The sequence below is a fragment of the Kineococcus sp. AC630 genome, assembly GCF_979255925.1.
Map to the genome: position 1 here is coordinate 1 of NZ_CEEDMJ010000010.1, position 57671 is coordinate 57671.

The 57671-nt window shown below is 71.5% G+C and carries 52 protein-coding genes and 1 tRNA gene (1 of these 53 running past the window's edge); 34 read left to right on the plus strand and 19 right to left on the minus strand.

Going from position 1 to position 57671, the window contains the following annotated elements:
• From AC0I8G_RS11840 to AC0I8G_RS11850, 3 genes are all read right to left on the minus strand, one after another.
• Window positions 1-265, minus strand: a 265-nt coding sequence (locus AC0I8G_RS11840) for a hypothetical protein (protein WP_471730089.1), incomplete at its 3' end; no start/stop codon positions are given.
• A complete protein-coding gene (locus tag AC0I8G_RS11845) occupies window positions 262-1311 on the minus strand; it encodes a DUF58 domain-containing protein (protein WP_471730090.1) in 1050 nt (349 codons plus the stop codon). The genes AC0I8G_RS11845 and AC0I8G_RS11840, both read right to left, overlap by 4 nt.
• Window positions 1308-2306, minus strand: a complete 999-nt coding sequence (locus AC0I8G_RS11850; RefSeq protein WP_471730091.1) for an AAA family ATPase — start codon at window positions 2304-2306, stop codon at window positions 1308-1310. Before AC0I8G_RS11850 ends, AC0I8G_RS11845 begins: the two co-directional genes overlap by 4 nt.
• A 164-nt stretch (window positions 2307-2470) precedes the next feature.
• Between AC0I8G_RS11850 and AC0I8G_RS11855 the strand changes: the two genes are divergently transcribed.
• Window positions 2471-2555 (plus strand) — tRNA-Leu (locus AC0I8G_RS11855).
• A 246-nt stretch (window positions 2556-2801) separates the two neighbouring features.
• Here AC0I8G_RS11855 and AC0I8G_RS11860 read toward each other — a convergent pair.
• Entirely contained in the window at window positions 2802-3290 is a 489-nt protein-coding gene (locus tag AC0I8G_RS11860; RefSeq protein ID WP_471730092.1) for a hypothetical protein, read from the minus strand.
• A gap of 480 nt (window positions 3291-3770) precedes the next feature.
• On the opposite strand from AC0I8G_RS11860, the gene AC0I8G_RS11865 reads away from it, so the two are divergent.
• Complete coding sequence (locus AC0I8G_RS11865) at window positions 3771-4256, plus strand: hypothetical protein (RefSeq protein ID WP_471730093.1); 486 nt, start codon at window positions 3771-3773, stop codon at window positions 4254-4256.
• 160 nt (window positions 4257-4416) lie between these two features.
• Window positions 4417-4950 (plus strand): hypothetical protein, encoded by a 534-nt coding sequence (locus tag AC0I8G_RS11870; RefSeq protein WP_471730094.1) that lies wholly within the window; start codon window positions 4417-4419, stop codon window positions 4948-4950.
• A 232-nt stretch (window positions 4951-5182) separates the two neighbouring features.
• Here AC0I8G_RS11870 and AC0I8G_RS11875 read toward each other — a convergent pair whose 3' ends face one another.
• From AC0I8G_RS11875 to AC0I8G_RS11890, 4 genes are all read right to left on the minus strand, one after another.
• A complete protein-coding gene (locus AC0I8G_RS11875; protein WP_471730267.1) occupies window positions 5183-5683 on the minus strand; it encodes a flavin reductase family protein in 501 nt (166 codons plus the stop codon).
• Window positions 5684-6119: 436 nt separating this feature from the next.
• Window positions 6120-6650: a riboflavin kinase gene (locus tag AC0I8G_RS11880; RefSeq protein WP_471730095.1), complete on the minus strand. Its 531-nt coding sequence runs from the start codon at window positions 6648-6650 to the stop codon at window positions 6120-6122.
• A gap of 71 nt (window positions 6651-6721) precedes the next feature.
• The gene (locus AC0I8G_RS11885) at window positions 6722-8032 is read right to left on the minus strand and encodes an NtaA/DmoA family FMN-dependent monooxygenase (protein ID WP_471730096.1); all 1311 of its coding nucleotides are present in this window, start codon (window positions 8030-8032) and stop codon (window positions 6722-6724) included.
• Window positions 8033-8034: 2 nt separating this feature from the next.
• Window positions 8035-9342 (minus strand): NtaA/DmoA family FMN-dependent monooxygenase, encoded by a 1308-nt coding sequence (locus tag AC0I8G_RS11890; protein WP_471730097.1) that lies wholly within the window; start codon window positions 9340-9342, stop codon window positions 8035-8037.
• Window positions 9343-9750: 408 nt separating this feature from the next.
• On the opposite strand from AC0I8G_RS11890, the gene AC0I8G_RS11895 reads away from it, so the two are divergent.
• Genes AC0I8G_RS11895 through AC0I8G_RS11950 form a run of 12 tightly spaced genes read left to right on the plus strand, consistent with a single transcriptional unit; the run spans window position 9751 to window position 24412 of the window.
• The gene (locus tag AC0I8G_RS11895; protein WP_471730098.1) at window positions 9751-10554 is read left to right on the plus strand and encodes an ABC transporter ATP-binding protein; all 804 of its coding nucleotides are present in this window, start codon (window positions 9751-9753) and stop codon (window positions 10552-10554) included.
• Window positions 10551-11663 carry an ABC transporter permease gene (locus AC0I8G_RS11900; protein ID WP_471730099.1) on the plus strand — a complete coding sequence of 371 codons (1113 nt, stop codon included), beginning with the start codon at window positions 10551-10553 and terminating at the stop codon, window positions 11661-11663. Before AC0I8G_RS11895 ends, AC0I8G_RS11900 begins: the two co-directional genes overlap by 4 nt.
• Window positions 11660-12547 (plus strand): ABC transporter permease, encoded by an 888-nt coding sequence (locus tag AC0I8G_RS11905; RefSeq protein WP_471730100.1) that lies wholly within the window; start codon window positions 11660-11662, stop codon window positions 12545-12547. The genes AC0I8G_RS11900 and AC0I8G_RS11905 overlap by 4 nt, the downstream gene beginning before the upstream one ends.
• Window positions 12548-12580: 33 nt before the next feature.
• A complete protein-coding gene (locus AC0I8G_RS11910) occupies window positions 12581-14233 on the plus strand; it encodes an ABC transporter substrate-binding protein (RefSeq protein WP_471730101.1) in 1653 nt (550 codons plus the stop codon).
• Window positions 14230-15561 (plus strand): NtaA/DmoA family FMN-dependent monooxygenase, encoded by a 1332-nt coding sequence (locus tag AC0I8G_RS11915; protein ID WP_471730102.1) that lies wholly within the window; start codon window positions 14230-14232, stop codon window positions 15559-15561. Before AC0I8G_RS11910 ends, AC0I8G_RS11915 begins: the two co-directional genes overlap by 4 nt.
• A gap of 11 nt (window positions 15562-15572) precedes the next feature.
• Window positions 15573-16883 carry an NtaA/DmoA family FMN-dependent monooxygenase gene (locus AC0I8G_RS11920; RefSeq protein WP_471730103.1) on the plus strand — a complete coding sequence of 437 codons (1311 nt, stop codon included), beginning with the start codon at window positions 15573-15575 and terminating at the stop codon, window positions 16881-16883.
• 30 nt (window positions 16884-16913) lie between these two features.
• Entirely contained in the window at window positions 16914-18206 is a 1293-nt protein-coding gene (locus AC0I8G_RS11925; RefSeq protein WP_471730104.1) for an NtaA/DmoA family FMN-dependent monooxygenase, read from the plus strand.
• Window positions 18207-18211: 5 nt separating this feature from the next.
• A complete protein-coding gene (locus tag AC0I8G_RS11930; RefSeq protein WP_471730105.1) occupies window positions 18212-19612 on the plus strand; it encodes an MFS transporter in 1401 nt (466 codons plus the stop codon).
• A 36-nt stretch (window positions 19613-19648) separates the two neighbouring features.
• On the plus strand, window positions 19649-20944 hold the full coding sequence (locus AC0I8G_RS11935; protein WP_471730106.1) for an NtaA/DmoA family FMN-dependent monooxygenase: 1296 nt from the start codon (window positions 19649-19651) through the stop codon (window positions 20942-20944).
• A gap of 11 nt (window positions 20945-20955) precedes the next feature.
• Window positions 20956-22194 (plus strand): LLM class flavin-dependent oxidoreductase, encoded by a 1239-nt coding sequence (locus AC0I8G_RS11940; RefSeq protein WP_471730107.1) that lies wholly within the window; start codon window positions 20956-20958, stop codon window positions 22192-22194.
• Window positions 22191-23123 (plus strand): LLM class flavin-dependent oxidoreductase, encoded by a 933-nt coding sequence (locus tag AC0I8G_RS11945; protein WP_471730108.1) that lies wholly within the window; start codon window positions 22191-22193, stop codon window positions 23121-23123. Before AC0I8G_RS11940 ends, AC0I8G_RS11945 begins: the two co-directional genes overlap by 4 nt.
• A complete protein-coding gene (locus AC0I8G_RS11950; protein WP_471730109.1) occupies window positions 23123-24412 on the plus strand; it encodes an NtaA/DmoA family FMN-dependent monooxygenase in 1290 nt (429 codons plus the stop codon). The genes AC0I8G_RS11945 and AC0I8G_RS11950 overlap by 1 nt, the downstream gene beginning before the upstream one ends.
• A 2-nt stretch (window positions 24413-24414) precedes the next feature.
• Here the strand turns inward: AC0I8G_RS11950 and AC0I8G_RS11955 are convergent, their stop codons facing one another.
• Window positions 24415-25278 carry a GntR family transcriptional regulator gene (locus AC0I8G_RS11955; RefSeq protein ID WP_471730110.1) on the minus strand — a complete coding sequence of 288 codons (864 nt, stop codon included), beginning with the start codon at window positions 25276-25278 and terminating at the stop codon, window positions 24415-24417.
• Between the two features lie 125 nt (window positions 25279-25403).
• Here AC0I8G_RS11955 and AC0I8G_RS11960 point away from each other — a divergent pair, with 125 nt between their 5' ends.
• Window positions 25404-26282 (plus strand): ABC transporter ATP-binding protein, encoded by an 879-nt coding sequence (locus AC0I8G_RS11960; protein ID WP_471730111.1) that lies wholly within the window; start codon window positions 25404-25406, stop codon window positions 26280-26282.
• Window positions 26283-26331: 49 nt separating this feature from the next.
• Here AC0I8G_RS11960 and AC0I8G_RS11965 read toward each other — a convergent pair whose 3' ends face one another.
• Complete coding sequence (locus AC0I8G_RS11965) at window positions 26332-27162, minus strand: helix-turn-helix domain-containing protein (RefSeq protein WP_471730268.1); 831 nt, start codon at window positions 27160-27162, stop codon at window positions 26332-26334.
• Between the two features lie 217 nt (window positions 27163-27379).
• Between AC0I8G_RS11965 and AC0I8G_RS11970 the strand changes: the two genes are divergently transcribed.
• Both AC0I8G_RS11970 and AC0I8G_RS11975 read left to right on the plus strand, forming a co-directional pair.
• Window positions 27380-28513 carry an SDR family oxidoreductase gene (locus tag AC0I8G_RS11970; RefSeq protein WP_471730112.1) on the plus strand — a complete coding sequence of 378 codons (1134 nt, stop codon included), beginning with the start codon at window positions 27380-27382 and terminating at the stop codon, window positions 28511-28513.
• A gap of 162 nt (window positions 28514-28675) precedes the next feature.
• Window positions 28676-29620: a phosphotriesterase family protein gene (locus tag AC0I8G_RS11975; RefSeq protein WP_471730113.1), complete on the plus strand. Its 945-nt coding sequence runs from the start codon at window positions 28676-28678 to the stop codon at window positions 29618-29620.
• A 900-nt stretch (window positions 29621-30520) separates the two neighbouring features.
• On the opposite strand, the gene AC0I8G_RS11980 is transcribed toward AC0I8G_RS11975, so the two are convergent.
• Window positions 30521-32815 carry an EAL domain-containing protein gene (locus AC0I8G_RS11980; RefSeq protein WP_471730114.1) on the minus strand — a complete coding sequence of 765 codons (2295 nt, stop codon included), beginning with the start codon at window positions 32813-32815 and terminating at the stop codon, window positions 30521-30523.
• A 491-nt stretch (window positions 32816-33306) separates the two neighbouring features.
• Window positions 33307-34137 (minus strand): SDR family NAD(P)-dependent oxidoreductase, encoded by an 831-nt coding sequence (locus tag AC0I8G_RS11985; protein WP_471730115.1) that lies wholly within the window; start codon window positions 34135-34137, stop codon window positions 33307-33309.
• 290 nt (window positions 34138-34427) lie between these two features.
• Between AC0I8G_RS11985 and AC0I8G_RS11990 the strand changes: the two genes are divergently transcribed.
• The 6 genes from AC0I8G_RS11990 (at window position 34428) to AC0I8G_RS12015 (ending at window position 40625) form a co-directional block, all read left to right on the plus strand.
• Window positions 34428-35810 (plus strand): sensor domain-containing phosphodiesterase, encoded by a 1383-nt coding sequence (locus AC0I8G_RS11990; RefSeq protein WP_471730116.1) that lies wholly within the window; start codon window positions 34428-34430, stop codon window positions 35808-35810.
• A 281-nt stretch (window positions 35811-36091) separates the two neighbouring features.
• Window positions 36092-36394, plus strand: coding sequence for a DUF4193 domain-containing protein (locus tag AC0I8G_RS11995; RefSeq protein ID WP_471730117.1), 303 nt, complete (start codon window positions 36092-36094; stop codon window positions 36392-36394).
• A 429-nt stretch (window positions 36395-36823) separates the two neighbouring features.
• Window positions 36824-38041 carry an inorganic phosphate transporter gene (locus AC0I8G_RS12000; RefSeq protein WP_471730118.1) on the plus strand — a complete coding sequence of 406 codons (1218 nt, stop codon included), beginning with the start codon at window positions 36824-36826 and terminating at the stop codon, window positions 38039-38041.
• 339 nt (window positions 38042-38380) lie between these two features.
• Window positions 38381-39256, plus strand: a complete 876-nt coding sequence (locus AC0I8G_RS12005) for an alpha/beta fold hydrolase (protein ID WP_471730119.1) — start codon at window positions 38381-38383, stop codon at window positions 39254-39256.
• Window positions 39253-39957 carry an esterase/lipase family protein gene (locus AC0I8G_RS12010; protein ID WP_471730120.1) on the plus strand — a complete coding sequence of 235 codons (705 nt, stop codon included), beginning with the start codon at window positions 39253-39255 and terminating at the stop codon, window positions 39955-39957. Before AC0I8G_RS12005 ends, AC0I8G_RS12010 begins: the two co-directional genes overlap by 4 nt.
• Window positions 39954-40625, plus strand: coding sequence for a hypothetical protein (locus AC0I8G_RS12015; protein WP_471730121.1), 672 nt, complete (start codon window positions 39954-39956; stop codon window positions 40623-40625). Before AC0I8G_RS12010 ends, AC0I8G_RS12015 begins: the two co-directional genes overlap by 4 nt.
• A gap of 370 nt (window positions 40626-40995) precedes the next feature.
• Here the strand turns inward: AC0I8G_RS12015 and AC0I8G_RS12020 are convergent, their stop codons facing one another.
• The gene (locus tag AC0I8G_RS12020; RefSeq protein WP_471730122.1) at window positions 40996-41601 is read right to left on the minus strand and encodes a TetR/AcrR family transcriptional regulator; all 606 of its coding nucleotides are present in this window, start codon (window positions 41599-41601) and stop codon (window positions 40996-40998) included.
• 91 nt (window positions 41602-41692) lie between these two features.
• Between AC0I8G_RS12020 and AC0I8G_RS12025 the strand changes: the two genes are divergently transcribed.
• Window positions 41693-42880 (plus strand): FAD-dependent monooxygenase, encoded by a 1188-nt coding sequence (locus AC0I8G_RS12025; protein WP_471730123.1) that lies wholly within the window; start codon window positions 41693-41695, stop codon window positions 42878-42880.
• A gap of 225 nt (window positions 42881-43105) precedes the next feature.
• Here the strand turns inward: AC0I8G_RS12025 and AC0I8G_RS12030 are convergent, their stop codons facing one another.
• Window positions 43106-44632 (minus strand): GDSL-type esterase/lipase family protein, encoded by a 1527-nt coding sequence (locus AC0I8G_RS12030; protein ID WP_471730124.1) that lies wholly within the window; start codon window positions 44630-44632, stop codon window positions 43106-43108.
• Window positions 44633-44800: 168 nt separating this feature from the next.
• On the opposite strand from AC0I8G_RS12030, the gene AC0I8G_RS12035 reads away from it, so the two are divergent.
• Window positions 44801-45541 carry a VIT1/CCC1 transporter family protein gene (locus AC0I8G_RS12035; RefSeq protein ID WP_471730125.1) on the plus strand — a complete coding sequence of 247 codons (741 nt, stop codon included), beginning with the start codon at window positions 44801-44803 and terminating at the stop codon, window positions 45539-45541.
• Here AC0I8G_RS12035 and AC0I8G_RS12040 read toward each other — a convergent pair.
• Both AC0I8G_RS12040 and AC0I8G_RS12045 read right to left on the minus strand, forming a co-directional pair.
• Window positions 45518-46576, minus strand: a complete 1059-nt coding sequence (locus AC0I8G_RS12040; protein WP_471730126.1) for a M56 family metallopeptidase — start codon at window positions 46574-46576, stop codon at window positions 45518-45520. The two genes, AC0I8G_RS12035 and AC0I8G_RS12040, sit on opposite strands and share 24 nt — an antisense overlap.
• Entirely contained in the window at window positions 46573-46962 is a 390-nt protein-coding gene (locus tag AC0I8G_RS12045) for a BlaI/MecI/CopY family transcriptional regulator (RefSeq protein WP_471730127.1), read from the minus strand. The genes AC0I8G_RS12040 and AC0I8G_RS12045 overlap by 4 nt, the downstream gene beginning before the upstream one ends.
• A gap of 135 nt (window positions 46963-47097) precedes the next feature.
• On the opposite strand from AC0I8G_RS12045, the gene AC0I8G_RS12050 reads away from it, so the two are divergent.
• Window positions 47098-47631 carry a DUF2231 domain-containing protein gene (locus AC0I8G_RS12050; protein ID WP_471730128.1) on the plus strand — a complete coding sequence of 178 codons (534 nt, stop codon included), beginning with the start codon at window positions 47098-47100 and terminating at the stop codon, window positions 47629-47631.
• A 51-nt stretch (window positions 47632-47682) separates the two neighbouring features.
• On the plus strand, window positions 47683-48510 hold the full coding sequence (locus tag AC0I8G_RS12055; RefSeq protein ID WP_471730129.1) for an undecaprenyl-diphosphate phosphatase: 828 nt from the start codon (window positions 47683-47685) through the stop codon (window positions 48508-48510).
• Between the two features lie 47 nt (window positions 48511-48557).
• Here the strand turns inward: AC0I8G_RS12055 and AC0I8G_RS12060 are convergent, their stop codons facing one another.
• Window positions 48558-49814 carry a multidrug effflux MFS transporter gene (locus AC0I8G_RS12060; protein ID WP_471730130.1) on the minus strand — a complete coding sequence of 419 codons (1257 nt, stop codon included), beginning with the start codon at window positions 49812-49814 and terminating at the stop codon, window positions 48558-48560.
• 123 nt (window positions 49815-49937) lie between these two features.
• A complete protein-coding gene (locus tag AC0I8G_RS12065; RefSeq protein WP_471730131.1) occupies window positions 49938-50765 on the minus strand; it encodes a helix-turn-helix domain-containing protein in 828 nt (275 codons plus the stop codon).
• A gap of 92 nt (window positions 50766-50857) precedes the next feature.
• On the opposite strand from AC0I8G_RS12065, the gene AC0I8G_RS12070 reads away from it, so the two are divergent.
• The 6 genes from AC0I8G_RS12070 (at window position 50858) to AC0I8G_RS12095 (ending at window position 56689) form a co-directional block, all read left to right on the plus strand.
• Window positions 50858-51556, plus strand: coding sequence for an SDR family oxidoreductase (locus AC0I8G_RS12070; RefSeq protein WP_471730132.1), 699 nt, complete (start codon window positions 50858-50860; stop codon window positions 51554-51556).
• A gap of 45 nt (window positions 51557-51601) precedes the next feature.
• Entirely contained in the window at window positions 51602-52321 is a 720-nt protein-coding gene (locus tag AC0I8G_RS12075; protein WP_471730133.1) for a ZIP family metal transporter, read from the plus strand.
• 79 nt (window positions 52322-52400) lie between these two features.
• Window positions 52401-53594, plus strand: a complete 1194-nt coding sequence (locus AC0I8G_RS12080; RefSeq protein WP_471730134.1) for an acetylesterase — start codon at window positions 52401-52403, stop codon at window positions 53592-53594.
• Window positions 53591-54727 (plus strand): Gfo/Idh/MocA family protein, encoded by a 1137-nt coding sequence (locus AC0I8G_RS12085; protein WP_471730135.1) that lies wholly within the window; start codon window positions 53591-53593, stop codon window positions 54725-54727. Before AC0I8G_RS12080 ends, AC0I8G_RS12085 begins: the two co-directional genes overlap by 4 nt.
• A gap of 43 nt (window positions 54728-54770) precedes the next feature.
• A complete protein-coding gene (locus AC0I8G_RS12090) occupies window positions 54771-55583 on the plus strand; it encodes a hypothetical protein (RefSeq protein WP_471730136.1) in 813 nt (270 codons plus the stop codon).
• Window positions 55580-56689: a ThiF family adenylyltransferase gene (locus tag AC0I8G_RS12095; RefSeq protein ID WP_471730137.1), complete on the plus strand. Its 1110-nt coding sequence runs from the start codon at window positions 55580-55582 to the stop codon at window positions 56687-56689. The genes AC0I8G_RS12090 and AC0I8G_RS12095 overlap by 4 nt, the downstream gene beginning before the upstream one ends.
• A gap of 24 nt (window positions 56690-56713) precedes the next feature.
• Here AC0I8G_RS12095 and AC0I8G_RS12100 read toward each other — a convergent pair whose 3' ends face one another.
• A protein-coding gene (locus tag AC0I8G_RS12100; RefSeq protein ID WP_471730138.1) for a tyrosine-type recombinase/integrase crosses the window boundary here: on the minus strand, window positions 56714-57671 show its 3' portion. 41 nt of this gene lie beyond the right edge of the window; only the last 958 of its 999 coding nucleotides appear in the window; the start codon falls outside the window, past its right edge — the gene reads right to left on this strand; its stop codon occupies window positions 56714-56716.

Here is a 57671-nt window from a genome sequence, read left to right on the forward strand (position 1 = left end):
GCCACACCGCACCCGCCCCCGCCGCGAGGACCCCCGTCCACGCCCGCGCCGAGCGCGACGACGTCGCGCGCCGCACCAGCGCCGCCAGGCCCAGACCCACCGCCGTCGTCGCGACACCGCCCACCGGCAGTCCACCGGTCACGGCCAGACCCCACGCCGCGCCCAGCACCGCCACCGCCGCGCACACCAGCGACGCACGGTCCGCCCCGTGCGTGGCGTAGGGATCCGCCGCCGCCTCGATCGACGTCTTCGACCGCCTGCTCACGCGAACCGCCACCCCGTCCCCAGCTCGCCCACCAGCACCCGACCGTCACGACCAGCGGCTGCGCGCGCGGCCACCTCGTCCACCGGTGTCGGCCCGCCCGCCGCCGCCAGCACGTCCAGAGCCCCCAGGCCCTCATCCGACGTCCCCGCGAGCACGACCCGGACCACCCGCCCCGAACCCAGCTCCCGACGCACCAGCGCCGCAGCAGAGGCCAGCAGCTCCTCCCACGCCACCCCGTCACCCGGCCCGTCACCGGAGGCAGCGCCACCGAGCGCCACCACCAGCAGACCCACCGGCTCCGCCTCCCGCTCCACCACCACCAACCCCGCGCCCGCACCCCGCGAGGGACCCGAGAGCGCACCCCGACGCGCACTCGCCCGCCAGTGCACCGCTGACACCCGGTCCCCCCGCCGGAACGGACGCACCCCCGCCACGTCCTCCGCCCCGGCGCTCGCGGGCGGGATCGCCGGCGAGGGCGGCGTCGCCGGTGCGGGGTGGACGTGCACGGGTGCGGCGACGCGCCCGACCCGTTCCACGGTCAGCAACCCGAGGCTGTCCGCCGCCTCGACGAGGACCTCCGGTCCCGGGCTGAAGCAGCGGACGGCGGCCTCGCGGGGAACGCGCAGCGCGACGGTCACTCCGGCCGGGATCCCGGGCACTGCGGTGTGACCCGCCGCGAAGGCGTCGCCGCGGAAGTGCAGGACGGCCGGGGGGAGGTCCCGCGGCCCGTGGTTGTGCAGGTGGAAGACGTGCTCCACCACCTCGCCCACCCGCGTCCGGGCCGGCACCTCGACCCGCACCGACAGCGTCCAGACCCGCGGCAGCGTCGCGACGGCCACCCCGACCGCGGCCAGCAGCAGGCACGCCACCAGAGCGATCCAGCGGTTGCCGACCCCGAAGGAGAGCAGCAGCAACGCCGGCCCCGCCGTCGCGACGAGGATCGGGCGCATCCGCAGGACCTTGTCCGCGTTCGGCCGGGTCAGCAGGACCTCGCGCTCCAGAACGGGGTCAGGGCCGGGGACGGGACCGGGTCGCGCGTCGCTCACCGGTGGATCGGCACGGCCGTGCCGGCGACGAGACCCGCCGCGAGACGTTCCTGCGCCAGCGTGCGCGACGCCGTCCCCAGGGCGTCCGCGAACCGGTGTTCCTCCGCCGGCACCAGCCGGTGCGCGAGCACGGGCACCACAAGGGCCTGCACGTCCTCGGGCAGCACGTGGTCCCGCCCGCCCAGCAGCGCCCGCGCCTGCGCGCACCGCACCAGCGTCAACGCCGCCCGCGTCCCCGCCCCCGACACGATCCGCGGGTCCGTGCGCGTCGCCCGGGTCAGCGTCAGCGCGAGGTCGAGGGTCGCCTCCGCCACGTGCACCTGCGCCGTCGCCCGCTGCAACCCGATCAGGTCGCTCAACGCCAGCACCGGCGACAACGCCTCCGGACGGTTGCCCGCCAACTGCTCCCGCAGCACCTGCCGCTCCACGTCCTCACCGATGGGACCCAGCACCAACCGCACCGCGAACCGGTCCAGCTGCCCCTCCGGCAACGGGTACGTGCCGTGCTGCTCCACCGGGTTCTGGGTCGCCACCAGCACGAACGGATCGGGCAACCGGTGCCGGACACCGTCCACGGTCACCGCCCGTTCCTCCATCGCCTCCAGGAACGCCGACTGCGTCCGCGGGGAGGTCCGGTTCAGCTCGTCCACCAGGACGACCGGCGCGAACAACGGACCCGGCACGAACCGGAACCCCTCGACCGCCGGGTCCCACATCCCCGACCCCGTCACGTCCGCCGGCAACAGGTCCGCCGTCGCCTGAACCCGCGCGCAGTCCGCCCCCAGCGACGCCGCGAACGCCGTCGCCATCGTCGTCTTCCCGCTCCCCGGGACGTCCTCGATCAGCACGTGCCCCCGCGCCAGGACCGCCGTCACCAGCAGCTCCACCGCCTGCCGCCGCCCCCGGACGACACGCTCGATCCCCTCCACCAGGGAGCGCGCGGCGCTCGCGGGGTCCGTGGTCGACGGGGCGGTCTCGGGCAGGGCGTGGCTCACCTCCGGTGGATCGGCACCCCGCGTGGACCACAGGAGGTGTGGCGCAGCAGCTTCCCCCGTCCGGAGCACCCCGTCGGCCCCGGACACGTGGCGTGATCGAGGCTCCTAGCGTGCTACGGTTTTCCTCGTTCGCACCGGCCGGAAGGCACGGGTGGGCACCACTCGTCCGGGTGGCGGAATAGGCAGACGCGCTAGCTTGAGGTGCTAGTCCACGTATAGTGGGTGGGGGTTCAAGTCCCCCCTCGGACACTCGTTGAGACAGCGACGGGACAGGCTCTGACCAGCGGAAACGCAGGTCGGGGCCTTTTTCGTTCCCCGCTCCGGTCCTTCCGGCGTCCGTGGGCGACGGTGGGTGCGACTGGGGTCCGGACCACGTCCGGTCCACCGGTCGCACCCGGGGACGACCCTTGCTGAACGACACCCGGCCCGAAGGCGCTCAGGGTGAGAAGACCGCGCTCGACGACCACCGCCGACCGCGGTCCCGCTCGAGGGGGGTCAGCGCCGTGCGAGGAGCGGGGCGAGTCCGCGCGCCATGTCGCGAGCGCGGGGCAGGTCGCTCACCGCGGCAGGGCGACGCACCGCCAGCACCCCCTCCCGCGGATCGGGGTCGGTGATGTCCAGGACCACGGCGCGGCCGTCGTTGAGCATGGCGTCCAGGAGGCGCTCGGCGTCAGAGGCCGCGGCGGCCACGCGGGAACGCAGCAGGTGTCCGACGGCGGTGGTGCGGGCCAGGCGCAGGAGCAGCCTGTCGTCGTCGAGGTGAGCCAGTTCGGGGCGGTTCAGCAGCATCCGGGCCAGCGCGCTGATGTCGGCGGCCGAGGCGGGCTGGGGCGTGGCGGGGCGCACGGCAGACGACCCGTTGCGGTGGGTCGTGCTCGGACGCGGGTGGTGCTGCACTGGGTCCTCCTCGAACGCGGCCTGGTCACCCCGCTGCTCGTGGGCTTCCTGCTCTCCCTGCTCTTCGGCGGGTGGAGCGGGCAGCACGATCGCCTGTTCGGGGGGTGCTACCACCGAGTGCGCCCACCGATGAGCTGTGTCGTGGCCTGACGTGGCGGCGTGGCCGAGGTCACGCACCTGTCCGGCAGCTCGAAAGTGCTGATCTCTCGTTCTGCCCCCCATCAGGGGGGCGTGTGGTTACCGTGTGCCAGTGCCGGAACTGTGCGTGTCCGACCTGGCGTTCACCCACGTCGGTTCCCACCTCATCGTGGACTGCCCCACCGAGCGGGGGCCTCAGCCCTACGCGGGCGTCCTCTTCGACGTCGTGCACCGCGCGGGTGGTCCGTCCTGGTTGTCCTTCCGCGTGCACGGAACGCCGGTCGTCCTGGTGGTCGAGGACCCCTCGACCACGACCGTGTTCCTGGAAGAGGTCGAGCCTCCCGTCGGTCCGGCGAGTGTTCCTCGCCAGCTCGAGCATGACAGCGAGCCACTCAGGCAACACACACGGTGATGTGACATGGTCAGGTCGTGTCCCGTTCTCCCTCGTCCCACTCCACGTTCTGCGGCCAGACACTTCAGACGAAAGGGTGGGCGCGCGCGAAGCGCAACCACCCGACTGCTCCGAGCGGCATCGAGCTGGAACCGGACACCCTCGGCCCTGACCGCGCCACGCAGGACTCCCGCCTTCCCGACGACGGGATGCCCGCCCACCTGATCGGCTCCCAGCGCAGCGGTGGCTCGGGCACCTTCGAGCAGGCGGGAGGACGACGAGCACTGCTCAGAGCGTGGTGGGAGCAGGTGGACCAGGCCACCTGCGCACGGCTGCTGGCTCTGGGTGAGGGGGACTTCCTCCCCGGTGACCTCGCGTTGGACGCACAGATGGCGGGGGTCTCGGTGATCGCCGTCGGCACTGTCCTCGTGGATGGTGGCTACGAAGCCCTCTACGAGCAGCCCGACGTCCTGACGGACCTGCTGAGGGAGGAACAAGAGCAGGCCCAGAGCGACGCCCCGTGACTTCACCGGTCTGCGCCCATCGCGGGGAGAGGCAGCGACCGGGACACCGGCGAACCCGTCGCGACCACCTCACCGGTCAGCACGGATCTGCTGCATGATCAGGTGACGACCACGTCACGCAGGTCGTCCACGGTCGCTCGGGTCGTCGAGGAGGTGCGGCATGGATCGCTTCGAGCTCGACGTCGACGTCCCGCAGCTCCCGGCTGACTTCACCGCCGCTGGTACGTCGTCGACGCTACCGCCTCGTCCACCGGGGCTGCTGGGTGAGCTGCAGGAGATCATCCTCGGCGTCTTCGCGGACTCCGACGACCTCCTTCCCCTCGACGCGGTCCGGCAGGAGGTGTGGCGGCGACTGCCGGACGACGTGCGCACCTCCTGGCTGGTGCTGGTGATCGGCGGCAACATCAGTGCCACCCTCGCGCACCTCAGCGACGCTGGTCACCTGATCAGACACCGCAGGGGCTGGAGCCGCAGGCGGTACCAGCTGCGTGGGGACGAGGCACCACCTGCGCCGACGTCGTCAGGTCCCCACGACGGCCTCCCCGCCAGCGGCACGGCGCAGCCGGGCGGGACCCCCAGGACCCGCGCGCCCGGCAACACCCGGAGAACCGGCGAGCCGAACCGCTCGAGCCCGACCCCGCAGAACGGTCACCCTCCGCTGGCCGACGGGTGGGAGCAGGACCCACTCCTCTGACCTGATCGGTCACACCCCGCGCACTGCTGAGGAACCGGTACGAGCCCCACTGCTGTGCCACGGCCGCCGTGGAGGTGTTGCTACCGGGCCGGAAGCATCTCCTGACCGGCAGAGGCAGTGGCCCGCGGGGGAGGAGTCCAACGTTCCGCGTGGGCGTCCAGCGCGGTGGTGGTCGTGGCGGTCAGGGTGCGCGAACCGACCTTCGGGTTGCCGCAGACGACGACGGTCCGCATCAGGCGGTGGCCTTCGGGGTGAGCGTGCGGAAGGCGGAGGAGTGCCACACCAGGGGCTCGGTGTCGGGGGCGTTGCCCATCGCGTGGACCTGCAGGAGGACCACGTCGTGGTCACCGGCGGGGACCTCGGAGTAGATCGAGCACTCGAGCCAGACGGGAGCACCGTGGACGAAGTTCGCACCGGAGTCCAGCGTCGTGGTGTCGATGCCGGCGAAGCGGTCGGCGGCCTTGGAGGCCAGCTGGCGGGCCGCGAGGTCGTGGGCCTCGCCGAGGACGGAGACGCCGATGCGGCCACCGGCGGTGGCGCCCGCCTTCAGCTTGGGCCAGCTGGTGGAGGTGTGCTGCACGGCGAAGAGGACCAGGGGTGGGTCGAGCGAGATGCCGACCTGGAAGGAGGAGGCCACCAGCACGACGGGTTCGGGTCCGTCGCCGGTGTCGACGATGGCGGAGAGGGCGGCGACGCCGGAGGGGAAGAGCGCGAAGGTGGTGCGCAGGGCCATCGGGTCGTCCTCGAAGGCGACCAGTGCGAGGGGGACCGTGGTGGAAGCGTGAGTCACGGGCGGAGACCTTTCGAACTGTCGGATGGGGCAGCGATCCTGCCGGGGGCGGTCCTGGTGATGGTGGGGCGAGCGGCGAGGACGAGGTCGCTGGTCGTGGGATAGGCCCAGCGCAGCTGTCCCAGCGGTAGCCCGGTGCGTTCGGCGACGGCTTCGTGCGACGGCTGACCCTCCTGCAGCAGTACGAGCACCGCCTCGGCTACAAGAAGTGCCCGCCGTTCGGCGCGCTGGGAACGACGTCGTGCCAGGTCCTGCGCACCTTCGCTCGCTGCGGCCTGCGGATCGCTCTGCCCGCTGCGGTGGGCGGAACGGCGCACCGGGTACCGCCGTCCGGCGTGGAGGGTGAGGACAGGTGCGGGGCCCGAGCTCGGCGCGGGTGTCACCGTGGCCGCGTTCCCGCGTCGCCCAGCAGGTGGTGCAGACCTGCGTCCACGGCCCACTGCCGAGTTTCCGCCACGTCACGGCGCAGCTGTTCCACGAGTTCCGCGGACCCGGCGTAACGGCGCTGGGGTCGGAGCCGGACGTGCAGGTGGATCCGGACGGCGCGCCCGTAGAGGTCGCCGTCGAAGTCGAGCAGGTTGGCCTCGAGCAGCCTCTCGCCGTCCTTGCCGTAGTAGGTGGGTCGGTGTCCCACCGAGACGGCGGCGACGTGCACCGTTCCTCCGGTTCCGTCGAGAGCCTGGTCCAGCTGCACCGTGCCGGCCCACACCCCGTCCTTCAGTCCGTGCTCGGGGACGGCCACGTTCGCCGTCGGGAAGCCGAGCAACCGGCCGCGTTCGTCACCGTGCTCCACGACTCCTTCGACGAGCAGGGGGGTGTGCTCACCTCGGGGGGCCGGGACGTCCGTGCGCGTGCGCGGGCGCGGGGGCGTGGACGTCGGGTCGGGAACCTTCGCCGTGATCGGGTGCATGTCGTGCTCCTCTCACATCTTCCTGGTGGGGACGTCGTTCCTGGTGGTGGGAATGTCGGCGGCGGGTACGGTCACACGTCTTCGGCGAGGTGCCCGGCGAGGGTGGTGGCGGAGTACTCGCGGCGGGCGCGGCCTGCCTGCTGCAGAACGGGAACGACCCCGTCGACCACCTCGTCCACGAACCGCATCGTCAGCTCCCCGGACCCGGCGTAGAAGAGGAACCCGTCACCGCCGGTCGCGTCGAGCGTCTCGGCCATCTGCGCCGCAACCGTGTCGGGCGATCCCACGAGTTCGATGCTCTCCGTCTGGTCGTCGATCAGGGCGTCGCGGAACGTCTTGCCGACGTGGCGCCGGGCGAACTCCGCGCTGATGCTCTGACCGTCGTCGGCCATCGCCGGCAGTGGCGCGTCGAGGTCGTAGCGCGACCAGTCGACGCTTCCGCCGCTCATCATCGCCAGCCGTTGCCGCGCGCGCGCGTCACGTCGGGCGAACTGCCGTTCCCGCACCGTCCGGGCCTCGGCGTCGGTCTCCGCGATGGTCGGGGTCACGATGAAGAGCACCTTGCACGTGGCGGGGTCGCGGCCCGCGACCTCAGCCGCCCGTCGGACGTCGTCGACGTAGGTGCGCATCTGCTCGAGGCCCTTGGGCAGGGCTACGACGGTGTCGGCGTGGCGCGCCGCGAACGCGCGCCCGCGCGCGGAGCCCCCGGCCTGGCAGATGACGGGTCGGTACTGAGGACTGGGCGGGGAGTTGAGTGGACCGCGTGAGGAGTACCACTTCCCCTCGAAGTCCACCGTGTGCACCTTGGAGGCGTCGACGTAGGTGTCGCTGGCTCGATCGGCGACGACGGCGTCCTCCTCCCAAGACTCCCACAACCGCACCACGAGCTCGATGAACTCCTCCGCCATGTCGTAGCGCAGCTCGTGGGCTGACGCCCCGTCGCGCAGCGCGCCATCGCGGATCCCGAAGTTCGCCAACGCCTGGTCGGGGGCGCCGGTCACCACGTTCCAGCCCGCCCGGCCCCTGCTGAGGTGATCGAGCGTGCGGATCAACCGGGCCAGCAGGAACGGCGGGTAGAACGTCGTGTTCCCGGTGACGACGAGACCCAGGTGACGGGTCTCGCGAGCGATCGCCGCGGCCAGCGGCATCGGGTCGTTCTTCGGGGCCCGCGCCATCTGCCGCAGTTCCAGCTCGAACGACCCGCCGTAAGTGTTCGAGACGTAGCTGGAGTCCTCCAGCAGCAGGTAGTCGAAGCGCGCCTCCTCCAGACGACGGGCGAGGTTGACGTGGAAGTCACCTGACATCCAGGTGTCCGCCGCCCGGCCGGAGAACTCCCGGTTCCAGGAGGGGGTGAGGTAGTTCGTGAACCAGCCCAGGTGCACGGTCAGAACTCCAGCAGGTTGTCGCGGAACAATTCGTGCTCGTAGCGGCGACGGACCCGGCCGATGTCGGAAAGGGCACCGACGAGACCGTCGGTGAGCTCGGCGATGGCCTTGCGGCTGCCGCCCCCGGTGATGAGGTAGCCATCGCCGCCGACCTCGTCGAACTCCTCCGCCATCGCCGCGGCGACCTTGTCCGGGGTCCCCACGAACGCTGGGTTCGTGTAGCGGGTGGCCCACGCCCCGGTCGCCTCGCGCAGCGTCGAGCCAAGACCCACGAACTTCTCCAGCGTGGTGCGGTGCCCGTTGGTCTCCAGCTCACCCAGTGGAGCGTCGGGGTCGACGGTGGAGAAGTCGATCTCCGTCAGCGCACCCATGTGGCCGAGGCTGACTTCGACGGCCGCTTCACTGGGGTTGCGCATCTCCTCGAAGATCCGGTCCGCCTCCGACTGCGAGGCGGCGACGATCGGTACGGTGATGTACATGACCTTGATCGAGTCGGGGTCGCGACCGACGCCCTTGGCGCGGTGGCGGACGTCGTCGCGGAAGTCGCGCATCTCGGTGATGCCCTGCGCGGCGCAGATGATCGCGTCGGCGTGGCGTGCGGCGAACTCACGTCCACGCGGCGATCCGCCCGCCTGCAGGTAGACCGGCCGCCGCTGCGGCGAGGGCAGCGTGTTGAGGGGCCCGCGGACCTTGTAGAACCGGCCCTCGTGGTGGATGGGCGCGACGTGCGAGGCGTCGACGTAGGTTCCGGTGGCCTTGTCCGCCACCAGGGCTCCCTCACCCCAGGAGCTCCACAGCCCTTCCACGACCTCCAGGAACTCATCGGCCCGGTCGTAGCGGCTGTCGTGCTCGTAGAGGGTGTCCAGGCCGAAGTTCTGCGCTGCCCGGTCCTCCGAAGAGGTCACAACGTTCCAACCCGCCCGGCCACCGGAGAGGTGGTCGATGGTGGACATCGAGCGCGCCAGCAGGAACGGCGGGTAGAAGGACGTCGAGGCGGTGGCGACGATGCCGATGTGCTTCGTCTCCCGCGCCAGCACCGGGGCCAGCGTGAGCGGGTCGTGCTTGGGGGCGTAGAGGGAGTGCTTGAGGTCGGCGTCCATGGTGCCACGGAACCCGTCGGACACCATGGAGGAGTCCTCAAGCATCATGAAGTCGAACTTCGCGCGCTCCATCGCACGGATCCAGTCGACGTGGTAGTCGCCGTTGGTCCATTCCCGTGCCTCGTCCGCGCTGACCCAGGGGGTCGTCCAGGCGGGTCGGGTGAAGTTCATGAACCAGCCGAGGTGCATCTTCCGGGGAGCGCTCAAGGCGTCGAGTCCTCACTCGTCGGCGGTCGGGGTGGTCCCGCTGAGTGTCTCCGAACCATTGTTTCCACCGAACGTCACGACAGTTAACGAGCTGTTGCGCCACCCGTCCGAGCAGGAAACCGTCGAAGAACGCCGTCGGGGCCTCCACCGGTCCGGTCGGCCCTACGTCGGCCCTGCGTCGGCCCTGCGTCGGCGCCGTGTCAGTGCAAGTGGCGTTAATGCCCCATTTCAGGCCTCTGACCTGCGGTTGCGCCCGGCGAAACGTCTCCGACACGTGTTCGGGACACGCCGGAAACCCGCCGCCTGCATGCTCAGCACCACGCAGTCCGGACACCGGTGTACCGCCTGCACCCCGGATCGGCACCGTCGATCCGGGCCTGCCCCGAGCACGTCGACGCAGGAGGTGCCGTGAGCGAAGACCGACCAGCGCAACTGACGCAGCTGGCCGCCGACGAGGTCGTCAAGACCTACCGTCGCGGAGCTGCGCCGGCCGTGGCCGGCATCGACCTGGAGATCGGGCCGGACACCGCGCTCGGTATCGTCGGGGAGTCCGGGTCGGGGAAATCGACCCTGGCCCGCATGCTCGCCGGCCTGGAGACCCCCACCAGTGGTCGAGTGGTCCTCGACGGCGAACCCGTCCAGAACCTGCTCCGGTCCCGAACCGGCCGCAACGACTTCCGGCGCGCCGTGCAGTACATCGCGCAGGACACCAGCTCCTCCTTCGACCCGCGCCGGACCCTCCGAGACTCCGTCCGGCTGCCACTGCTGCGGTTGCTCGGACTGCAGAAGGCGGCGGCCGACGCCCGCGTCGACGAGGTCCTGAGCTCGCTCGAGATCGCCCCGCACCTCGCGGACCGACTGCCGCGCAGCGTCTCCGGTGGTCAGCGTCAACGGTTCGCGATCGCCCGCGCCCTCGTCGTCGGCCCCCGGGTGCTGATCTGCGACGAGGTCGTGTCTGCCCTGGACGTCAGCGTCCAGGGCGCGGTGCTGAACCACCTGCGTCGGCACACGGTCGCCACGGGCTGCGGACTGGTCTTCGTCTCCCACGGCCTGCCCGCGACGGCCTTCATCTCCTCACACCTGCTCGTCGTGAAGTCGGGACAGGTCGTCGAGCAGGGAACGGTGGACCAGATCGTGGACGACCCGCAGCACCAGTACACCCGTACGCTCCTCGCCGCCCACTCCGGTCCTCACCTCGAGGCCGCCTCGTGAGCGCCGGTGTCGACGTGGCCGCCCCGCCCGTCGTGACCCCGACGTCGGCCCGCAGCGGATCGAGTGCGGGTCGCCTCTTCCAGCGCCACCGGTGGTGGCTGACCCGGCTACTGGCCCTGCCACTGCACCTCTTCCTCTTCGCCATCGCGGCGTTCTTCTTGGTCCGGCTGATCCCCGGTGACCCCGCCCGCGAGGTCGTGGGCCCTGAGGCGACGCAGCAGGACTACGAGGCGACCCGGGAGCGGCTCGGCCTGAACGGGAGCCTGCCCGAGCAGCTCACGAGCTACGTCGCCCGGTTGCTGCACCTCGATCTCGGCAACGCCGTCGCCAACGGGCGCTCGGTGAGCGCCGAGATCGCGGACCGGCTGCCCGGGACGGTCGAGTTGGCGGTGATGGCGTTCTTCTGGCTGATCGTCATCACTCTCGTGCTCTCGACGGTGGTCGTGGCCCGACCGCGGACGCTCGCCGCCCGCATCGTCCGGGGGTACGCACAGGCCGCGGGGTCCGTCCCCGAGTTCGTCGTCGGTGTGTTCGGGATCTTCCTCTTCTACGCCACGCTGCACGTGGTCCCCTCACCCACCGGCCGCGTCCGCCCGGGACTGGTGAGCCCCGAGCCGGTCACGCACTTCCCGCTGCTCGACGCGGTCCTGCGGGGCGACCTGGTCATCATCAACTCGATGACTTCGCACCTGCTGCTGCCGGTGGCGGTGCTGGTCGTCTCGGTCTGTCCGGTGCTGCTGAAGCAGTTGCTCTCCTCCCTGCAGGAGGCGACGGCCTCGCAACCCACGAAGTTCATGGTGGCGTCCGGGGCGCCGCGCCGCGCGATCTGGTCGGCGACCTATCGTCGGGCCCTCCCACCCGTGGTCACCATGAGCGGCAACGTCTTCGGGTCGCTCATCGGTGGTGCGGTCATCCTCGAGTCCCTCTTCGGCCTCGGGGGGATGGGCAGCTACGCGGTCGACGCGGTGAGCACGACCGACTTCGTCGCCCTGCAGGGTTCCCTGCTCGTGGTCGGGGCGTTGTCGATGCTGGTGTTCCTGCTCGTCGACGTGGTCAACATGGTTCTCGACCCCCGCCGCAAGCCGGGGAGGCAGGTGGCGGGTTCGTGAGCGACGTCAAGGTCACCGACAGCGAACCCGCCCTCGCGGCAGAACCCGCTCCGGCCCCGAGGAAGCAGCGACGACTGCGGATCGGGACGGTGATCGCCTGCCTGCCCGTCCTCCTCGTACTGCTCATCGCGGTGATCGGTCCGTGGATCGCCCCGCTCGACCCGACCCGCGTCGCCGGGATCCCCTCCACCGCACCGGGCGGGAAGTTCCTGCTCGGCACCGACAACGCCGGTCTCGACGTGTTCTCCCGCACCCTGGCCGGTGCCCGCATCGACGTCGTCATCGCCACCTTCGCGACCCTGCTGGCCACCTCGGCCGGGATCGTCGTGGGCCTGGTCGTCGGGATGAACGAGTCCCGCGGCGGGTTCACGGGCTTCCTCGCCCGCAGCACCGCCCGCGGTATGGACCTCCTCGAGGCGGTCCCGACGATCATCGTCGCCCTCGTCGTGGTGTCGTTCTTCGGGACCAGCACACTGACCATGGTCGTCACCCTGGCGATCATCCTGGCGCCGTTGCAGGCCAGGCTGGTGCGCACCGAGGTGCTGCGGGTTCGCCACGACGCCTACCTCGACGCGGGACGACAGGCGGGGTTGACCGAGGTGGAACTCATCGTCCGCCACGTCCTGCCGAACTCGGTCACCCCCGCCTTCCAGAACGCCCCCGTCCTGTTCGGGGTGACGATCATCCTCACCGCGGCGCTCGGGTTCCTCGGTGTCGGTCTCCCGCCGCCCACGCCCGAGTGGGGCGCCATGATCACCCGTGGTGCGGGGGATGCGGCCGTCGGGAAGTTCTGGGCCGCCGGAGCCCCCGCCGTCGCCCTCTGCCTGACCGTCGCGAGCGTCTCGCTGCTTGGACGCCGCCTCGCCGGCGACCTCCGTCGCTGAGAAATCCCCTTCCCCCTGTCCCGAGGAGAACGCATGTCCTACAGCCCCACTCGCCGTCGGACTCTGCAGTACCTGACCGTCGGTGGAACCGTCGTCGGCCTGGGGGCGCTCTCGGCGTGCTCCGACGAGGCCCCCGCCGACGCGAGCGGCGCGGCGCGCGACTCCATCGTCGTCGTCAGCCCCGACCTGGCGTCGAACGTGGTGCGCGACTACGGCTACACCGCCGGCGCCGACAACCAGGACGTCACGAACAACCTGCACGCTCAACTCCTGCGCAAGCCCTACGTCGAGGACGGCAACGTCCTCAACCAGGACCTCTACACCTTCGACCCCTACCTCAGCGAGGGCTACGAGACCAGCGCCGACGGTCTGACGTTCACCTTCAAGCTCAAGCAGGGCGTGAAGAGCCAGCAGGGCAACGAACTCACCGCGGACGACGTCCTGTGGTCCTTCGAGCGCAAGTTCGCCACTCCGGGCGGCGGCATGGCCGGCTACTACAAGCCGATGCTCACCGACCCCGCCACCCAGATCAAGAAGATCGACGAGCACACCGTGAGCTTCACCGTCGAGAAGGCGGGTTACGGCCTGACCCTGCTGGCGAACCTCGCCGAGAACATCGGCTCGATCTACGACTCGACCTACCTCAAGGCCCACGCCACCGCTGCCGACCCCTACGCCGTCGCGTGGGGTGTCTCGGACATGATGAACGGCAACTTCGGTTTCGGCGCCTACAAGCTCGAGTCCGTCACCGCCGGCCAGGAGATCGTCATGGTCTCCAACCCTGACTTCGTCCTCGGCGAACCGCCGATCGAGCGGATGACCCGTCGTCTGGTCGAGGACGCCGCCACCCGCGCCAACATGGTCAAGAGCGGCGACGCCGACGTGGCGATCTCGCTGCGTCCCGCCGACCAGAAGGCCCTCGAGAGCGACCCGGCTGTCACGGTGCCGGACACCAAGACCAACAGCTACCTGCTGATGGCCATGAACACCACGCAGCCGCCGTTCGACGACCCGGCCGTGCGCTACGCGATGGCGTTCGCCATCCCCTACGAGCAGATCATCTCCGACGTCTTCTTCGACCGGGCCTACCAGTACAACCACGTCCTCGACGACACCGCGCCGGGCTACGACGACAGCGGCCTGCCGGAGCTCGCCTTCGACGCGACGAAGGCGAAGCAGATGCTCGCGGCGGCCGGGGTCACGAACCTGACCTTCACCCTGAGCGTCAACAACGCCGTCCCCTCGGTGCAGGACACCGCGATCCAGATCCAGTCCGCGATGGCCGACGCCGGGATCACCGTCACGATCGCGGAACTACCTGCGGCTCAGCTGAACCAGGACTCCCTCGACGGCAAGCTCCAGGCCAGCCTGGCCACCGGCTCCGCGGTCACCAACACCCCGCCGTACATGCTGTCGTTGCTCACCCAGCCCGGTGGCGGGTCGAACACCGCTCTCTGGAACGACCCCGAGTTCCTCGCCGAGGTGGCCGCCGGTCTGGATTCCGGCGACGCCCTGGGCGCGCCGGCCATGGCTCACTGGCAGAGCGCGGAACTCCGCATGGTCACCCAGGCCCCGTACGTGATGATCGCCCGGGTGAAGCCCGCCGCGGTCCTGACCTCGGCCCTCACCGGTTTCGCGCAGCGCACGGACTTCCGGATCGACTACTCCAACTTGAAGTTCGCATGACGCAGACCCCCGAGCGCACGGCGCGGAAGTTCCACCTGGGCTGGTTCGGCGCCTACGTACCGCACGCCTGGAACCAGCCCTTCGAGGGGAGCGAACGCAGCCACCGCGACTGGCTCGACGGCAGCTTCTACGTCTACCTCGCCCAGCAGCTGGATCGGGCCTGCTTCGACGTCCTGCTGCTCGAAGACTCCTCGATGGTCTCCGACACCTACGGCGGCACCGCCGAGGCAACCCTGGCCAGGGGGGTGTGGGCACCCAAGGGTGACCCGGTTGCGCTGGCTCCGCTGTTGACCGAGGCCACCCGCCACCTCGGGATCTCGATCACGGCCTCTACCAGCTTCTACCCGCCGTACCTGCTGGCCCGTTCGATGTCCACGCTGGACCACCTGTCCGGTGGACGCATCGGCTGGAACGTCGTCACCTCCAGCGAGGACCGGGCGGCGCAGAACTTCGGCGTGGACCGCCTGCCGCCGCACGACGAGCGCTACGAACGGGCGCAGGAGTACGTCGACCTCGTCGACGCGCTGTGGACCTCCTGGGAACCAGACGCGCTCGTCATGGACCGGGAGAGCAACACCTATGTCGACCACACCAAGGTCCACCCGATCGACTTCCACGGGAAGCACCACTCCTCCCGCGGGCCGCTGAACACCCTCCCGGCTCCGCAGGGCAGGCCCGTGGTCAGCCAGGCGGGTGGTTCCCCCAAGGGCCGCGACTTCGCCGCCCGCAGCGCCGACCTCGTGATGGCGCTGCCGAAGGGGGTCACGGCGATGAAGCAGTACCGCGACGACATCCGCGCCCGGGCCGAGGCGTACGGCCGCGACCCGGACGACGTCAAGGTCATGTTCATCATCTCCCCGATCCTGGGGGCCTCCGAGGCCGAGGCGGTCGAGCGTCGCGAACTCAAGCGCGAGGCGGTCCGCGCCGACCCCACCGGCCAACTCATCGGGTGGTCGGGCAGCATGGAGATCGACTTCTCCCAGTTCGACCTCGACGAACCACTGCCGGCGACCGCCCGCACCAACGGCCACCAGTCGACCCTCGACACCTTCCGGGCGTGGTCCGGGGAGCGGACGCTGCGCGAAGCTGTCCAGGACTACCGGACGGAGTCCCTGGAACTCGTCGGGACCCCGGACTCGGTGGCGGACCAGATGGAGGCCGCGATGGCCGAGGTCGGGGGCGACGGTTTCATGCTCTGGATGCAGCCCCCGACCCGGCAGTACGTCGCCGAGATCACCGACGGTCTCGTCCCCGCGCTGCAGCGACGCGGACTCGTCCGCACCGAGTACACCCACACGCACCTGCGCGACAACCTCCTCGAGTTCTGAAAGGCCATCCCATGAGTTCCCCGAAGTTCCATCTCGGCTGGTTCCTCGGTGCCGGTTTCGGAGTCCAGAGCTGGAACCAGCCCTGGTCCGGCACTGGTGCGCAGGACTGGATGCTGCCGGATCAGTACATCGACCTCGCGCACTCCCTCGAGCGGGCGTGCTTCGACTTCCTCATCATGGAGGACTCCGTTCAGGTCTCCGACACCTACAAGGGGTCGATGGAGTACTACCTGCGCACGGCGTCGGCGGCACCGAAGCACGACCCGGCGATGCTGGCCGCGATCCTCGCGCACGAGACGAAGCACCTCGGGATCATCCCGACGCTGACGACGACCTTCTACCACCCCTACACCGTCGCCCGGATGATGACGACGCTGGACCACATCGCCAAGGGCCGTATCGGCTGGAACGTGGTCACCGGTTCCAACACCCGGGCCGCGCAGAACTACGGCTTCGACATGCCCGAGCACGACGTCCGCTACGAGATGGCCGACGAGTTCGTGGAGCTCGCGCACAAGCTCTGGGACACCTGGGAGAACGACGCGGTCCTGGCCGATGTCGAGAACGGGGTCTACGCAGACCACGAGAAGGTCCACCGCCTGGACTTCGAGGGCAAGCACTACTCCTCGCGCGGTCCGCTGAACACCGTCCCCAGCCCGCAGGGGTCCCCGGTCATCCTGCAGGCCGGGGGTTCCAGCGCCGGCAAGGCGTTCGCCGCCCGCTGGGCCGAGGCCGTCATCTCCAACCCCCACGGCACCTCGAACATGCGGGCCTACCGCGACGAGGTCCGCACACTGGCCGCGGAACAGGGTCGCGACCCCGACCACGTCAAGGTCCTCTACCTCATCTCCCCGGTGTTCGGGGAGACGACGGCCGAGGCCAAGGCGAAGATGCAGCGCCGCAAGGACGCCCAGGCCAAGAACATCGACGGTCTACTGGCCGGCCGTTCCCACCTGTCTGGGATCGACCTGTCGCAGTACGACCTGGACGCCCCGCTGCCGGCGGACCTGGTGAGCAACGGGCACCGCAGCAGCTTCGCGGAGTTCAAGGGCGACGGGACGCAGACCCTGCGCGAGCGGCTCATCGCCCACTCCGCGATCGACACGATCGAGTTCATCGGCACGCCGGAGGACATCGCGGACCAGATGGAAGGCGTCATGCAGGACGTCGGCGGCGACGGGTTCCTCATCGCCGGTGCCCCACTGAACCGGCGCTACGTCGCCGAGGTCACCGACGGCCTGGCCCCGATCCTCAAGCGTCGCGGGCTGACCCGCGACCACTACGAGTGCGCCCACCTCCGCGACAACCTGCGCGCGTTCTGACCGACCCCCTCCGAGCAGAGAGCGAGCAACATGTTCCACCTCGCGTGGTTCCTCAGCTGGCAAGTGCAGAGCTGGAACGGGACGTGGTCCGGTGAGGGTGGCAACGAGTGGAACCACCCCGACCTCTACGTCGACATGACGAAGTCGCTGGAACGGGCCGGTTTCGACTACATCATGTTCGAGGACGGCGCCTTCGTGCCGGACTCCTACGGCGGCAACCACGACTGGTGGCTGGCCCGGGCCCGGTCGGTGCCCAAGCAGGACCCCATGCAGCTGCTGCCCATCCTCAGCCAGCACACCGAGCGGCTCGGCCTGGTGGGCACGATGTCGACGTCGTTCTACCCGCCCTACATGGCCGCGCGCACGATGGCCACGATCGACCACCTCACCCACGGCCGGGCGGGGGTGAACCTGGTGACCTCGCACAACACCCGCACCGCGCAGAACTTCGGACACGACGACATCTTCGAGCACGACCTGCGCTACGACATGGCCGACGAGTGGATCGAGCTGGTCAAGCAGCTGTGGGGTTCGTGGGACGCCGACGCCCTCGTCCAGGACCGGGCGCGCAACGTCTACGTGGACGGCTCCAAGGTCCGCCCCATCGACTTCCACGGGAAGTGGCACAGCAGTCGTGGGCCGCTGAACACCACGGCGCCGCCGCAGGGCAACCCCGTGATCTGCCAGGCGGGTGGTTCCGGCCCCGGCCGGACGCTGGCGGCCAAGCACTGCGACACCCTGCTGGCCCAGGTCGAGTCCGTCGAGGCCATGAAGGAGTACCGGGCCGACGTCCGGGCCCGCATGGTCGAGGCCGGACGCGACCCGGACTCCTGCAAGATCCTGTTCATCGTCTCTCCCGTGCTGGGCGAGACCCAGGCGGACGCCGATGCGAAGAACGAGCGCATGCTCGCCGGGTTCACGGCGGACATCTCGGTGAACCTGGCCAACATGTCCTACGCCAGCGGGGTGGACTTCGCGCAGTACGACCTGGACGCGCCGTTCCCCGACCTCTCCGACACCAACGCGACCCGTTCGTCGATGGTCATGATGTCGGCGAACGCCCAGGGCATGACGCTGCGTCAGGCGGCGGAGTCGAACGTGCGGCGCTCGGTCGAACTCGTCGGCACCCCCGACTCGGTCGCGTCCCAGATGGGTGAGATCGTGGCGGAGGTCGGCGGTGACGGGTTCCTCATCTCGGGCAACGTCAACCGTCGCTACATCGCGGAGATCACCGAGGGCCTCGTCCCCGAACTCCGAAAGCGCGGCCTGACCCGGGACGGCTACACCCACGAACAGTTCCGCGACAACCTGCTGGAGTTCTGATCCGCGTGCCCGCAGAGCGTCCCGTCCTCGTGCGGATCCCGCGCGCGGCCTGGCTCACGCTGTCCTCGACGGCCCTCGGGCTCGTCGTGGCGTTCGCCAGCGTGAGCATGGTCCCCGTCGCGCTGCCCGCGATGATCGAGGACCTGGACGCCAGCGTCGTGCAGGGGCAGTGGTTCCTGCTCGCCTACCTGCTGGCCTGCGCGGCGTCCATCCTCGTTGCGGGGCGGGTGGCCGACGCGTTCGGCCGCCGGCCGGTCTACCTGACGGGGCTGACGCTGTGCACGCTCTCGGTGGCAGGGATCACGCTGGTCTCCGACCCCTGGCTGGTCGTGGCACTGCGGGGTCTGCAGGGGCTCGGGGCGGCCTGCGTCATCACGAACTCGACGGCGCTACTGGTGGAGGTCTTCCCCCCGAGCCGGCTCGCCGTCGGGATCGGCGCGAACATCGGCATCATGTCGGTCGCCACCGCGATCGGGCCGCTGGTCAGCGGGGTCCTCACCGAAGCCATCGGCTGGCGTGCGGTGTTCGCGGTCGGAGCCCCGCTGGGGCTGGTCGGGGTCCTGTGGGCCGGGTTCGCCCTGCCACGGGTCCCGCGGGCACCCCGGCGGACGGGTCGTCCAGACGTGGCGGGCGCCCTCGCGTCGGCGGCGCTCATGGCCGGAGTGGTCTTCGGAACCAACCAGGCCGGTGCGTCCGGCTGGACGGCCACGGCGATCGGCGCGCTCGTCCTCGCGACCGCCGCCGGGGTCGTGCTGTTCCTGGTGGAACGCCGCGCGGGGGACCCGGTCGTCGACCTGACCCTGCTGCGCGAACGGTTCCGCGGCGCCGCCTACGGCGCCACCGGTCTCTCGACGCTGGCCGAGGGGTCGGTGGCCGTCGTCGTGGTCTGGTACCTGCAGCAGGACCAGGGGTTCTCGCCGCTCGACGCCGGGGTGCAGGTGACCGCGCTGGCCGTCGGGACGGCGATCGCCTCGCTCGTGGCGGGGCGCCTCGCGCCGTTGCTCTCCGGGCGCGTCCTCACCGCCGCCGCCATCGGCGGTTCGACGATCGTCCTCACCCTCATCGCACTGCACTTCGCCGGCCCGGCGGAGTTCGTGCCACTGTGGGCGCTCCTCTGCGCCATCGGGCTCACCGGCGGGATCTTCAAGACCGCCAACGCCGCCGCGCTCAACGTCGGCGGGAACGCCCGCGAGGCCGGGATGGTCAACGGCATGCGCGTCGCGGTGGACAACACCGCGGTCACCGTCGCCGTCGCGATGGGTCTGGCCATCACCGACTCCGCAGGGGTCGTCGTCTGCTTCGCCGTCCTCGCCGGCCTCTCGCTGCTGGCCGTCGTCCCGGCCTGGACCCGCGGACTGCACGCCGAGGAACCGTTCCGCGCCCGCGCCGCCCAGCTCGCCGCCTGATCCCGACGACAGATCCCGACGACAGAAGGAGTTCCCGTGCCGAAGTTCCACCTCGGGTGGTTCACTAACTTCAGCAACCCGCCGTGGAACCACACGTGGGCCGGTACCGAGGGTCGCGACTGGCCCCGTGGCCGGGCGCACGTGGAGTTCACCCGGGCCCTCGAGCGGGCCTGCTTCGACTACGTCATGCTCGAGGACTCCTCGATGGTCAGCGACGCCTACGAAGGCTCGATGCGCGTCGACCTCAAGTACGGGCTCTACGCGCCCAAGCACGACCCGGTCGCGCTCGCACCGCTGCTCGCGGCGCACACCGAACGCATCGGCATCGTGGCGACGGCCTCGACGTCGTTCTACCCGCCGTGGCTGCTGGCCCGACGCTTCTCGACGCTGGACCACATCTCCCACGGTCGCATCGGCTGGAACGTCGTCACCTCCAGCGAGGACCGCGCCGCGCAGAACCACGGCATGGACGCGCTACCCACCCACGACGAACGCTACGAACGAGCCGACGAGTTCGTCGAGGTCGTCGGGAAGCTCTGGGACAGCTGGGAACCTGACGCCCTCGTGCTGGACCGGGAGCGCGGTGTGCACGTCGACCACGAGAAGGTTCACGTGCTGGACCACCGCGGCAAGTACCACGCGACGCGTGGACCGCTGAACCTCATGCGCCCGCCGCAGGGCCGACCCGTCATCTGCCAGGCCGGGGGTTCCCCGCGGGGCCGGGAGTTCGCCTCCCGCAACGCGAACACGATCCTCGCGATGCTGCCGGACCGGGAGGCCATGAAGGAGTACCGCGACGACGTGCGGGCCCGGATGGTCACCAACGGGCGGGACCCCGACGACTGCAAGATCATGTTCATCACCTCCCCGGTCCTGGCCGACACCGTCGAGGAGGCGCGAGTCAAAGCCGAACTCGCCCGGACCCCCAACCCGGCGAAGATCGAGGTGTCGCTGGCGCACATGTCAGCGGTCAGCGAGATCGACTTCGCCGCCTACGACCTCGACGCGAAGCTCGCCGACCTGGACCTGAGCACCAACGGGCACCAGTCCGGGCTCAAGCAGTTCCTGAAGCTCGGCGAGACCGTCCGCGAGGCCGCCATGGCCTCGGCCGCCGCGATGGCGCACTACGTCGGTACTCCCGAGACCGTCGCCGAGCAGATGGGCGAGGACATGGACTTCGTCGGCGGCGACGGGTTCCTCTTCACCGGCAACATCGGCCGTCGCTTCGTCGGCGGGATCACCGAAGGCCTCGTCCCCGCCCTACAGCGGCGGGGACTCACCCGCACCGAGTACACGCACGAGCGGTTCCGCGACAACCTGCTCGAGTTCTGAAGGAGACCCACGTGACACGCCCCTTCACCGTCGGCTGGTTCACCAGCTACCTCGTGCCCGACTGGACCGGCCCCTGGGCGGGTGACGCCGGCCAGGACTGGATCGACGGGACGTTCGTGATCGAGACCGTCAAGGAACTCGAACGCGCCGGCGTCGACCTGGTCATGCTCGAGGACATCAGCTACCTGGCCGACATCGTCGGCGGCACCTTCGAGGCCGAACTGCGCACCAACTCGCGCGCGCCGAAGTCTGACCCGCTCCCGCTGGTGGGCCGACTCGCCGCCGAGACGTCGAGCATCGGTCTGGTCGCCACCGCGTCGAGCACGTTCTATCCGCCGCAACTGCTGGCCCGGAAGTACGCGACGCTCGACCACCTCTCCGGTGGCCGGGTCGGCTGGAACGTCGTGACCTCGACGGGGGACCGGGCCGCGCAGAACTTCGGCATGGACGTCCTGCCGCCGCACGCGGAGCGCTACACCCGGGCCCAGACCTACCTCGAGACCGTCCACGCGCTCTGGGGTTCAGATGTCCCGCCCGTCGCGGACCGGCCGGTGATCTGCCAGGCCGGGGCCTCCCCGGCGGGGATCGAGCTCGCCGGTCGCTTCGCCGACATCGTCGTCGCCGCCCCGCACGGGGTCCCGGCGATGCGCGAGTACCGGGAGGAGGTCCGGGCCGCGGCGGTGGCCGCCGGCCGTTCCGCCGACGACGTGCAGGTGCTGTTCATGGTCACGCCGCTGATCGCGGAGACCGACGAGCTCGCCCAGCAGTACGCGCAGCGGTTCTACGCCCCCACCGACGCGGCGCTGTGGCGACGCATCGTGCAGCTCTCGGGGGACATCGACTACTCCGCCTTCGACCTCGACAACCCGCTGCCGGAGTCCACGAGCACGCAGGGCAGCCGCAGCATCCTGGACAACCTGCGCAGGATGGCGGCCGGCCGGACGTTGCGCGAGGTGCTGAGCACCCAGCGGACCGAGTCGGTCCGGCTCATCGGAAGCGCCGGGACGGTCGCGGACCGGATGGGTGAGGTCCTCGACGAGGTGGGTGGCGACGGGTTCCTGCTCTTCGGCGGGGGCGGCGGAGTGCTGACCCGCCGCTACGTGCGCGAGGTCTGCGACGGACTCATGCCGGAACTGCGACGGCGCGGCCTCACCGGGGCCGGCGTGCCCGGCACAGGTCTGCGGGAGCGTCTGCAGCAGCGACGCGCGTCGTCGCACGCGGCGTCCGACACGGTGGAGGTGGCCCGATGACGCACGAGAGTCCCCGCTGGCGCTGGGGAGCGGTCACGACGTTCCCGACCTCCGCCGCGAACGGTGACCTGGCCACAGAACTCGTGCGGCGCCTGGGTCGGGCCGGGGCGCACCTCGTCCTGGTCGACCCCGCGGGCGAGGGCGCCCAGCTCGAGGGTTCGGCGCTGGCCGCGTTCACCAGCGGTGTCCCGTCGGCGGCTCCGGTCCTCGCCGGGGTGCCCAGCGCCGACGTCCCGCCCTACCTGCTGGCCCGCGAGCTGGTGACGCTGGACCACCTCACCCACGGGCGCACCGGGTGGTGGTGCACCGACGTCGCGGCCGACCCGGGACGGGCCGACGAGCACCTCGACGTCGTCGCCCGGTTGTGCGCCTCCTGGGAACCCGACGCCGTGGTGCAGGACCGGGTCAGCGGCGCCTACGCCGACCACACCAAGGTCCACCCGATCGAGCACCGGGGGACCCACTACGCCGTCCGCGGACCGCTGAACACGGTGCCGCCCGTCGAACTGCCCGTGGTCGTGGTGGACGGGAGTTCCCCCGAGGTCGTGGACGTCGCCGCGCGGCGCGCGGACGTCCTCGTGCTCGACGTCACCCACGACGGCCCGCACGCCTCCCGCGACGGGCACGCCGACGCCGTGGCGAGGTTGCGGGCCGGGCTGGTCGCCGCCGGCCGGGAGGTCACGGCTTGCGCCGTCCTCGTGCGCCTCCCCGCATCGAGCACGGCGACCGCGGTGGCCGCTGCGGTGCGCGACCGCGGAGGCGATGGGTTCCTGCTCGACCTGCCGCTGACTCCCGGTCGGGAGTTCGAGCGGACCCTCTCCGGCGCGATCACGGGTGTTGTCGCCGACCTCGCCCACGACGGACTGATCGACCCCGAGGGGCCGACCCTGCAGAACACGCTGCGACACACACTCCTGGAGACGAACTGATGCACCTCGGATGGTTTGCGACGACCGGTTTCGGCGTCTACGGCTGGAACCAGCCGTGGAGCGGGAACCAGCCCGAGGACCTGGGAAAACCCGGTCTCTTCGTCGACATGGCGACGACGCTGGAGCGCGCGGGTTTCGACTACATCATGCTCGAGGACTCCTCCGTCCTGCCGGACGTCTTCCGCGGGACGTTCGAGAGTTCGGTCAGGAAGGGCGTCCAGGTCCGGTTCGACCCGATGCCGCTGGTGCCGCTGATGGCCGCGGCCACCCGCCACATCGGCATCATCGCCACCGTCGCGACCAGCTTCTACCCTCCGTTCCTGGCCGCCCGGCTGTTCCAGACCCTGGACCACGTGACGGGGGGCCGGGTCGGGATCAACCTGGTCACCGCCTCCGCCGACGGCGCGGCGCAGAACTACGGGATGGAGAAGCACATCCCGCACGACCTGCGCTACGAGATGGCCGATGAGTGGATCGAGGTCTGCCGCAAGCTCTGGGCGTCCTGGGAACCCGACGCCCTGGTGCTGGACCCGAAGTCCGGCGTCTTCGCCGACCACACCAAGGTCCACACCGTCGACCACATCGGCACGCACTACCGCTCCCGTGGGCCGCTGAACATGCCGATGGGCCCGCAGGGCGGTCCGGTGCTCTGCCAGGCCGGTGCCTCGCCGGCCGGGCGGGCGTTCGGGGCCAAGCACGCGGATACGATCATCGCCGCGCAGACCGGAGTGGAGGCCATGCGCGACTACAAGGCGGACATCGCGAAGCGTCTGGTCGACAACGGCCGCGATCCCGACGACGCGAAGGTCCTGTTCCTGGTGAACCCGATCCTCGGTGACACCGACGACGAGGCGTTCGCCAAGCGGGACCGGTTGCGCGAGGTCCAGCGCGGCAACGTCGACGGGGTCCTGGCGGCCATGTCTTACTTCACCAGCATGGACTTCTCGCAGTTCGACGTGGACGCCCCGCTGCCGGACCTCTCCGGCAACAACGGCCACCAGGGCACCGTCGCCGACATGACCCGCAGCGGGAAGACGTTGCGGGAGATCGCGATGAACCACCGCACCACCGAGTCGATCGAGCTGTGCGGTTCTCCCGACACCGTCGCGGAGCGGATGGGCGAGATCATGGACGAGGTCGGGGGTGACGGGTTCCTCATCGCCGCCCCGGTCACCCGCAAGAACCTCACCGAGATCGGTGACGGCCTGGCGCCCGCGCTGCGCCGGCGCGGTCTGTTGCGGAGCGAATACATGCACAGCACGTTCCGCGAGAACCTGCTGTCGCACTGACGCTAAGTCAGCGGGAGGTCGAGGTCGGCGAACCCGCCGGCACTGACCACACGCTGGGTGGTGTGGTCCCCGCCGAAGATCGCGACGCGGTCCCCGCGGAAGTGGGTGAAGCTCAGTTCCCGCGGGGTGCCGTTGGTCTGTCGGGTCATGAGTTCACGCAGCAGCACGGGGGAACCTTCGGGGATCCCGAGCAGGTTCGCGGCGCGTTCCTCGCAGGAGATCGCCTCGACCACCGAACTGCTGCTGCCGTAGGGGACGTCGAAGAGGCTCTCGAACACCTGGGCGATCGGGGGGTAGTCGACGTGGTTGAGGTCGATGCGCCGCAGGAACTCCTCGACACTGAGGTCGGTCACGTTGTAGCCGACGCGCAGGTACAGCGGTGCGCCGCCGACGAAACCGACCTGTTCGAGCACCAGGACGCTCGCGACGTCGCTCCCGAGCCCCTGCTGGACGGCGGGGGGCGTGGAGATGCGTCGGCACTCGAGGTTGCTGACGCGCAACCGTCCCTCGTCGGCCGCACCCTCGTAGGCACGAGGGCCGACGTCGTTCTCGTGGACGGCGACGATGTCGTGGAGCACGCTCGTGCCGGCCCGTCGCTGGCGCACGACGACCCCGTCGTCGGCGAGCATCTGCAGGGCACGGCGGACGGCGTTGCGGCTCGCGCCGAGGTGTTGGACCAGTTCGGCTTCACCGAGGGCCGCGTCGGGCAGCGCGTCGCCACGGCGGATCATGGAACGGATCAGTTCGTAGACCCGTCGGGGAGAGGTCTGCACCTCCTCCGAACGCGCTCGCCGTGCCCGTTCGAACTCGAGGCGTCGCTGGTCGTCGGTCAGGGCAGAATCCCGTGCCGGGTTGTCTCCAGCCACCAGCAATGTCCTCTCAACGCTTCCCGTATCCCGCTCGAGGCATCACAATAGGCTCCGAGCACCGGGGCGCGGACCCCGGTTCCGCGCCCCGCTCCCCGGTCGTTCCTCCAGGAAGAGGTGGTTTCGTGACCCCGGTCGTCCCCCAGCAGAGTTATGCCCAACCGTTGCTGCGCGTGCGCGACCTCGACGTGCGGTACCGCACCGCGGGCGGCACCGGTCACCTGGCCGTCGACGGGGCCACCTTCGACCTGAACGCCGGTCAGCGCATGGCCCTCGTCGGCCAGTCCGGGTCGGGCAAGACCACACTGGCGCTGGCCGTGACGGGTCTGCTGGCCTCCGGCGCGACCGCGGACGTCGAGATCAGCGCGGGCGAACTCACCTTCGACGGCAAGCCCGTCGTTGCCCGGGGACACGGGGCCATCCCGGTGCGGACCGCCGGCATCGCCATGGTGTTCCAGGACGCCATGAACGCCCTGGACCCCGTCCGTCCGGTCGGCAAGCAATTGGGCGACGTCCTGGCCGGCGCGGGGATCAAGGGCCGCGCCGCGCGCGACGCCGCCGGGCACTGGCTGGAGCGGGTCGGGCTGACCGAGGTCCACCGCGTGCTGCGCTCACGCCCGGACGAGCTGTCCGGAGGGATGCGGCAGCGCGTGATGATCGCGGTCGCCCTCGCCGGCGGTCCGCGGTTGCTCGTCGCCGACGAACCCACGAGTGCCCTCGACGCATCGCTGTCGCGCGGGGCGATGGAACTGCTCACCGAGCTGACCCGCTCTGAGGGGATCGCGTTGCTGGTGATCAGCCACGACATCCTGCTCTGCCTCGAGCACACCGACGTCGTCGGCGTCATGTACGACGGAAAGCTGGTGGAGTTCGGTGAGTCGGCCCGCATGGCCGAGCACGCCGAGCACCCCTACACGCGCGCCCTCGTGCAGTGCGTGCCGACGCTGGCAGACCGCACCCGGCAGTGGCTCCCGACCCTGGCCGACGTGACGACGAGTCGCTGAGCTCGTTCACCGACCGGCGATCGGCGTCGGTCGGCGCGAACGCCCGTCGTCAGCGACCGAGACCTCGCTCGAGCAAGACCACAGCAGCCTGGTCGCTGGAACCAGGTGCGGCGTGCAGGGTGAGGAGTCGATGTCCGGTTCCGTCCCCGACGGTGAGGACGGTGTACTGCAGATCGACGTCGCCGACCGTGGGGTGGTGCAACAGCTTCGTCCCGGTGGTGCAGTTGTGGACCCGGTGCGTGGACCAGGCGCGAGCGAACTCGGTGCTGGCGATGCTGAGGTGCCCGACGAGTTCGGCCAGTGCCCGGTCGTCGGGGAACTGGCCGGCGATCCAGCGCAGGGAGGCGACCGCGCGGCGGGCTTCGGCGGCCCAGTCACGGTAGAGCTCGCGGGTGTGGGCGTCGCAGAACAGCATCGAGATCAGGTTCGGTCGGTCAGCGATGCGTTCGGGAGCCGAGGGGTCGAGGTGTCCGGCTAGCAGCGCGTGCCCCAGAGGGTTCCAGGCCAGGACGTCGTTGCGGACGTCGAGGACCAGCACCCCCGCACCGTTGACCGCGTGGGCGAGTTGCCGGGTGCCGGCCCGGACGTGCTCGACCTTCACGGGGGTGCGACGGCCACGAGGGCGCGGCTGGGCGAGGTGGCGCAGGTGCGTCCGCTCGTCGGCGTCGAGTCGCAGTGCGTCGGCCAACGCCTCCTGGACCTGTTCGGAGGCGTGGGTGCTCAGTCCCTGCTCCAGGCGTGCGTAGTAGGTGGGGCTGACGCCGGCGAGCTGGGCCAGTTCTTCCCTGCGCAGTCCCGGTACGCGCCGCGCACCGTAGGAGACCAGTCCGACCTGGGTGGGGGTCAGGCGGGCCCGCATCGTGCGGAGGAAGGGGCCCAGTTCCCCGGTCCGGTCGACGTCTCGACGCCGGCCGGTACCACTGGGGGCGTCGGTCGGGACGCTCGGCGTGCCCTGGGTGGTGGTGGGTCGCGGGTCGGGCACCGCTCCAGTGTGGCCGAGGCGCCGGGAGGTCGCCTGTCCCTGTCAGTGCTTGCCTGAGCCCGACCAGGCTGACGGGGGTGTGGCCGGTAGGAGACGGTCGACTGAAGCTGGCGCCATGGAGCAGAACGAGACCGCCGCCCGTACCCGCGCCGAGACCACGGCGGGGGCCACCACGTCCGGCCACCGAGGCACCGCGTTGGTCGTCGGGGCTCACGGCGTCATCGGCGCCGAGCTGGTCCGCCACCTCCGCCGGCGCGGCGACTTCGACGTCCTCGGCCTCTCCCGTCGAGGCGGGGTCGACGAACCAGGACGACCGGGGGAGGCGCCGCTGCGGCACGTGGCCGTCGACCTGCTCGACGCCGACGCGACGAGGCAGGCGCTGACGCGGGTACCGGAGGTGACCCACGTGTTCTACGCGGCCTTCCAGGACCGTTCGACGTGGGCGGAGCTGGTCGAGCCGAACCTCGCGATGCTGCGCAACGTCGTCACTGCTGTCGACACCTCCGCGGCCGGCCTGGAACACGTGAGCCTGATGCAGGGGTACAAGGTGTACGGCGCGCACCTGGGTCCGTTCCAGACCCCGGCCCGCGAGGACGACCCCGGGCACCTGCCCCCGGAGTTCAACGTCGCCCAGCAGGACTTCCTGCGGACGCTGCAGCGCGAGCGATCGTGGACGTGGTCGGCGATGCGCCCGTCGGTGGTCTGCGGAACCGCGCTGGGCAATCCGATGAACCTCGTCCTGGTCCTGGCGGTGTACGCGGTCCTGTGCAAGGAACTCGGGGTGCCGTTCCGGTTCCCCGGGAGACCCGGGGCCTACGACACGCTGCTGGAGGTCACCGACGCCGGCCTGCTGGCGCGGGCCACGGTGTGGGCGGCCACCGATCCCGCGGGGGCGAACCAGGCGTTCAACATCACCAACGGGGACCTGTTCCGGTGGAACCGGATGTGGCCGGTCCTGGCGGAGATCTTCGAGGTTCCGGTGGCGGCACCGTTGCCGATGTCCCTGGTGGACGTGATGGCGGACAAGGAACAGGTGTGGGAGGACGTCAAGGCCAGGCACGGACTGGCCGACGTGCCGTTCTCGGCGGTGTCCAGCTGGGGTTTCGGCGACGGGGTCTTCTCGTGGGACTACGACTTCCTGTCCGACGGTTCGAAAGTTCGCCGGGCCGGCTTCCACGACCACGTCGAGACGGAGGAGATGTTCCGCGGTCTGGTGCGCCGGCTCCGGGACGAGAAGATCATCCCCTGAGCACTGCCCGACCGCCGCTGCGGAGAAGGCGCGGCTCGTGACGTGCGACGTCGCGCCTGTGCGGGAGGCCGTTGTCCCCGCAGTGTGGCCGCAGCGACTCGGCGGCACTCCTAGGATGTCGAGCCGTGGACCAGGGTCCACCCACCGCACCCGGGAGACGACATGGCAGAGTCCTTCGACACCGCCGCACGGGAACCTCGCCTGCACACGACGCTGGGCCCCCTCGGCGCCCAGGACGTGGGCCTGATCCTGCCGCACGAGCACCTGTTCGTCGACTTCCGCCCCGCCGACTCCCCGGGTTTCGCCCAGGCCGATCCGGCGGAGTTCGCCTCGGTCGTGGAACCGCTGCTGGCCAGGGCGGCCGCGGCCGGGGTCACCGCGCTCGTCGAGTGCACGCCTCCCGGCCTCGGTCGCCGCGTCGACCTCGTCCTCGACGTGAGCCGGCGCACGGGCGTGCCTGTGGTGGTCGCGACCGGGGTCTATCGAGAACCGTGGGTGCCGGAGTGGGTGTACGACGCGAGCGACGATGAGCTCGAGGCGTGGATGCACCGTGAGCTGACCGAGGGCGTCGACGACTCCGGTGTCCTCGCCGGGTTCATCAAGATCTCGGCGGCCGAGGACGGCATTCGAGCGGTCGAGGAACGCGTCGTGCGGGCCGCGGCCCGGGCTGCCGCCCGCACCGGCGCGCTCGTCGGTTCCCACACCACGAACGGGGTGGTCGTGCTGGGGCAGATCGACCTCGCCGTGGCTGAGGGGTTGGCGCCGGATCGCTTCCTCTCGATCCACACCCAGACCATCACCGATCCCGGTGTGCGGCAGGAGATCGTCGACCGCGGCGCGTGGATCGAGTTCGACGACGTCGGGCAGAGCGAGGACGCGCGGACGCTGGGGCTGGTGCTCGACAGCCTGGAGGCGGGGCAGGCTGGTCGGGTCCTGCTGTCCCACGACGCGGGATGGTTCGACCCGGCCCAGGCCGGCGGTGGGACGCCTCGACCGTTCACGAACCTGACCGGCTCGTTCCTGCCGGCGTTGCGGGCGGCGGGTGTCGAGGCGGACGTCGTGGACGACCTGTGCGTCCGCAACCCGTTCCGCGCCTTCGCGCGGTAGTCACCGCAGCTCCCTCGTGGTCGTCGGTCCGGTGAGGGGTTCTCCCGCGCGCTTCCCAGCTGGGGCCTCCTGGACGAGGACCACGATCTGACCCACGCGACAGGGCGGACCGCGCCGGCTCGCTGACTGGCCGTGCGTCAGCACGACTCTCCGTTCGTGCAGCGGCGAGCGTCTGCAGGACGTCCAGTCGGTGTCGACCGGCAAGGCAGGGACGGCTGAACGAGGGTGCTGGGTCTGCTGTGCTGATCGGTGGGCCCAGCTGTCGCTGATCGGTGCAGCAGACCCTTCACCGATGGCACGCGGGGCCACGACCCGTCGGCTTGAGTCGACGGTCGAACCCGCTGCCTGGAGGCTGGTGTCGGTGGTGCGTCGTAGGCTCCGCGGTGTGATCCGACGATGAGCAAGCTCGACGCCCAGCGGGCGATGCGCGAAGCCAACTACGCCCGCAACAGCGGCCCCCGCGCAGCAGCTGGCGGGGAAACGGCAGCGGCTCCAGCTGTCCGTGCGGCACAGCCGGCTGGCACCGCGGCAACCGCTCCGGTGGCACCCACGGATGGTCGGTGCGGGCACAGGTCCATGAATGGCCGGGCATGTTCCCGGGAGGCGGCGCACCCCGAGAAGAGCCACCGCTACAGCTGACGGCTACCCGTGGATCGATGGATCCGGAGCTTGACCCGTTTCCCGGACAGCTCGATCACCACCCGCTTCTCCGGACTCGCTGAGCTTGACCCGCTTCGCTGGACACCATGATCGAGCTGTTCGGAGATGCGGGTCGAGCTCCGACGTCAGGGGACATGCCTCTGCTCACCGGGTGCGCCGTCACACCACTCTGGCGGACTCGAACGGATGCTGTCGACGAGCGGGTCCGAGTCACAGCTCGCGTGGTGAGGAGGTCGGTGATCAACCGGTCTGGCCTGCTCGTGCCTGCTTCAGTGAACACATCCGGGTGTCGGCGAGGCGCAGCAGGTCGCGGAAGTCGTCGACGCCCTCCTCGGGGAAGGTGCTGACGCCGATGCTCACCGTGATCTGCACCCTGTCGCCGTCGATGTCGTAGGGCGCGGCGATGGCCTCGCGGAGGTCCGCGGCGACACGGTCGGCCTCCACCCGGGCGTCCTGACGGCTCAAACCGCTCAGGGAGACGAGGAACTCGTCACCGCCGAGGCGGGCAGCCAGGTCCTTGCGTCGCAACCTGCTCTTCAGCCGCTGGGCCACCTGGATGAGCAGGTGGTCTCCGGCGGCGTGTCCGAGCCGGTCGTTGACCGCTTTGAAACCGTCGAGGTCCATGAACAGCAACGCCAGGGACGTGTCGCCGGCAGCGGCTTCCCACAGTTCGACCTCGACGCGTTCGGTGAACCGGCGCCGGTCGATCAGCCCCGTGAGGGAGTCGGTGCAGGCCAGTTCTTCGATGCGGGCCAGGTAGTTCTGCGCGCGGTCGCGTTCCTGGACGAGAGCGCGTTCTGCGCTGACTTGCGCGGTGACGTCGTTCTGCACACCGATGTACTGCACGAGCCTGCCGTCCTGATCGAGGACGGGGGCCATGTAGATCTCGTTCCACCACTCGACGCGGTCGGGGCCGCGGTAGTTCAAGAGCGTCTCGCGGACCTCGCGTCGTTGCGCGATGGCGGTGCGCAGGCGAGCGATGGCGTGGTGGTCGGTGTCGGTCCCCTGCAGGAACCGGCAGTTGCGACCCAGGAGTTCCTCAGACCGGTACCCGGACAGTTGCTCGAAGGCGCGGTTGACGTACACCAGCGGCTGGTCCGGCTGACGCATGTCGGCGATGGTGATGCCGCTGGTGGAGGCGGCCAGTGCGCGCTGCAGCAGCGACTCGACCCCTGTTCCTGCCGCTCTTGTTCCCACCGCGGCAGACGCCGCAGCGGTGGGGTGGACGGAGCGGAACGAGGGAGGCGTGAGTTCCTCGACGCCGCTGGGTGACGTCACCGCCGGCACCGGGGTCGCCGATGGTTTCAGTGCCGGGGCCACCCGGGACAGCAAGCTCTTGGCCGCCGCGGTGACGGTGGGGCGCTGGTAGGTGAGGGCGTACTCGAACATCCTGTCCATGTCTGGGCCGTCGTCACCGAGGTCCCGGGCCAGCAACGCGGCACTGAAGTGCGGGCTGATGACGACGACGTCCCACTCCCCGCGGATCGGGTCGTCCGGGGCCAGGGTGGCGCCGCGAACCCCCGGGACGGGTTCCAGGGGCAGGTCTTCGCCCAGCGCGCACACGAACCCGGTGCGCGCTACGAGGTCGCGGTAGCGCAACGCCGTGGCGGGGGTGAAGTGGCGAGCTTCCTGGAACGTGGCCGCGATCACGCAGGTCTCACCCAACCGCATGGCCTGACGCTCCAGCTGCTTGCTCAGCTCCACGAGCAGTCGCTTGGGAGAGCGACGCAGCGCGACGTCAGCGGGTAGGCAGTCGAAGGGCGAGGGGGGTACCTCGAGGGCGCCGGCCGACGCGATCGGCAGGCTCAGGTGCCCGACGGGGAACGCGGCGGCGGGGCCGGGGGCGGGTTTGGCGAAGAGCCAACCCTGTCCCAGGTGGGCGCCGAGGGCACGCGCGACGGTGAGGTGCTGGGGGGTCTCGATCCCCTCGGCCAGGACGCGGGCACCGGTGCGCTCGGCGTAGTCGTTGACCGCGTTCATGATCTCGGCGATGGCGGGGGAGGCGCGGCGTTGGACGAGGGACAGGTCGAGCTTGACCACGTCCGGGCGCAGCAGGGGCATGAAGGCGAGCGAGGCGGCCTCGGCGCCCACGTCGTCCAGGGCGATGCCCCAGCCCAGCGTGCGTACCCGGTCGACGGTGCGCAGCAGCTCGGCGGGGCGTGCCGCCAACGCCCGTTCGGTGATCTCCAGGACGATCCGCAGCCGTCCGGGTACGTCGTCAGCCAGGGCCAGGAGGTCGTCCAGCGGAGCGTCGTCCAGCACTTCGGGTTCGACGTTGACGAACACGGTCAGCGGGTCGAAGAGGCCGTGCTCGACGGCTCCGCGGAAGGCCGCGGCTCGACACGCCTGATCGAGCTCGGCCAGCAGACCTGCTCGACGGGAGGCGCTGAACAAGGCGTCTGGCGTAGCGAGTGGTCCTCGCGGTCCTCGGGCCAAGGCTTCGTAGGCGACGACGGCCCCGCTGTCGAGGTCGATGATCGGTTGGAACACGCTGTGCACAGCCCGGCGATCGATGACGTGCTGGATGGTGTCCACGGCTGCTCCTCGCGCGATCTGGTGCGCTGCCGTTTCAACGCGTGGTGCTCATCGTTTCATCGGCTGATCGAGGTGGAGGTGAGCACCTGGTCCCGCAGGTCCAGTGACCCGGTCCCGTCCACGCCAGGCCGAGGCCCCGACCGCCACGATCGACGCGCTCGTAGTGGGGAGGCGGTGGGGAGGCGTGGAAGGAGGGCGCCGGTGACTGAGGAGGTCAGCGGAGTTGTCACCGATCCGTGCTCCAGACCCCCTGGGCCTGGTCGCCACTGACGGGCAGCCGGCTGGCAGCGAGCTGATGCAGGACAGCCAGACGAACGTCCTCTGCCCCCTTCCGGGGGTCGCTATGGATGCGTCGTGAAGTCTCCGCTGAAGCGTCGAAACCCTTGTTCCACCGGCCACGCTGACGGCTTGGTCATCGACGTGCGCGCGCGTCGGGACCCTGGGGTCACGCGCGCGTCGCGACGCCGAGGTCAGTCGGCCCTGGTCCCGATCTACCGGTAGCGACCGGCGATCCGGCCGCCTCGGGAACTGGCGCGCAGTGTGCCTTCGGCGGTGCTCAACGCCTCCACCGCAGCCGGGTCGTCGAGCCCGGGCACGCACACCACCTCACCGTCTCGCAGCGCCGACAGCGAGGCGTCGACGACGTCTTGGGGTGGCATGCCGCCGTCGTCGTGGACCTTCTCATCGCCCGGGACGGGCAGGTCGCCCTGGGTGAGGTGGAACTCGGTGGCGGTCAGCCCTGGGCACACGACTTGAACAGTCACCGGGGAGCCGGCCAGTTCGGCGGCGAGGGTACGGGTGAACGTCACGACGTAGCCCTTGGTGCCGCCGTACACGGCCCGGTGGGGCAGCGGGTCCGGCGGCAGGCTGCCGGCGAACGCCAGCAGCGAGGCGACGTTGATGACGGCGCCCCGCCCGCGCGTCAGCATCGCGGGCACGGCGGCCCGGGTCAGCACCGTCAGGGCGGTGACGTTGACGGCCAGCACCTGGGTCAGCAGGTCGGCGTCGGTCTCGGCGAACGGACCGTAGCCGTTGATGCCCGCGTTGTTGATCAGGAGGTCCACGTCGGCGGCACGTGTGGCGACCCGGGCCAGGTCGCTCGCCTGGGACAGGTCGGCGGTGAGGGTCTGCACCGTGACGCCGTGCTCCTCGCGCAGGGCGGCGGCGAGCTGGTCCAGGCGGTCGCCGCGGCGAGCGACGAGGACGAGGTCCCAACCCCGTTCGGCGAGCCGGCGGGCGTACACGGCGCCGATTCCGGAGGAGGCGCCGGTGACCAGGGCGGTCCCGGTGGTCGTGGTGGTGTCGAGGGCCATGCCGTCCATGGTGCTCCGGCTGCAGGGCGCGGCACGCTGGACCTGGCCGCGCGTTGGGCGGGGGATCGCTCGCGCGGTGCCAGGCAGGGATGGTCACTTCCAGGTCAGAGGTGCTGGGCGTTCGTCCGGGGTACGCCGGGTGGAGCCGGCCAAGTTCACGGCCGCCACCCGTAGCGCTGGAAGTCCACTTCTCCTAGCATCTTCCCAGCCGTCCAACACCTGGCGTCAGCGCAGCACAGCGCCACGGAGGGCGAGCGATGAGCGCAGGACACGTCTCCTTGTCGACCACCACCTCAGGCGTGGCTCTGCCCTCCCGCCCGGGTGGTTCGCAGCACGCGGCTCACCACCTCTCCGACGGGGTGCAGACGGCGGCCCTGCAAGCGACCCTGACCCACACGGCGCACCTGCTGAACTTCCCGTCGGGTGCGGTGTCCATCGCCAACGACACCTCGTTGCACACGCTGGCCTTCACCGGGGACCTCGAGGTGCCGGTGTTCTCCCGGGTCAACACCCCGTGCGACCTGGTCATCGACTCCGCCCGTGCGGTGGCCATCCCCGACCTGTCGTCACGGGAGTCGCCGTTCGGTGATCCCTATCACCGGGTCGTGTCGAGGGAGGAAGACGCTGGGGCATCACCCGGGGGTGACTGGCCCTTGCTGACGGCGGCGGGGATCCGCGCCTACCTCGGTGTCCCGTTGCGCGGCAGGGAAGGAACCGTCGTCGGCTCGTTGTGCCTGATGGACACCGAGCCGCACCCGGTGACCGCTGCGCAGACGGACCTCCTGCAGGTGCAGGCCGAGATCGTCGAGGACCACCTGGACCTGCACCGGCGCCGCACCGAGCTGGGCCTGATCTTCGAGCGGGAAACCCGATCGTCGCCCGAGGGTCGCGTCAACGGTCGAGGACGGCCGGGTGCCCGGTCCGTGGGAACGACACGACTGGCAGCCGCGGTGCAGGACCTGCGGCGGGGACTGGATGCCGGGGAGATCGTGGCCCACTACGAACCCATCGTCGACGTGGTCACGGGGCAGGTGCAGGCCTTCGAGGCGCTGGCCAGGTGGCACCACCCGCGCCGTGGTCTGCTCCACCCGGCCGCCTTCATCCCGCTGGCCGAGGACTCCGACCTCATCATCGACCTGGACCTGGCGGTCCTGGCTGACGCGGTCGGTCAGCTGGAGCGCTGGCAGGGAGACCACCCAGAACTCCGGGTCAACGTGAACCTGTCCGGGCGCCACCTCGCGCACCTGGACTGCGTGCAGCGCATCCACGACGTCGTCACCCGGGCTGGCGTGGCTCCGTCCTCGGTCGGTCTGGAGATCACCGAGAGTGCCCTCATCGCGTTGACGCCGCAGGCCACCTGGTTCGTGCAGCAGTTGCGCGACCTCGGTTTCCCGATCTTCTTCGACGACTTCGGCACGGGGTGGGCCTCGCTGTCCTACCTGCTGCACCTGCCCGCCGACGCCGTGAAGATCGACCGGAGCTTCACGGCCGCGCTGGCCACCCCGACGGGTGACGCCCTGGTGCGGGCCCTGTTGACGTTGACGCGGGAACTGGGGTTGGCGACGGTCGTCGAGGGCGTGGGGAGCGCGGCGGCGGCGGCGAGGACGCGGGAACTGGGCTGTCGATGGGTCCAGGGTCACTACTACTCGCCCGCGCTACCCGCGACGGAACTGCAGTGGTGATCGACGCCTCGGTCGGCAGTGCTCACCGGGCGTTCGACTCCAGCGGCCGACGCCACGAGTGCTGCGGGCGTCGTCGAGGAGTTTCGACTCACGCCTCACCCGGCCATGACCGTCAGGCGCCGAGGTCCCGTCTGGCCCGTGACCTCCGGTGTGCCCTTCGCCGGGTCGGTTCCCTGCGGGCACGGGCACGATGCCGGTTGCTCCGGACAGTCGCAGCAGTCACGAACCGGGTACGCGCCGCGCTGGTGCCTGCTCGATCCGCAGCACCGAGAGGAAGACGCATGGCCACCGACTACGACGCGCCGCGCAAGAACGCCGACGACGAGGACACCGACTCCATCGAGGAGTTGAAGACCCGGCGCTCGGACTCGTCGAACTCGTCCGACGTCGATGAGGACGAGACCGCCGCGGCGGAGTCCTTCGAGCTGCCGGGTGCGGACCTGTCGAACGAGGAACTCTCGGTTCGGGTGCTGCCTCCTCAGCAGGACGAGTTCACCTGCACCAGCTGCTTCCTGGTGAGGCACCGCAGCCAGCTGTCCGGCGCGGGCGACGGCCGCTTCGTCTGCAACGACTGCGCTGCGTAGGCCGCCGAGGAACTCTGATCCGCGTGGGCGTCCTCCCCCCGACCTGCGGCCGCACGGACGCCGTAGCTGCTGCATCGTCGAGCGCGGTGTTCAGGGTTCACGCCGACCCGCGCGCTCCGTGGGAGGACCGTGACGTCGCACGCAGCGCGGCCTGCGGGGAGGACGTCGCCGAGCCGACGACGGTCGACGACGCCGGACCGAAGGCCCAGCACGGGGTCGGGTTCGAGTCGACACCGACGCGTCCCGGCTGTTCGACCACCGCCGAGGTGAGCCCCACCCTTCCGTGGGTGTCCTGGGGCTCACCCGGTGCGAGGGCACAGAAGCCGCCGCCTGCTGCGCGACGGTCCTCCTCCGCGGTGTCCGCCTGAGCCGGTACCACCGTGCACTTTCAGGTTTCCCTCGCGGCGTCGTGGTCGCAACCTGGGTCTCGTGCAGACAGCAACGGCGATCCTGGTGCTCCTCGTCGCGGTGGCGCTCGCGTTCGACTTCACCAACGGCTTCCACGACACCGCGAACGCGATGGCCACCTCCATCGCCACCCACGCCCTGCCGCCCAAGACGGCGGTCGTGCTCTCGGGGGGGTTGAACCTCATCGGTGCCTTCCTGTCCGTGGAGGTCGCCCTCACGGTCACCAACGCCGTCGTCCACCTCCAGGACGACGACGGCAGCCCTCGCCGTGAACTGCTCCTCGGAGGTGGGTCGGTGTTGTTGCTCATCGTCCTCGCAGGCCTCGTCGGCGCCATCACCTGGAACCTGCTCACGTGGCTGCTGGGGTTGCCTTCCAGCTCCTCCCACGCCCTGTTCGGCGGCCTCATCGGCGCCACCGTCGCCGGGCTCGGCTGGTCGGGGGTGAACTGGAACGGCGACGGCAGCGAGGTGGGCGGTGTGGTGGGCGAGGTGATCCTGCCCGCCCTGGCCTCCCCGGTCATCGCCGGCCTCGTCGCCGCCGTCGGGACCTGGTGGGTGTGCAAGGTCATCGCCGGTGTCGCCCAGCGCTTCACCGACCAGGGGTTCCGCTGGGGCCAGATCGGCTCCGCCTGCCTGGTCGCCCTGGCCCACGGCACCAACGACGCGCAGAAGACGATGGGGGTCATCACCCTGGGTCTCATCGCCTCCGGGCACTGGTCGGGCACCGAGGCCATCCCGTGGTGGGTGAAGGTGGCCTGCGCGCTGACCATCACCTCAGGCACCCTCATCGGTGGCTGGCGGATCATCCGCACCCTGGGCAAGGGTCTGGTCGAGATCACCCCGCCCCAGGGGATGGCCGCCGAGACCGCCTCCGCGTCGATCATCCTGATCTCCAGCCACCTCGGCCTCCCCCTGTCCACCACCCACGTGACCACCGGGTCGGTGGTGGGCACCGGCCTCGGCAAGCCCGGCGCGGTCGTGCGCTGGCGGCTGGTGGGGCGCATGGCCGTCGCCTGGGTGGCGACTCTGCCCGCCGCGGCGGTGGTGGGGGCCTTGACGTGGTGGGTGGCGGACCTGCTCGGCGGTGGCCTGCTGGGTGCAGGAGTCGTTACCGCCGTCGCGGTCGCCCTCGGTGGGCTCGTCTTCTCCCGTGCGCGCCGGAACCCGGTGCGCGCCGACAACGTCAACGACCGGTGGCGGGCGCCGCAGCCCCGCGCTCACGCCGCCACGCGAATCTGAGGACGAGCAGCGAGGGTCGGCACCCTCGACCTGGCGGTCACGGCCACGTGGGGGGTCCTGACGGTGGGCCTGATGCTCAGAGGGGGTGGTGGGCGTCGGCTGGGGTGGCGGTCGGTACCGGTCCTGCTCGCGCGCCGCACACGGGAACCGCACGGTCGAGCTCACCGGCCGTCCAGCGGTGGATCCGGGCGGACGCTGACGCCGTGCTGGTCCCACCGCGTCGTGGCCCGACCCGGCGTGCCCTCCGCGGTCGGAGCACCTACGGTGGCCTGCAGGTCCAACAGCGGCCTTCGACCGCTGCCCAGGAGAACCTGTGACGCCCGACGTCCGCCGAAGCCTGTGACGCGCACCGAGATCCGTGGCCTGTGGTCCTCCCTCCTGGCCTGGACCTCGCAGGCGATCGCCGTCTCGGTCGCCGGCGCCGGGCACCAGGGTGTGGCCGCGGGGGCAGCTCAGCCTCGCCAGGTCCGGAGTTCCCAGGTCTTCGTCACCGCCGCCGGGCGGCTCGATGCACCGCCGATCGTGCTCGTGCACGGCATCGGCTCCTCGTCGGCTTACTTCACCCGGTTGGTGCTGGAACTGGCGCGTCGGTGGCGGGTGGTGGCGATCGACCTGCCGGGTTTCGGTCGTTCGCCCGCCGGTCCGCGCATCCTCACCGTGCGCGAGCACGCCGAGGTGCTCGCGCGTTTCCTGCGCGAGCAGGACCTGACGGGGGTCGTGCTGCTGGGGCACTCCCTCGGTGCCCAGGTCGTCGCCGAACTCCTCAGCACCGAACCCGGCGACGTCCGCTGTGCGGTCCTGCTCGCCCCCACGACCGATGACGCTGCCCGGAACCGGTTCTCCCAGGCGCGGCGGCTGGCCTGGGACACCTTGGGGGAGCCGTTGAACCTGAAGTTCGTCCAGTTGTTCGCGGCAGCGGCCTGCGGGGCCCGGGTCTGGTGGCGGACGTCGCGGTTCATGCTGGACGAGCACATCGAGGACGCCCTCGAGCAGGTGCGGGTTCCCGTGCTGCTGGTGCGGGGGGAGCGGGATCGGCTGGCCTCGGCCGCGTGGCCGCAACGGCTGTCCGCAGCGTGCCGTGGAAGTGCTGTCGCCGAGGTTCCCGGTGCTGGTCACGTCGTCCACTGGTCGCACCCGGCCGAGGTGGCCCGGTTGTGCTGGTGGTGGGGGACGCGCGAGTTGGCGACGATGGCGGTGGGGGAGTCTTCCCCGTGAGGCGTCTCGAGATCATCCGCTGGGTGGGTGCGGACCTGTGGTACGCGCTGAGGTGGGAGGCGAAGAGCCTGCGGCGCAGTGCGTTGGCGCCCGAGTACGGCGCAGGCGGTGGTGGGGCGATCCCGGTCGTGCTGATCCCCGGCGTCTTCGAGTCCTGGCGTTTCCTGCAGCCGATCATCGATGCCCTGCACGGGGGCGGCCATCCCGTGCACGTCGTGAGCAGTCTCGGGTTCAACAGCGGCGAGATCCCCGAGATGGCCTCCCGGGTGCGCCGCCACGTCGAGGAGAACGGCCTGAGCGGAGGTGGCCGGATCGCCCTGGTGGGGCACAGCAAGGGCGGCCTCATCGGCAAGCAGTTGCTCGCCCACCACAACGGTGACGGCTTGTTCGAGCACCTGGTGGCCGTGAACTCCCCCTTCTCCGGTTCCAGCCTCGCCCGGTTCGTCCCGCTGCGGTCGGTGCGCGTCTTCGCGCCCGGCGGGGAACTGCTGCGGACCCTGACCGCCGCGGAGGACGTCAACCGTTCCATCACCTCGATCTACGCGAAGATCGATCCGAACATCCCCGGCTCCAGCCACCTCCCGGGTGCCGAGAACATCGTCGTCGACACCGTCGGGCACTTCCGGTTGCTGGCTGATCCCCGGCTGGGTTCGGCGCTGCTCGACGTCCTCGCGGCGGTGGACCGGAGGCGCCAGCCGTGATCGCCGGTGGACGAGCGGGTCGCACCGGGAACTCCGGACCGTGGAGCAGCGAGCGGACCAGGACGACGTTCGCCGACGCGCAGGGCGTGGTCGACCTGGACCTCACGTCGCGGGTGCAACTGGCGAAACGGATGGCCGCGGACGTGGCCGCGCGTGGTGGGAGGAACCTCCGGTTCACGTCGTCGGCGGCGGCCCGCATCCCTGGGCGCCGCAGACTGCTCGCGGTGCTGTCCCTCGACACGGCCTCGGTCGCCGGCCTGGTCCTCGTGGCCCGGGGCACGCGTTCGCGTCCTTCGGGTGCGGGGTACGGCGCGCTCGCGCGCACCGCGGTCGCGAGCCTGACGCCCGCCGTCGTCGCGGTCGTGCACGAGCTACACGCTCACCGGCCAGGGGCCGTCGGACGCCACTCCGCGCGCGGAACCGTTCTGCTGCTGGTCGCGGGATCGAGCGTGAGCACCGCCGGAGCCGCCCGGGTCCTGAGCGGGTGCAACTCCCGACGAGGTGATCGTCGACGACTGCGCTCGGTCAGCGTTTCTCTGCTGATCGGTGGCAACGTCGTCCTCGTGCCGTACTTCGCGGCGCTGCGAGCTCTGCACGGCCGGGAACGGGGCGAGGGTGAAGTCCGCGCCACCTCGCCGGGAGCCGGCGAGCCGACTGGCCTCGGGTGAGGACGTTGCTGCACAGCGTCTGGGACGAACCTGCGTTCCTGGAGGAGGTCGAGGGCAGTTCTGTCCGGACGATGCGCAGGGCCGGTCGAATCGGGAGATTCGCGGCGGCATGGGCATCACGTGGCAGACGTCGCGCACCACTTCACTGGACTCGACCGCCGCGGGCCGGGCCACGAGGTCGACGGCGAGGTCACGCGATGTGCGGTTGCTCTTGCGTCAGGGAGTCCTCAGACGGTTGAACGCCTCCTCCGGGTGTCGAGGCCGGGGTTCCCTGGACACCGTGGAGCGACCTGAGGTCGCGGTGACGACCTCTCCTGCGATGTCGTCCTGGCCGCCACGGTCCACGGTCCCTCGCGCCCAGGTGGGTGACTCACCGCGATCCGCGTTGCCGTTGCCGGTGTGTGCGTACCGCGAGCACGGTGTCCACGATCCTGGCCACGTCGGGGCCGTTGCTCCGGGTCGTGTCGACGTCGATCCCGGAGAGCAGTGCCCACATAAACACCGGCGCGAGGACGATCTCGAAGAGGTCCACCGACGTGAGTTCGCTCGCGCCGTCCGCGTCGAGCATCGCTTGGAACTGTTCGAGGCGGGGCCTGCTGAACTGCTGCGCCGCGCCGATGCCATCGGCTTCGGACGCCGCGACCATCGCCCGGAGGAAGCCGAGGCTGCCGGGTCGGGCGAGATCGTCGATGAGGTGTTCGAGGTAGGCCGTCAGGTCCGCCGACAGGTCCCCGCTCGCCGGGACGGGAAAGGCCGACGCGACGTCCCCGGCGGCGACGTCGAGCACGAGGGCCTCGGGCGTGCGCCACCGCCGGTAGAGCGTGGCCTGGTGCACACCGGCTCGGGCCGCGACCGCGGCCATGGTCACCGCCGACGGTCCGCCGTCCTCCATGAGGGCCCGGACCGCCGCGTGCACGGACTCTCGCGTCTTGGCCGTCCGACCGCCGGGGCGGAGCTCGCCTGTCGCCTGCGCCATCCGCTCACCCTAATGCGAGAAAATTTGCAGAACAAGGCCAGCGGCTCTACGTTAATGCGAGGATGTTCGCTCTTGGGTGATCGGAGAAGTCGTGAAGCACGCACTCGTCGTCGGAGCAGGCATCGGCGGCGACGCCCTCGCGGTCCTGTTGGACCGACAGGGCTGGCAGGTCACCGTCGTCGAGATCGCCCCAGGCCTGCGCGAAGGTGGGCAGACCGTCGACCTCCGCGGTGGCTCCCGAGAGGTCCTGCGACGGATGGGCCTGCTCGACACCGTCCTGGACCACCTCGTGGCCCAGCGAGGGCTGGCCTGGGTCGACGCGTCCGGAAGGCGCCTCGCCGCCATGCCGGTCGAAGCCTTCGACGGTCGAGGGTTCGTGTCCAGGGAGGAGATCCTGCGCACCGACCTCGCGCGCATCCTCCACCACGCGGGAAGCGCCAGGATCGACTACCGCTTCGACGAGACCGTCGCCGCGCTGGAGGACCACGCAGACGGCGTGCGCGTCCGGTTCCGCTCCGGCGACGTCGGGGACTTCGACATCGTCGTCGGCGCTGACGGTGTCCACTCCCGCGTCCGGAGCCTGCGCTGGGGCCCGGAGGAACGGTTCCGGAACTCCCTGGGCATCGCCCACGCCTGGTACACCCTGAAGGAGCGCGCGGACACACCCGCGATCGACGGCTGGTTCCTCGTGCACAACGCACCCGGCGGCCTCGTGGTCGAAGCCCGCCCCGGTCACCGCGGCGAGCAGGAGGTCGGCCTCTCCTTCCGCACCACGGACCCACTGCCCCCGCGTCACGACCGCGCCGCGCAACTGGCCCTGCTGGGGAGGACGTTCCGCGACGTCGGCTGGCGCGCCGGCGAGATCGTCTCCCGTGCCGGCGGTGCCGCAGACTTCGCGTTGGACACCTTCGACCAGATCGCCGTCCCGCAGTGGCACGACGGCCGCGTCGTCCTCCTCGGCGACAGCGCCTGGTGCGCAAGCCCTCTCTCCGGCCTCGGAACGGCGCTCGCCCTGCTCGGCGCAGAAGCACTGGCCCAGGAACTCGCCGACGGCGAGCGCTCCGCCCACGACGCCTTCACCGCCTACGAACGACGGATGCGCCGCCCTGCCCTCGGCGCGCGGAAACTCCTCCCCGGCCGGGTCGTGATGTTCGCCCCGATGACCCGCTTCGGCATCCACACCTGGCCGATCCTCTGGAGGGTGGCGCAGCGGCGCGTGGCCGCGCTGATCCTCGAGCGGGTCATGGCCGGCCGTGGACACGACGCCCCCGAGGAGTGAGCACGACGGCCGGGCAGCGCTGACGGCCCTCCTGTCGCACCCGGTTGGTCGTCGTCTCCCCGGGCGACCTCCGCGGTGAACTGCGGCGGGCCACCCGTCGATGACCACCCGGTCGGTGATCAGGCAGAGCGTCGATGAGCGGTAGCGCCCGACGTTGCGAACTCCCGAGGCGGACAACGCTCCGGGCAACCCGCCAGGTCCACCTTCGTCAACGCCCGGACACCGTCACGAGTGACCCCACACGCTCGACGTCAGCAGGGCCCACCGCGCAGCGCGACCGGCCTCGTTGGGGTGCACCTCGTCCACGAGGAACTCCGGGTGCGCCGCGACCACACCGGACCAGGCCATGACGTGCAGGTTCGGCCACCGCCGCGTCGCCGCGGCCAGGCGCTCGTTGCGGGCGCGGAAGTAGTCGCCGGTGGCCCGGTCGCTGCCGTGGAACCCGAGGTCGTACCAGTAGACCGGTTTCCCCGCGGCCAGGCCCATGAACCAGTCGATCTTCTGGTCGAAGTAGCCGTTGCCGACGGGCACGTGCCCGCTGGGTGCGGGAGCGGTGTCCCCGAGCGGCCACGTCCGGGTCGGGAAGGCCGCCCGGTCGCGCAGGGCGTCGTTGGTGCCCAGACCCAGCACGAGGACGTCGCTGTCGGCGACGGCCCGACGCAGGTCCACCGTCGTCGTGGGGATGGGCATCCCCGGCCAGGAGGAGCGGAAGCCCTGATCCTCGACGAAGGCCTGCATCTCGTCGCTGGTGGAACCGGGCCAGCCGAAACAGGCGGCGGTGGCGGCCGGAACGGTGGCGGGAACGGTCTGCGCGGTCCCGCCGCAGGCGCCGTAGGTGATCGAGTCCCCGATGACGGCGATGCGCGGGACGGTGCTCACCCCCACGCGCCCCGTCGCCGCGTCCCAGGTGATGGACCCGAACTGGAAGTCGCTGCGACGCCCGCCGGCAACGTCGTACTCGTCGCTGGTGGGGTAACCCAACCGGCCGCCCTCGTAGCCGGTGTCGGCCCACGCGCTCAGGATCGCGCCGCGCACCGTCCGCGCGCCGGTGCGCGCCGTCCAGTAGACGACGCCACCGCTGAACCGCTGCAGCCGTCCGCCGTCGCGGGGCAGGGGGACCTCGCTCGTGAGGGGGAAGCCGAGGGGGGAGTTCTCCCACCCCAGCACCGCCCACTCCTCCCGGATCGCCCCGGCGACGTCGTGCGCGCCGGTGGCGGGGCTCCAGTAGATCGACCCGCCCTGGAAGTGCTGACCGCGGCCACCGCGCACCTCGAACTCGTCGGTGGTGGGGAAACCCAGGGGGGAGTTCTCCCACCCGGCGCTCGCGTACCGTCCGCGGATCGCGCCGTAGAGGGTGTGGGCGCCGGTGGCGGGGCTCCGGTAGAGCGAGCCGTTCTGGAAGGGCTGCGCCGCTCCGCCCCCGTTCACCGGAGCCTCGTTGCCCGTGCACGTGCCCAACGCCGATGAACGACCACCCGCGGCCGCGTAGGCCTGGCGGAAGTCGCCGGTGACGAGGCACCCGCTCGGCGGTGCGGCGACCCGGGAGGTGCGCGTGGTGACCCCGGAGGGGGAGGAGGGTTGCGGGGTGGGGTCGCTCGGTCCCGCTCCGGTGGGCAGCGGGGTCGCCGTCGCCGCAGGCACCTGCTCGGGCACCTGCGTCGGTGCTGACCCTGCCGCCGACGCCGACACGACCGGGGCCAGCAGGGTCAGGCCCGCGAGGGCGAGCACGGACAGGGAGCGACGGGCGAGCATGCCGACCGATCGACACCGCTCACCCGTACGCCACCGGCGGTTGCGCCGAACGGGGGAAGAACCTCACCGCGTCACCCGTCCGGCCCACCCGCCGCTCAAGGGCCCCGGGACACTCGCCGACGCGGCGCGTGGGTGGCGGTGCCGCGTACCCCACGCTTGGCTGGGCCCGTGACCGACGACCTCGCCCGCGCTGCCACCCAGACGCCCCACGCCGGGGAACCGGCCCTGCACCGGGGGAGCCTGGCGTCGCGGTTGAACTGGCTGCGGGCCGGTGTCCTCGGCGCCAACGACGGCATCGTCTCGGTGGCGGGTCTCGTCGTCGGTGTCGCGGGGGCCACGACGGACCGGACGGCGTTGCTCACCGCCGGCGTCGCGGGCCTCGTCGCCGGGGCGCTGTCGATGGCGGCGGGGGAGTACGTGTCCGTCTCCACCCAGCGCGACACCCAGCAGGCCCTGCTCGCCGCGGAACGCCGTGAACTGGCCGAGATGCCCGAGGAAGAACTCGCCGAGCTCACGGCGATCTACGTCGACAAGGGCCTCTCCCGCGCCCTGGCCGAGCAGGTGGCTCTCGAACTGACCGCCCACGACCCCCTGCGCGCCCACGCCGACGCCGAACTCGGCATCGACCCCGACGAGGTCGCGGGTCCCTGGACGGCCGCCGGGACGTCCGCGGCGGCGTTCACCCTCGGGGCCCTCGTCCCCCTGCTGGCCATCCTGCTCACCCCGGTCGCGGTGCGGGTGGCGGCGTGCTTCGTCGCCGTCCTGGTCGCGTTGGCCGTCACGGGCGGGGTCAGCGCCCAGCTCGGCGGGGCCGGGCGGCGCCGGGCGGGTCTGCGGACGGTCCTGGGCGGCGCGCTCGCGATGGCCGTCACCTACGGGATCGGCTCACTGGTGGGTCGCAGCGTCTGAGGGGCGGGTCGTCGCGCCCGAGACCGCGGTCGCGCCGGCCGGGGCGCGGGTGTCGTCCAGGCGGGCGATCGCGCAGTATCCGGTGACCAGCGAGGTCGACGAGGCGAGCAGCACGATGGCCACCAGCAGCAGCGTGGCGGACCGCGTGGACCGGCGGCGCTCCGGGCGCAGCAGGTACTCCACCCGGTGGACGACGTCGCCGCCGGTGGCCGCAGGAGCGGCGGGAGCGGGGGGACGGCGCTCGCGCGGCACCACCCGGGCCCGTGCCAGGGCGGCGGTGGCGATGGTCCGCGCGGTGAGTTCCTGGTCCGCGACGCAGGCGGCGGCGTCGAGGTCCGCCTGCCGTTCCGCGGCAGCGCGCACGACCTCGGGCACCCCGCGCAGCAACGGGTTCAGCACCGCGCACGACTCGGCGAGCTGGATCCACACCGGGTGCCGGTGGCGCAGGTGGGAGCGCTCGTGCTCCACGAGGACGCGTTGCTGGTCGGGGTCGAGGGCGGCGAGCATCGCGGAGGAGACCACGACCCGTCCGCGCTGACGTCCCCCCTCCACCGGACGTCGCCACCCCGGGAGGGCGAACGCGTCGGGGGAGGCGCTCTCCAGGACGGTCCAGGTCCCCCCGTCGGGGGTGCTGCGGGTGTCCACGTCACGGCAGGCGAGTTCGGCCCTCCACAGGCTGGCGACCACCAGGACGACGTGACGCGCGGTGGCCCCGAGCAGGACGAGCAGCACGAGGGCGACGGGAACGGCCCACCACGAGGACACCCCGGGTTCCGGCAACGCCGTCGGGTGCCACCGACCCCAGTGCGCCAGCCACGACGTGCGGGCCAGGAGGACACCGATCACGACCGCGGCCGCCGTGAGCACGCAGGTCGTCGTCGCGGCGGCCGCGAGCGCGAACAGGACCACCGCCCGTCGCCAGGAGGTCTCCTCGGCCCGCCGGCGGGCCACGACCCGCAGCACCAGCGACCACGCGACGCAGAGCGGGACGAGCACGTCCAACGCGTCGGGCGCCGTGGCGAGCACGCGGGTCACGCGTCCGTCCGGGGGTTCTCGGCGGCGGTGCGCGTGAGGACCTCCAGCAGGAACTGCTCGTCGTCGGGATCCAGTTCGGAGACGAACCTCGCGAGGATGTCGGTGCGGCGGCCCTCCCCGTCCAGGAGGCGTCGCATGCTGCGCGCGGCCCGGGCGGAGACGAGCTCGTCCGGCGCCGCCGCCGGTGCGTAGGTGTAGCCGCGCCCCGCCGGTTCGCGCAGCAACGCCCCCTTGGACCACAACCGGGTCAGCGTGGTCATGACCGTCGTGTAGGCGGGGTCGTCGTCGAGACGGTCCACCACGTCGGCCACGGACAACGGGCGGTCCGCGGTCTGCACCACGGTCAGGACGGCGTCCTCGAGCGCGCCGCGCGATCGCCTCACCACCGGTTGACGCCTCCCTGGTCTCCGTGTCTACTACTGAAGCAATAGTAGTCGACGTCGTCGCGTGCAGCTCCCCACCGGCCCCACCGCCAGTGTGCGGCACACCGCTCCCCGAAGCCGCAGCCCTGGAGGAACCCCGTGCTGGACACCGTCAACGGACTCCCCGTCCACCCCCTCGTCGTCCACGCCGTCGTCGTGCTCCTCCCGCTCGCGGTGCTGGGCACGATCCTCGTCGCCGTCCTGCCCCGCTGGCGCGCCCGCTACGGCGGGCTCAACGCCCTCGTCGCGGTGATCGCCACCGCCCTCTGCCCGATCGCGACGAGCAGCGGAGAAGCCCTCGAACACCGCGTCGGCGACCCCGGCGCCCACGCCGAACTCGGAGACCAGCTCGTCTGGTTCGCCCTCCCCATGACGCTGCTCGCGATCGTCCTGTGGTGGGTCCAGCGCCGCCACCGCGCCGACACCCCGGACCTCACCAACGGCGAGCAGGACCCCGGCGCTCGCGGTCGAGGCCCGCGGGCCGTGCGGGGCCTCGGCGTCGTCGCCGTGCTGTCCGTGGTCGCCGCCGTCGCCGCCGGCGTCCAGGTCTACCGGGTGGGCGACTCCGGCGCCGAGGCCGTGTGGGCGGACCAGATGACCAGCGGCCCCGCCCAGGCCAGCAGCGGAGACTGACGCGAACCACCGAACCGCCACCCGTCGAGAACGATCTGAGGACTGCACCGCATGGACATCGCCCAGGCCCTCGTGCTCGGAGTCGTCGAGGGGATCACGGAGTTCCTCCCCGTCTCCAGCACCGGACACCTGACCATCGCCGAACGACTCCTCGGCCTGCGGGTCGACGACCCCGGGGTGACCGCGTTCACCGCGATCATCCAGGTCGGAGCCATCGCCGCCGTCCTGATCTACTTCCGCACCGACATCGTCAGGCTGGTGCGGGCCTGGGGGTCCGGACTCCTGCACCCCGCCGCCCGCCGCGACCCGGACTACCGCCTCGCCTGGTTCGTCATCGCGGGTTCCGTCCCCATCGGCATCGTGGGTTTCGCCGCCCGTGACCTCGTCTCGGGACGCCTGCGCAGTCTTGGCGTCGTCGCCGTCGCCCTCATCGCGTGGAGCGCGGTCATGTACCTCGCGGAACGGCGCGGCAGTCAGGAACGGTCGGAGCGCGACGTCCGGCTCTCCGACGTCCTGGTCATCGGGCTCGTCCAGTGCGTCGCCCTGGTCCCCGGGGTGTCGCGGTCGGGGGCCACCATCAGCGCCGCCCTGTTCCGCGGCCTGGACCGCGTCACGGCGACCCGGTTGTCGTTCTTCCTCTCCATCCCGGCGCTGACCGCCGCCGGGGCCTACGAGGCCGCCGGCAGCGCCTCGGACATCAGCGCCAGCGTCGGCTGGACCCCCACGCTCGTCGCGACCCTGGTGAGCCTCGTCGTGGCCTACGCCTCCATCGCCGGGTTGCTCCGACTGGTCGCCCGCCACCCCATCACCGTCTTCATCGGCTACCGGGTCCTCCTCGGCGTCGTGCTGCTCGTGCTGCTGGGGACCGGAGTCCTCTGAGCGGGAAGTGACGCGTCGCGCCCGACGCAGGACCCGACGGCCACGGCTCAGAGCCGAGCACCACCACCGGCCCCAGGGGAACGCACGACCGGGGTGCCGGCGCGACGCCGGGTTCCGGTGACGCTCACCAGGGCCGCCAGCGAGACGAGGGCGCCCACCGTCATCAGCAGCGCCACCGGGACGGAACTGTCCTCCCCACCGAGCCCGGCCAACGGAGCCGCGACCCCGGCGGTGCCCCACTGCAGCATCCCCAGCACCGCCGAACCCGTCCCCGGGTGGTCCGGCACCGCAGCGTTGGCCAGGGCACCGGCGTTCCCGAGCACCAGACCGATCGCCACCATGAGGGCGAAGAAGCACCCCAGGGCCAGCGGCAGCGGAGTCCCCAGCCAGAACGCCCCCACCAGCATGCCGACGCCGGCGGCCAGGGCCAGGACCTGACCGGTGAGGATCACCGAGCGGGTCGCGACCCGGCCGGCGAGGCGGGCCGAGACCAGCGACGCCACCGTCATGCCCACCGCGTTGGCGGCGAAGGAGACCGAGTAGGCGATGGGGCTCATCCCGTTCATCGACCGCAGCACGAACGCCGACGTCGCCACGTAGGCGAACAACGCCACCATGGCCGCCGAACACACCACCAGGTAGCCCACGTACTCCCGGTTCCCCAGGACCTCGCGCGCCGCCCGGGCGAAGGCCCCCAACCCGCCGGGGTGCCGGTCCGCCACGGACAGGGACTCCGGCACGACGAACCACACCACCACGAGGGTCACCGCGGTGATCACCGCGATGACCCAGAACGGAGCCCGCCACGTCCAGAGCTGCAGGACGACCCCACCCAGCAGCGGCGCGAGGATCGGCGCCACCCCGCCCACGCCCTGGACGAGGTTGAGCGAACGCACCAGCTGGTGACCCGTGGCCAGGTCGACCACGACGGCCCGCCCGATGACCATCGCCCACCCACCGGCCAGACCCTGCACGAACCGCGTCACGGCCATCACGGTGATCGTCGGCGCGAGGGCACAGGCGACCGAGGCCAGCAGGACCACGACCACCGCCACCAGCAGCGGCCTGCGACGACCCCGCTGGTCCGAGACCGGACCACCGACCAGCTGCCCCACCGCCATCCCGGTGAAGAACGTCGTCAACGTCAACTGCACCGCGGTGGCCGAGGTGCCGAGATCGCGGGCGACGTCGGGGAAGGCCGGCACGTACATGTCGGTGGCCAGCGGAGCGATCGCCGTCAGGAGGACGACGGTGGCCATGAGCGCGGCGGGGACCGGTCGGGTCTCCGACGGGGAACGGGTCACGGGGCTGCGGTTCCGATCGTCGCGGGGTGCCGGTGGAGGTCCGTCGACGGTAACGACCAGCGCCACGCGGGAGGAGTCCCTGCCGTGAGGTGTACCGCCAGTACACCCGGCGGCCAGCCCCCGCTACCGGCCCGGCGCGTCGACGGTCCCCGCCAACCGGGACAGGCGTTCCGCGTCCCGGCCACCCGCGACGGGGGAGTACACCACCAACCGCACGTCCGACCCCGGGAACTGCACCACGTCACCGTCGAGCACGACCGTCCCCACCTCCGGGTGCTCCACCCGCTTGCGCATCCCGCGGTAGCGCGCCGGCCGCGCCGCACCCCACCGCTCCACGAACTCCGGACTCGCCTCCCGCAACGCACCGACCAGGTCCACCAGCTCCGGATCGTCGGGATGCTCCAGCAGCGCCACCCGCAGGTCACCGACGATCGCGTCCCGGAACACCTCGTCCTCCACCGGATCCACCCGCACGTTCGGATTCGGCTGCGTCATCTCGAACCACACCACGTTGCGCGACCGGCCTTCCCCCACCCCACCCAGCAGCGCCGTCCACGCGGGGTTCCACCGCAACAACCACCAGTCCGCCGAGTAGACGGCCGCCGGCCACTCCCGCAACCGCGACACCATCCGTTCCGCCCCCTCGGGGACATCACGGGACAACGCCCCCCGCACCGGAGCCAACCCCGCCGCCCGGTGCAGCAGGTCCGAGTCCTCCGCCTCCAGGCGCAACGCCCGCGACAACGCCGCCACCACCGGAGCGGACGGCCGTGTCGCCCGCCCCTGCTCCAACTGCACCAGGTAGTCCACCGACACCCCCGCCAGCAGCGCGAGCTCCTCACGGCGCAACCCGGGCGTCCGCCGCGCGGTGACCACCATCCCGGTCGGCCCCACGTCGCAGCGGTTGCGCAACCCCCGCAACAACGTCCCCAACCCCGCACTCCCGCTCACCCGGGCATCATGCCCGTGGGCCGGGTGGTGCTGGCAGTCCTACCGAGGCGCAGCGCCTTCCGCCCCGCAGGACCGACCCGCAAGGTGGCGCCATGGACACCATCACCCTCGTCACCGGCGCCAACAAGGGCATCGGCCGCGAAACCGCCCGACGACTCGCCGCCACCGGACACACCGTCCTGATCGGCGCTCGCGACCTCGACCGCGGTCGCTCCGCCGCCGCCGACCTCGGGGTCGACTTCCTGCACCTCGACGTCACCGACCAGGGCAGCGTCGACGCCGCGGCCGCCCGGGTCCGGAGCGAGCACGGTCGCCTGGACGTCCTCGTCAACAACGCCGCCGTCAACTCCGGCGTCGCCCCCCTGGAACGGACGACGGTGGAACAGGCCGCGGCGGTCCTGGACACCAACCTGCTCGGGGTCCTGCGCGTCACCAACGCCTTCGTGCCCCTCCTGCAGAACTCCGAGCACCCGCGGATCGTCAACGTGTCCTCCACGGTCGGTTCCTTCGCCGCGACGCTGGAGCACGACATGTTCGACTGGGAGGTCGTCCCCCCGATCTACGCCGTCTCCAAGACGGCCCTGACCATGCTGACCCTGAAGTACTCCCGTGCGCTGCCCGGGATCCTCGTCAACGCCGCCGACCCCGGCTACACCGACACCGACCTCAACGACGGCCAGGGGACCCAGACCGTCACCGAGGGCAGCGACGCGATCGTCCGCCTCGCGACCCTCCCCGACGACGGTCCCACCGGCACCTTCGTCAACCGGGAGGGCGCGCTCGCCTGGTGAACCGCACGGACGGCGCCCGGTCCCGTCGCGGGGGACGATCACGAGGTGCTCTCGACCATCGCCCTCTACACGCTGGTCCCGCTCGCAGCGGCCCTGCTCTCCGGCGGCATCGCCGCGGTGCGTGCCCCCGGTCCCCGCCTCACCAGCGGCCTGCAGCACTTCGCCGCGGGTGTCGTCTTCGCGGCCACCGCCATCGAGCTCATCCCTACCGTGCTCGAACGGTCCCCGTGGGTCGCGGTGGCGGGGTTCGCCGCCGGCATCGCCGTCATGTTCACCTTCCGCCACGTCGGGGCCCGCATCGAACGCGGACGCGCGGCCCGCGGGGCGCTGGGGGTCCCGGTCGGGCTCATCGTCGCGACCGGCATCGACTTCCTCGTCGACGGCGTCATCCTCGGGGCCGGGTTCTCCACCGAGGCCCAGGTCGGTGTCCTGCTCACCGTGGCCCTCGCCGTGGAGTACCTCTTCGTGGGCCTGTCCCTCTCCGCCTCGATCGCGGGAACCCTCCCCACCCTCGTGGTGGCGCTGCTCCCGGCGGTCCTCGCCGTGCTCACCATCGGCGGTGCCCTCGGCGGGGCGGTGCTCCTGGGCGGTGCGTCGCCCGCCCTGCTCGCCGGTGTCCTCGCCTTCGGCGCGGTCGCCTTCATGTACCTGGCCACGGAGGAACTCCTCGTGGAGGCGCACGAGAGCGGCGAGACGAGCGTCGGGAGCGTCGGGTTCTTCGTCGGGTTCCTGGTCTACCTGGTGCTCTCGGAACTCATCTCCTGAGGGTGGCTTGCTGGCCCGGAAGGCCGCCCACTACGGTGCGAGCAAGCGCTTTCCCGACCTGCGACGGAGCCGGATCGACATGACCACCACTGATCGTCTCGGAGTCTTCGACGGGTTGGTGGAGGTCCTCGAGGACTCCTGGCCGCTGTTCGGTGACGACGCACCGACGCCGGCGGAGGTCAGCCGACGGCTGCACGCGGTGCTCGGGGTCCCGCGGGTCCCCGGCGTCGCCGAGGCCGACGTCCGCGTCGAGGCCGAGTGGGTCCGCGGCGACCTGTCCGGGCGGGAACTGTCCTGGGACGCCGGGTTCGGGCCTCGCGTGCGCGGCCGGTTGCTGCGACCCCTCGACGGTCCGCAACGGTTGCCGGCCGCGGTCTTCCTGCACTGCCACGGCGGGATGAAGCGGTTCGGGCTGGACAAGCTCGCCGACGGGGCGGACGGCCGACCCGTCCACCCCTCCCTCGGCGGGGTCCGGGACGCGCTGTACGGCGGCCGGGCCCCCGCCGAGGAACTGGCCCGTCGCGGCCACCTCGTGCTGGTCCACGACGCCTACGGCTGGGGGAGCCGGCGGTTGCCCGTGGCGGGGATGCCCGCCCGCAGCGAAGCCGTCGCCGAACTCGAACTCGCCGCGCGGGAACTCGCCGCCGGAGCACCGCTCGACGAGGCCGCCACCTACGACGTCCACGCCGGCCCGGCCGAGGACGCGATCGCCAAGGCGCTGGGTCTGCTGGGTACGTCGTGGGCGGGGTTGATCGCGCGCGAGGACCTGCTCGCCCTGGACGTCCTCCGGGCCACCGGCGAGGCCCTCGACGGCGTCGCCCTGGTGGGTCTGTCGGGAGGCGGCGCCCGGGCCGCCATCGCGTCCGCGCTGCGACCCACCCCGGAGGGCGGCATCGGCCGGGTGGTGGTGGCGGCCATGGTCTCGACGTTGCGGGACCTGCTGGCCCGGCACGTGCACTCCCACACCTGGGCGTTCATGACCCCCGGCCTGGCGCGGGTGGCCGACTGGCCCGACGTCGTCGCGGCCGCCGCGCCCCGTCCGCTGCACGTCCACTACGCCACCCGCGACCGGTTGTTCCCGCGCGAGGGCATGACCCGCGCGGACGAGGTCATCCGTCGTCGCTACACCGGAGCCGGTGCGGCGCAGGCCTACAGCGCGTCGTTCGCCGACGTGGGGCACTCCTTCGACGCGGCCGCGCAGCAGACGGCGTTCGACTGGCTCGAAACCCCCGGACCCGGCCCGGGTCCCTCGTCCCCGGAGGTAGCACGGTGAACCCCGTCCCCACGATCGCCCTGGCCGGGGTCCACGGCTACGGACACTCCTACCTCGCGCGCCTCGGTCCCCGGATCGCCGCCAGCACGTTCCGCTGGGCCGGCGTCGCGGACCCGCGACTCGAGGTGGGGGCGCTCCCCGAGGGTCTGCCCGCCGACGTCCCCCGCTACGGCGACCTCGCCGACCTCCTCGCCGAGCAGCGACCCGACGTCGTCGCCATCGCCACCCCCTTGCACACCCACGCGGACCTCGCGGAACGGGCGCTGCGCAGCGGGGCCGACGTGGTCCTCGAGAAACCCGCGGTGACGGGTCTGACGGAGTTCGCCCATCTCCTCGACCTCGCGCAGGCGGAGGGCCGCAGCGTCCAGGTGGGTTTCCAGAGCCTCGGGTCCGCCGCGCTGGACCACGTCCGTACCCGCGTGGCCGAGGGCCGGATCGGGGAAGTGACGGGTTTCTCCGCGGCAGGGTGCTGGGTGCGTGCCCGCTCCTACTTCACCCGCGCCCCCTGGGCGGGCCGCCGCCGGCTCGGGGATCAGGTCGTCGCCGACGGCGTCCTGACCAACCCGCTGGCCCACGCGGTGGCGACCGCGCTGGCCGTCGCCGGGCGCCAGTCGCTCGAGGACGTGCTCGCCGTCGAGGTGGACCCGTTCCGGGTCAACGACATCGAGACCGACGACACGACGTCCGTCGTCGTCTCGCTGCGCGACTCCCCGGACCTCGTCCTGGCCGCGACGCTGGCGGCCGCCGAACCCGGCGAACCGTTCGTCGTCGTGGAGGGGACCCGCGGCCGGCTGACGCTCTACTACACCCTCGACGTGGTCGTGGAGGAACTCCCGGGGCGTCCACCGGCGACGACGCAGCACACCCGGGTCGACCTCCTCGACGACCTCCTCCGCCACCGCGAGGACGGCCGGCCGCTGCGGTCCCCCCTGGCGTCGGCCGGTGCGTTCACGAGGGTCCTCGACGCGATCGTCAACGGTCCGCGACCCCGGGTCGTGCGACCCGACGCGTTCCGCGTCGTGGAACTGCCCGACGGTGACGAGCGGCGCGAACTGCCCGGTGTCGAGGAGGCCGTCCACGAGGCCCTGCGCCGGCGGAGCACGTTCAGCGGGTGCGGGGTCGACTGGACGTGAGCCGTCCGGAGGTCCTGTCGGAGCGGACCCCTACGGTGACGGCGTGCGCACCTGGGTCGACCTCGCTCTCGCCGTCCTCGCCGCCGCCGTCGGCGCGGCGCTGGCGCTGGACCGTGGCGACATCTGGAACCCCTCGGCCGGTGTGGTCGTCACCCTCGTCGTCCTGACCGCGGTGCTGGCGATCGGTTCCACGGCCGAGCACGTCCTCGCGCGGGCGCTGGACCGGCGTGCCGACGCCGACCGGGAACTGCACGACGACCTGCTCTCCGGGGCCCTGTGGGCCGTCGTCGACGCGACCGGCGGCCGCCTCGACCCGCGCGACCTCGCCCTCGCCGCCTACCGCGTGCGCCGGCCGTTCCTGCGCCCACCCCGGCTGGTGCGGGTGCACCGGGTCCGGTCCCGGCGCCGACCGGTGGCGTCCGGGGTGCGGTGGGCGCCCGGCAAGGGCGTCATCGGGGAGTGCGTCGCGACGGGCGCCGTGATCGCGCGCGACGTCAGCGTCCTCGACGCCGCCGGGGAACGGCAGGGACTGTCGGTGGAGGAGTTCCGCCGGGTCGTCGGCAAGTACGCCGTCGTGGTCGCCGTCCCGCTCGTCGACGACACGGGGGAGACCTCCCGCGTCACGGGGTGCGTGGCGCTCGACGGGCCGGCCGGTTCCCTCGAGCTCCTGCGCTCACCCGCCGTCCTCGGGGTGCTCGAGGCCACTTCTCGTGCCCTGCAACGGCTCACGGGATCGGCGCCACCCGCGGTGGGTCAGGGGGTGGACACCGGGGGTGACACCCTGCGCGCCGCCCTGGAACGCCAGGACAGCCCGCCCGAGCGGATCGCCGCGGCGGGAGGGAGGGTTTCCCCGTGACCCCGAACGCGCCTCTCGTGGAACCCGGCCCGCAGCTGACCGACGAGCAACGCGCCCGCTACTCGCGGCACCTGCTGCTCCCCGAGATCGGTGAGGTCGGACAGCGGCGGCTGCTGGCCACCCGGGTGCTCGTCGTCGGCGCCGGTGGTCTGGGGTCCCCGGCGCTGCTGTACCTGGCGGCGGCCGGCTTCGGGACGATCGGCGTCGTCGACGACGACGTCGTCGACGCGTCGAACCTGCAACGCCAGATCGCCCACGGCACGCCGGACGTCGGGCGGGCGAAGGTCGACAGCGCGGCGGAGGCCGTGCGACGGCTGAACCCCGGGGTCGTGGTCCGGACCCACCGTGAACGTCTCACCGCGGCCAACGCCCTCGACCTGGTGCGCGGCTACGACCTCGTCCTGGACGGCTCCGACACCTTCGCGACGCGGTACCTGGTCAACGACGCGTGCAGCCTGGTGGGTGTGCCCTGGGTGTGGGGTGCGGTCCTGCGCTTCGACGGTCACGTCAGCGTCTTCCACGCCGGGCACGGACCGACCTACCGGGACCTCTTCCCCACGGCCCCGCCACCGGGAACCGTCCCCGGCTGCGGCGAGGCGGGTGTGCTGGGCGGGGTGTGCGGCGCCGTCGCCTCGACCATGGTGACCGAGGCCGTGAAGGTCGTCACCGGTGCCGGCCGTCCGCTGCTGGGGCGTGTCCTCGTCCACGACGCGCTCGCGATGACCTGGCGCGAACTGCCGCTGCGTCCCGACCCCCGACGCGAACCCGTCACCGGCCTGGACACGCTGCCCGCGGTGCAGGCGCGGGCGTTGATCGCGACCGCTGGGGGTGCGGCACCGCTGGTCGTCGACGTGCGGGAACCGGTCGAGCACGCCGAGTCCGCGATCCCGGGATCGCTCAACGTGCCTCTCGCGCACGTCCTCGCCGACCCGGGGATCCTGCCCCCGGGCCCGCTCGTCCTGCACTGCGAACGCGGGACCCGTTCCGCCCAGGCGCTGAGCGCGGTCCTGGCGACGGGCCGCACCGACGTCGTGCACCTCGAGGGTGGGGTCGTCGCGTGGCGGGCGGCGGGAGGACCGGTGGTGGGCACGGCGAACGCGCTCTGACCCGTTCGGCGGTGGTCCCCGTCGTCACAACCCCACGTGCGCCGCGGGGTTGCGCGGGAACGGGCGGTCCTCCCGGACGCACGCGGCGAGGGCCGCCGCCGACCGGTGACCGGTCTGGCGGGCGATCGACACCGACGGGACACCGGCGCGCGACGCCGCCGTGACGAACCCGGCCCGCAGGCTGTGACCCGAGAAGAGCGTCGGGTCCAGCCCGACGTCGAGGGTCCGGCGCTTCACCACTTCCGCGACCCCGCGGTCGCCGAGGCGTTCGGGCCGCAGGGAGCGACCGCCCTTGGTCATCCGGCGGAACGCGGCCCCCTCGGTGAGCCGCGCGACGGTGACCCAGGCCTTCCAGGAGCGGACAGGGCAGGTCTCGAGTCGGTGACCGCGGGGGAGCTCCACGGTCCGTTCGGCCCGGGACCCCGCCTCGCGGATCGTGACGAGGAGGCGTCCGGGTTCGACGACGACGTCGGACACGTCGAGCGCGCTGAGTTCGGAACGCCGTAGCGCCCCGGCGAACCCCATGACCAGCAGTGCCCGGTCGCGGTGGTCCATCACCGTGTCCTGCAGCGGGGCGACGAGGACCGCGAGCTCGCGGATCTCGACGGCGTCGACCTTCCGGGGCTTGCGCTGCGGTTCGTGCACCCGGCGCAACCCGCGCCAGACCAGCGAGACGTGCTCGCCGTCGGTGGGGGAGGGGACCCCGATGATCCCGTGCGCGACGGCGATCGCGGCGAGGCGACGGCGCAGCGTCGAGATGGACAGCGTCTCGACGTGGTCGGCGAGGTAGGTGGCGACCGTCTCCGGCTCGGCCGGCAACGGCTGCCGCTCGGTGCGGGTGCACCACTCGGCGAAGTGCGCGAGGTCCACGGCGTAGGCGTTCCAGGTCCCGGGCGCGCGCACCGCCCGACGGACCGGGTCCAGCAGGGTGAACCAGAGGCCCAGGGTCTCGGCGTCGAACGCGCCGGGGACGGGCAACGGC

What these genes read in the sequence shown, in the direction of transcription:
- AC0I8G_RS11995 (WP_471730117.1), top strand. Translation starts at nt 36,092, where the DNA reads ATGGCCACCGACTACGACGCGCCGCGCAAGAACGCCGACGACGAGGAC.
- AC0I8G_RS12020 (WP_471730122.1), bottom strand. Translation starts at nt 41,601, where the DNA reads ATGGCGCAGGCGACAGGCGAGCTCCGCCCCGGCGGTCGGACGGCCAAG.
- AC0I8G_RS11915 (WP_471730102.1), top strand. Translation starts at nt 14,230, where the DNA reads ATGACGCAGACCCCCGAGCGCACGGCGCGGAAGTTCCACCTGGGCTGG.
- AC0I8G_RS11950 (WP_471730109.1), top strand. Translation starts at nt 23,123, where the DNA reads ATGCACCTCGGATGGTTTGCGACGACCGGTTTCGGCGTCTACGGCTGG.
- AC0I8G_RS12055 (WP_471730129.1), top strand. Translation starts at nt 47,683, where the DNA reads ATGGACATCGCCCAGGCCCTCGTGCTCGGAGTCGTCGAGGGGATCACG.
- AC0I8G_RS11925 (WP_471730104.1), top strand. Translation starts at nt 16,914, where the DNA reads ATGTTCCACCTCGCGTGGTTCCTCAGCTGGCAAGTGCAGAGCTGGAAC.
- AC0I8G_RS11970 (WP_471730112.1), top strand. Translation starts at nt 27,380, where the DNA reads ATGGAGCAGAACGAGACCGCCGCCCGTACCCGCGCCGAGACCACGGCG.
- AC0I8G_RS11945 (WP_471730108.1), top strand. Translation starts at nt 22,191, where the DNA reads ATGACGCACGAGAGTCCCCGCTGGCGCTGGGGAGCGGTCACGACGTTC.
- AC0I8G_RS11870 (WP_471730094.1), top strand. Translation starts at nt 4,417, where the DNA reads ATGGATCGCTTCGAGCTCGACGTCGACGTCCCGCAGCTCCCGGCTGAC.
- AC0I8G_RS11985 (WP_471730115.1), bottom strand. Translation starts at nt 34,137, where the DNA reads ATGGACGGCATGGCCCTCGACACCACCACGACCACCGGGACCGCCCTG.
- AC0I8G_RS11875 (WP_471730267.1), bottom strand. Translation starts at nt 5,683, where the DNA reads ATGGCCCTGCGCACCACCTTCGCGCTCTTCCCCTCCGGCGTCGCCGCC.
- AC0I8G_RS11880 (WP_471730095.1), bottom strand. Translation starts at nt 6,650, where the DNA reads ATGCACCCGATCACGGCGAAGGTTCCCGACCCGACGTCCACGCCCCCG.
- AC0I8G_RS11975 (WP_471730113.1), top strand. Translation starts at nt 28,676, where the DNA reads ATGGCAGAGTCCTTCGACACCGCCGCACGGGAACCTCGCCTGCACACG.
- AC0I8G_RS12070 (WP_471730132.1), top strand. Translation starts at nt 50,858, where the DNA reads ATGGACACCATCACCCTCGTCACCGGCGCCAACAAGGGCATCGGCCGC.
- AC0I8G_RS12030 (WP_471730124.1), bottom strand. Translation starts at nt 44,632, where the DNA reads ATGCTCGCCCGTCGCTCCCTGTCCGTGCTCGCCCTCGCGGGCCTGACC.
- AC0I8G_RS12080 (WP_471730134.1), top strand. Translation starts at nt 52,401, where the DNA reads ATGACCACCACTGATCGTCTCGGAGTCTTCGACGGGTTGGTGGAGGTC.
- AC0I8G_RS11910 (WP_471730101.1), top strand. Translation starts at nt 12,581, where the DNA reads ATGTCCTACAGCCCCACTCGCCGTCGGACTCTGCAGTACCTGACCGTC.
- AC0I8G_RS11920 (WP_471730103.1), top strand. Translation starts at nt 15,573, where the DNA reads ATGAGTTCCCCGAAGTTCCATCTCGGCTGGTTCCTCGGTGCCGGTTTC.